The following is a 57,671-nucleotide window of genomic DNA, read 5'->3' on the forward strand; positions in this document are numbered from 1 at the left end:
GAATTCAGCATGCTGCCGTTATCCGGCTGTTTTTGTCCGAAATGAACCTCGGGGGTCTTCCCTGAAGGTGTGTTTTGTCCGCAATGCGGGCGTGTCTTTATGATTTGGTCGCCGAACGTGCTGGGATGGCTTTGCAGGGCCGCTCTGATCCAGCAATGATCCGGGGAAGTGAGTGTGCAGAAACGATGCCGGTAACCCCATCCTCCGAAATGCCGTTGAGTTCAGATGAAGGTGCCGGATCGCAGTCTGCTTCAGGTGGTATGTCAGGTCTGCTCACAGAGGCGTGGGACAGGATTGCAGGCCGCATGAGAGCCGAAGTCGGGGACGTCGAATACCGGACCTGGCTTCAGCAGATTGTTCTTGGTCCTGTCGATGGTGATGAAGTCACCCTGATGCTCCCCACACGCTTTCTGCGGGATTGGGTCCGGAGCCAGTATGGTGATCGGCTGAGTGCGCTGTGGAATCAGGAAATTCCCGCCATTCGTCGCGTCGAACTTCAGGTCATGCGTCCGGGGGATGTGGTCGCCGCGCCTCCTGCGGCTGATGGGGAGGGTGGCGCGTCTGCTGCGCCTGCTGAAGTGACGCCCGCACCAGCGGCTCGCGCTGCTTCCGCCCCGAGCGATCGTGTCTCAGATACAAGATCCGATCTAGTGGCTCCGCTTGATCAGCGTTTCACGTTTGATACGTTCGTCGTCGGCAAGCCCAACGAGTTTGCCTACGCCTGCGCGCGCCGTGTCGCCGAAAAACCATCCAGCGTCGGCTTCAATCCGCTATTTCTGTATGGCGGTGTTGGTCTCGGCAAAACGCATCTCATGCACTCCATTGGTGCTGAGTTGATACGTCGGGGCGGTATCTCGGTAGCGTATATGTCGGCCGAGAAGTTCATGTACCGCTTCATCGCCGCCATCCGCTCCCAGTCGACTGTCGAGTTCAAGGACCATCTGCGTTCGGTCGATGTGCTGATGATTGATGATCTTCAGTTCCTGATCGGTAAGGATAATACGCAGGAAGAGTTCTTCCATACGTTCAATGCGCTGGTCGATGCGGGACGACAGATTGTCGTGTCAGCAGACAAGTCGCCGTCCGATCTGTCCGGTCTTGAGGATCGTCTGAGAACACGGCTCGGCTGCGGTATGGTCGCGGATATCCATGCGACGACGTTCGAGCTTCGCATCTCCATTCTGGAAGCGAAAGCCACGGCTTCGGGCGTGGTTGTGCCGGGCAAGGTTCTGGAGTTTCTTGCCCACAAGATCACCACCAATGTGCGTGAGCTTGAGGGGGCGCTGAACCGGCTGATCGCTCACGCCAATCTGTTCGGGCGTCCGATCACGCTGGAATCCACGCAGGACGTTCTGCACGATATTCTCAAGGCCCATGACCGCCGCGTGACGATCGAGGAAATCCAGCGCAAGGTCTCCGAGCACTGGAACATCCGTCTGACCGACATGTCTTCCGCCCGCCGCGCCCGGGCCGTTGCGCGTCCCCGGCAGGTCGCCATGTATTTGGCCAAGCAGTTGACCAGTCGCTCGCTGCCGGAAATCGGACGCAAATTTGGCAACCGCGATCACACGACGGTCATGCATGCTGTCTCTCGCGTGCAGGAGCTTATGGAGCGGGACACGGCGTTTGCCGAGGATGTCGAGCTTCTGCGTCGGATGCTTGAGAGCTGACGCAAGAAAACACGCTGTTCCACAAAGAAAACCGGGCTGCGACTCTTTGCCCGGGACGTGTCCCCTGCTAGATTGCCTGCCTTGATTTCCGATCTGCTTGATCAGGGTTGGAACACGGAAACAAAGTCCGCGGACAGGGGAACTGGTGTCGATGAAGTTTACGGCCGATCGCGCAACGCTGCTCAAGGCTCTTGCACATATTCAGAGCGTTGCCGAGAAGCGGAACACAATTCCCATCCTCGCCAATGTGCTGATTGACGCCAATAACGGTCATCTGAGTCTGACCGCTACAGACATGGAAATCGCGGTTGTCGAGGAAGTGCCGGCTGAAATCCATACGCCGGGCGCGGTGACGGCTCCTGCCGCCGTGCTGTATGAAATCGTTCGCAAGCTGCCGGACGGTGTTGAAGTCGAACTCAGCCATCCCGGCGGCGAGGCGCAGCTTGATCTCCGCGCCGGGCGCTACACGACGCGGATGAACGCTCTTCCGGTCGATGATTTCCCCTCCATGGTAGCCGGTGATCTTCCACACCAGTTCAAGTTGAATAGCGGTGTGCTAAAATCCCTGATCGACCGTTCCCGCTTCGCCATTTCCACGGAAGAAACCCGCTACTACCTGAACGGCATCTACATGCACGTCACAGAGGGTGAGGCAGGCGGTCTGCTGCGCGCGGTTGCTACAGACGGACACCGTCTGGCTCGTGTCGAAACCGAGGTTCCTGCCGGGGCTTCCGGCATGCCGGGCGTGATCATCCCGCGCAAGACCATTGGTGAAATCCGCAAGCTGCTGGACGAAGCGCCGGATGAGGTGGATGTCTCTGTCTCCGATACCCGCATCCAGTTCGGCGTGGGGTCCATCACCCTGACATCCAAACTGATCGATGGCACGTTCCCGGAATATCAGCGGGTGATTCCATCCGGCAACAACCGCACCCTGCGCGTCGGCAAGAAGGATTTCTCCGATGCGGTTGGGCGCGTCGCAGCCATCAGCCAGGAACGTTCGCGCCCCGTGAAGCTGGTTCTCTCGCGTGATCTGCTCATCCTTTCCGCCACGAGCGCCGATCAGGGCACAGCGAAGGAAGAGCTGGACGACACGCGCGTCACCTATGACGGTGACGACATGGAGATCGGGTTTCAGGCTCGCTATCTGAACGACATCACTGATCAGGTAAGCAAGGATGTGGAGTTCGTCTTTGCCGACAGTTCGGCTCCGACCATCGTGCGTGACGTGGACAGCCCTTCGGCGCTTTACGTCCTGATGCCCATGCGGGTCTGATCTGGGCCATTCTTTCTGACCGGTCGCAGCCATGACGTCTCTTGATCGTCTCGTTCTGGCCGGTTTCCGCAATTATCGAAGGTTTGTGTGGGAGCCGGAGTGCTCGCCGGTTGTGATCACCGGTGAGAACGGCAGCGGCAAGACCAATCTTCTGGAAGCATTGTCGCTGCTGGTTCCGGGCCGAGGCCTTCGCGGGGCCAGAAATGCGGATCTTCCTTTGCGGGAAGCTTCCGGCGAGCCCGCTCTAACAGGTTGGGGCGTTACCGCCCGTTTTTCTGACAATACAAGCGATTTCGAGGTCTCCACTGGCATGGAGGCCGGACAGTCGGGTGCGCGCAAGTTTCTACTCGATGGTTCGCAGATGCGCGCGCGAGATATTGCGGCGGCCAATCTGTCCGCTGTCTGGCTGACCCCGCAAATGGATCGGCTGTTTGGCGAGAGCGCGAGCGGACGTCGCCGCTTTCTGGATCGCCTCGTCGTGGCGATGGTGCCGCAGCACGCGCCCGAACTGGCCGCCTGCGAACGGGCGACAGCGCAGCGGAATCGTTTTCTCTCCGAAGGACGGACGGATGATGTCTGGCTGTCAGGGATCGAGGACGCCATGGCGCGACATGGCGTGGCCGTTGTCGCGGCAAGACGGGAGATGGTTTCACGCCTGAACGTCATGGGCGCAGATCCGCAGGGAGCCTTTCCTTCCGCGCATCTTTCCTTACTTTGCCCCATTGCTGATCGGCTCGATAATGAGCCGGCGCTTGCGGTTGAAGACTGGTTGCGGAGCGTTCTGTGGGAAGGGCGCACAGCAGACCGGCAACGTGGCCATGCGATTGTCGGAGCGCATCGCACCGATTTTACGCTTCGGGATCTGGAGACAGGACGGCAGGCGGCGGAGGCCAGTACGGGACAGCAGAAAGCTCTGCTGATCGACATCATTCTGGCGCATGCCCGCCTGATGGGGGAGGGCGCCGGAACCGCGCCGATGCTTTTACTCGATGAACCTCTGGTGCATCTCGATCAGCGGCGTCGGAAAGCCCTGCTTGAGACGTTGCTCGATTTTCAGACGCCGGTTTTGCTGACAGGGACCGATCGCTCTCCCTTTGCGCCACTGACCGATAAGGCCAGTTTCGTCACGCTACAGGACGGCCAGATTGTCGCAGCGCGCACTGACTGAAAAATACGCCGGGAAAAGGCGGAAAAACCTTAGAAGAAGACGTGCATAGGCGTCTCATATGCTGGTCGTGAACGCGAGAAGAGGCTATAAACATCCTCCGCTGCACCCTATGCGAACGACCGGAGTACTCATCCCGTTATGACCGAAACTTCCAGTTCTGTTTCTTCCGCCGAAAATGACGACTACGGCGCGTCCTCCATTTCGGTGCTCAAGGGACTGGACGCAGTACGCAAACGTCCGGGCATGTATATCGGTGATACGGATGACGGGTCCGGTCTGCACCATATGGCCTTCGAAATTATTGATAACGCCGTTGACGAGGCGCAGGCGGGGTTCGCCACACACTGCGAACTGATCCTGAACGCCGATGGCAGCGTGACTGTGCGCGATAACGGTCGCGGTATTCCGACCGACATGCATGAGGAAGAAGGGATCAGCGCGGCGGAAGTCGTTCTGACCAAGCTTCATGCAGGCGGCAAATTCAACCAGAATTCCTACAAGGTCTCTGGCGGTCTGCATGGCGTCGGCGCCGCTGTGGTGAACGCCCTTTCCGAGTGGATGGAAGTGCGTATCTGGCGGCAGGGACTGGAGCATGTGATCCGCTTCGCCCACGGTGAGCGTATCGAGCCGCTCACGGTCGTTGGGCCGTCGGACGAGGAGCGGGGTACTCAGGTCACGTTCAAGCCAAGTGCTGCGACATTTGCCAAGACAATCTTTGAGTTTCCTGTGCTGGAGCGCCGTCTCCGTGAGCTGGCATTCCTGAATTCCGGCTTGAAAATTACTCTGCGCGATGAACGCACCGAGCCGTTCAGGGAAGAAGTCTTTCATTATGATGGCGGCCTGATCGCGTTCGTGGAGTGGCTCGATCGCGCCCGCACGCCAATCATTGTTCCGCCCATTTCGGGCAGTCTTGAAAACCCGGAAAACGGCATCAAGGTCGAGTTCGCCCTGACCTGGAACGACAGCTATCATGAAACGATGCTGTGCTTCACGAACAACATCCCGCAGCGGGATGGTGGCTCGCATCTGGCCGGTTTCCGGCAGGCGCTGACGCGCATCGTGGGCAAATACGCGGAAAGCATTGCAAAGAAAGATTCGGCTTCGCTGGTAGGCGAGGATATGCGCGAAGGTCTGACCGCCGTGCTGTCGGTCAAAGTGCCTGACCCGAAATTCTCTTCGCAGACCAAGGACAAGCTGGTTTCATCAGAAGTGCAGCCGGTCGTGCATACGGCTGCGGCCGACATGATCGGCCACTGGTTCGAGACGCATCCGAAAGAAGCGAAGCTGGTCGTCGCCAAGGTGCTCGATGCCGCTTCCGCACGTGAGGCTGCCCGTCGTGCCCGTGAACTGACCCGCCGCAAGGGCGTGCTGGATATTTCCTCGCTGCCGGGAAAGCTGGCTGACTGTCAGGAACGTGACGCTTCCAAGGCCGAAGTTTTCATCGTTGAGGGTGACTCCGCTGGCGGAACTGCCAAGCAGGGACGTGATCGTCGTTTTCAGGCCATTCTGCCGCTCAAGGGCAAGATCCTGAACGTCGAGCGTGCACGCTTTGACCGTATGCTCGGTTCTGCGGAAATCGGCACATTGATCACGGCGCTTGGCACGGGCATCGGGCGCGGTGAGGCGGATCAGGGTGGCTTTGATATCAGCAAGCTCCGTTATCATCGCATCGTCATCATGACTGACGCTGACGTTGACGGCTCTCATATCCGCACGCTGCTGCTAACCTTCTTCTTCCGCCAGATGCCGGAGTTGATTGAGAAGGGCTATCTCTACATCGCGCAGCCGCCGCTCTATCGCGCCAAGCGTGGTAATGAAGAGCGCTACCTCAAGGATGATGCAGCACTTGAGCAGTATCTGCTCGACAAGGCGCTGGGAAATGCTGCGTTGACGCTGGGGGCGGGTCGCGTTCTGGAAGGCGAGGATCTGCTCGCAGAGATCAACTTCATGCGGGATGCGTCTCGTGTCATCGGACGTCTGTCGTCGCGTATCCCGCTCTGGGTCATTGAACAGGCTGCTATTGCCGGAATCTTCAATACGGATCGCGATGCAGCTCTGGCGCAGGTTCCGGAATTGCAGCGACGTCTGGACGCCGCTTCCCGTGAATCCGAGCGTGGCTGGAAGATTTCGCTCAACGATTCCGGTCTGGAAATGGGCCGCAGCGTGCGCGGTATCGGCGAGACCTATCGCATGGAAGCCTCCACGCTGGCCGGGAATGACGCCCGCTGGCTCGCCGCCAATCTGGAGCGGTTCTTGCGTGATTATTCCAACGGTATTCATCTCAGACTGGATGCTGGCACGGAAGTCACCGTCGCCGGACCAGCAGAGGCGTTTGCCCGTCTGCTGGCGCAGGGACGCAAGGGGCTGGCGATCAACCGCTTCAAAGGCCTCGGCGAGATGAACGACGAGCAGCTTTGGGACACCACGCTCGACCCGGCGACCCGCACCCTGCTTCAGGTCCGTGTCGAGGACATGGAAGAGGCTGGCGCGGTCTTCTCGACGCTGATGGGTGATGTGGTTGAGCCGCGTCGTGACTTCATTGTCGGCAACGCCCTCAAGGTCGCCAATCTCGACGTCTGAGCCTGATGAAAGGTGTTGCTGTGGCCGGGGATGAACCGTGATCGTTCAGGATCATCCCTGGTTCTGCGATATGCCGGAAAGCCTGCGTTATATGAGGGGTGAGGATCTGCCTCGCCCCTTCATTGAAAAAGGCATCGTATTCATCCTGCCTGACAGGATGAAGCATTTTCGGAAGAACCTTTATCATGTGCGTCGGCGGGACGTTGAGGATTCCGCCACCTATGCGCCTCTGTTCAGGGCCAAATGTATTCTGGAAAGCGAGCCTCGTCCGGAAGACATGCAGGGACCGTTTGACGTCTATCCGTTTTATACGAAAGTTGCGCGCAACCGACGCCATTACCTCGATTACTACATGCTGTTCCTGTTCGACGGGCAGCCGGATTTTGCGCGGTTTAAAGAGCTTGCCGGAGAATGAATGGCTCCTCTCACCTTGTGAGTGATTGACCAGCCGGAAGCCGAAGGTTAGGCAGAAACAGGTTTTTGTCGCCTCGCAGTCAAAAGGCAGCGGGGTTTCTCCTGTGGCCTGACAGGGATATTTCCGCGAGTCAAACCGATGAAATCTTATATTCCCGTTGTTCTGACCGTCTTTCTGGCCGGATGTTCCTATACCATTGACCCGCTGAAGAATTATTGTGCCGATCCGGCAGTGGATCAGTCAATCGTCGCGGTTGCCAACGCGCCGACGGTAATGCCCGATGTGGTGACCAGCAAACCTGCAAGCCCGGCGACGGCTTTCACGGATGGCAAAATAAAAGGCCATCTTTTCGGCTCCCACTATCAGGTCCTGGCATGCCACGGCACGCTCGTTCGAGCCGATGGCAGCAAAGAGCCAGGTATCGCTGTGACGCGTTTCCACGGTGGACCTATCGGCTGGCGCGACCTGTGGCTCCAGCCATCTTCACCGGATACGCTCAGAATCTGGGCCTCAGACGCTGATATCGCTGCCTACAAGCAAAAGCAGATTGCCAACAAGCTCGCTCATACGCCTGCTCCCTGCATGCCGTATGCAGAAGATCTGTTTCAGGGAACGAAGCAGACGGGACTTGCTTCCGACCAGCTGCGCAGCACGCTTTACAGCTGCCTTACCAGTCATGGCGTAAAACCAGCGGTAGCGCCCAGCGGCGTTGATCATGTTTATTCCGAAGGGTATCCGGAATTTTTCGTGCCGTATTATCTTGAGCCCGAAGCAGAAATCAGCGGCTATCTCCTCTATTGAGGAAGTCTGAAGGTCTCCACTTTCGGGAAAGGCAATCTCGCGCAGACGGATGGAAGTCTCGTTATGAAGCTTCCATCTTTCTATCTTATTGGCACGTCAGCTTTCGCTGTTCTCCGCTCCCGTGCCGGCAGGCGGTGCCTGAATTTCTGTTGGTTTTCTGACACGAACCTTGCGGATATGACGGGCGTCCGCATCCAGAATGCGGAAAACAAAGCCGCTTTCATGGTTCAGGACTTCACCGCGTGTCGGGACATGACCCGCAAGCCGGAAGACCAGACCGCCAATGGTCTCGATCTCCGCTTCCCGCTCTGAGTCTGTCAGGATCGGGCCGATCTGTTCCTCGAACGTCTCTACCGGGCAGCGGGCGTCCACGTCGAAGGAGCCGTCGGGGCGTTCGACAATCAGTGCGACTGAGGGTTCATCGTGCTCATCCGAAATATCTCCGACAATCGTCTCCACCAGATCTTCGATGGTGACGACGCCGTCGATACCGCCATATTCGTCGATCACAAGCGCCAGATGGACCTGTCGTTGTCGCATCATCAGCAGCAGATCGAGCACCGGCATCTGCGGCGCGATCATCAGAGGCTGGCGCAGCAGCGTTTCCAGATTGAACGCCTCGCTCGTGCCGACATAGGCAATCAGATCCTTCACATGGATCATGCCGACTATATCGTCGAGCTGCCCGCGATAGACCGGCATGCGCGAGTGGTTCTCGCGCCGCATCATCGCCAGTGCATCGTCGAGGCTGATATCGGCGGGCATCGCCACAATGTCCGCACGCGGCACCATCACGTCATCCGCGCTGGTTTCACGCAGACGCAGCACATTGGCGATCAGTGCTCTTTCCTGACGGTCCAGCTCAGGGGCTTTATCACCACCTTCCCCAGCGTCCGCCGCTTCCTGCACCAGTGCAGCAATGGAATGGCGGACTCCCTGATCTTTTTTGCGACTGAAAAAAGAAAACAGGCCTTTACGGGTTTTCTGCGACCCGTTTGCACCGTTTGAATGGTCTGTGTCGCTCATGTCCGGGACTTCCACGGGTTGGGAAGACCCATCATTGCCAGGACACGGGCTTCTTCCATCTCCATGCGTCGTGCATCGCCAGCTTCATGATGATCATGGCCGCTGAGATGAAGAATGCCGTGCGCAATCAGGTGCGCCAGATGATGCGCAACAGGTTTTCTCGCAGTCAGGGCCTCCCTGCACACAACACCCAGAGCAAGGATGATTTCGCCACCGGGATAACCGGGCGGCGGCTCGAATGTCAGGACATTGGTCGGTTTGTTACGACCGCGATGACGCGCATTGAGCTTTTTCACGACCCTGTCCGAGGACAGGACGATCGTTTCCGGAAGCACAAGGGCCACTCCGGAAAAGCGACGCTCCATCCAGACAAGACTGGCGTCGCTGGCGCGTCGGACCAGTCGCTCGACATGAGGGACGACAGCGCGCCACCCCGTGTCTTCGACAATGATCTCGGGACCATTGTCACCTGTTCCGGTGTCATCCTCCCACTGTGTGGGAGGGAAGGGGAAGAGCCCAGCCCCGTAAGGGGAGGGCTCGCCGTCTGCCGCGCTCTGAAGAGCGCAGCTGTCAGTACTTGGCGGTTCCATTGTGCTCCCGGCGGAATCTCTGGTTGCGGGAGGTCTCCCGTTCCACCGTCTTCTTGTCATCATACGCATCAACAATGCGCGCTACCAGTCTGTGCCGCACAACGTCTCTCGCGTCAAAGCGATTGATGGCGATGCCTTGTACGCCTTCCAGCGTATCGAGCGCGTCCTGCAGACCGGAAGTCGTGCCGGACGGCAGATCGACCTGACTGAGATCACCTGTGACGACCATACGTGTTCCATTGCCCATGCGGGTCAGGAACATCTTCATCTGCGCAGGGGTCGTGTTCTGCGCTTCATCGAGAATCACATAGGCATGAGCCAATGTGCGACCACGCATGAAGGCGAGAGGCGCGACTTCGATATCGCCAGTCGCCATGCGCCGGGTGACCTGATCACCGGGCATCATATCATGCAGCGCGTCGTAGAGCGGGCGCAGATAGGGGTCGATCTTTTCCTTCAGGTCGCCGGGCAGGAAGCCCAGCCGTTCGCCCGCTTCAACAGCAGGCCGCGACAGAATGATCCGATCGACCTGGCCTGATTGCAGCATCGCGACAGCCTGAGCCACCGCGAGATAGGTCTTGCCGGTTCCGGCTGGGCCGACGCCGAACACCATCTCATTGCGGGCCAGCATCTCCATATAGGCGGCCTGACCCGGAGAACGTGGCTCGATAGCCCCCCGACGGGTCCGAATGGCTGGAAGATCATTGATCATCAACCGTGGGCCGTTGTTCGGCTTCGTCTCGACTTCGGTGGCCGCTTCCGGCGTCTGACCGGGCACCTGATCCCGCAGGGCGGCATGAATGTCGGAAAGACGGATGGCGGCGTCGATCTCATCCGTGTTGATCGGCGTGCCACGCTCCAGCTTGCGATAGAGAGTCGTCAGCGCGGAGTGAGCAAGCGCCGTGCGGCCCGGTTCCCCGACAATCGCAATCCGGTTGCCCTTGCAGGCAATGCGCACTCCCAGAGCTTCCGCCATGTGACGCAGATGTCGGTCATGGTCGCCGACCAGTTGCGCCAGAAGGGCGTTATCTCCGAACTGCAGGGTTGTCGTTCGCGACATGTCCCGCGCTGGAGAGGAAGAGGAGCCCTTGTGACGGGGCTGGGAGGTTCCGGGTGCGATGGGCTGGGTCAAGCGGGCATACACTCCTCGACAAGCGTTCCGACCAGCGAATTGCTGCGTCGTTCTGTGATCAGGACAGGAACAGTCCTGCCGACCAGATCATCCGGTCCATCGACATGAACCGGCTGAAGCCAAGGGGACCGACCGACCATCTGGCCCGGTTTGCGGCCCCGACCTGTGAACAGCACCGGCGCGACAACATCCACAACAGCGTCGTTGAAGGAATCCTGTTGATCGCGCAGCAGTGCCTGCAATGCTTGAAGACGCTCGTCCTTGACGGCCTCCGCTACCTGCAACGGAGCACCCGCCGCCGGAGTTCCCGGTCGGATCGAGTATTTGAACGAGTAGGCCAGCGCGAACCCGACATCGCGGATCAGCTGCATGGTCGCCTCGAAATCCTCATCGGTTTCACCCGGATGCCCGACGATGAAATCGGAGGACAGGGCCAGATCCGGGCGCACGGCCCGCAGACGATCCACAAGATGGCGATACTCGTCCGCCGTATGGCCCCGGTTCATCGCCTTGAGGATCTTGTCCGAACCCGCCTGCACAGGCAGATGCAGGAAGGGCATCAGCGCAGGCAGATCACGGTGCGCCATGATCAGGTCATCGCCCATGTCGCGCGGGTGGGAGGTCATGTAGCGGATGCGCTCCAGCCCCGGAATTTCCGCCAGCGCGTAAGCCAGTTGGGCAAGGCTCCATGTCCCGCCGTCCGGACCTTCGCCGTGATAGGCGTTGACGTTCTGTCCGAGCAGGGTCAGTTCGCGCACGCCGCTTGCGACCATGCGACGGGCTTCCGCCAGCACGGAGGCGACGGGACGGCTGGCTTCAGCGCCACGGGTGTAAGGCACCACGCAGAACGAGCAAAACTTGTCGCAGCCTTCCTGCACCGTGAGGAAAGCGGTCACATTGCCCGCGGTCTGCGGCGCTTCACTGTCGGGCAGAAAGTCGAACTTCTGCTCGGCAGGGAAATCCGTATCGATCACGGACCCACCGGCGCGAGCGGCGCGGGCCACCATCTCCGGCAGGCGGTGATAGGTCTGTGGGCCGAGCACGATGTCCACATAGGGCGCACGCTTGAGGATCTGCTCACCTTCCGCCTGCGCAACGCATCCTGCCACGGCCAGAACGGTCTGGCGACCTTCGGTGCTCCGTTCCTCCTTGATGTGACGCAGCCGTCCCAGTTCGGAAAACACCTTCTCGGCGGCGCGGTCACGGATGTGGCAGGTGTTGAGAATGATCATGTCCGCCTGCGCGGGATCATCCACCGGCGCATAGCCGAGCGGGCGCAGGACATCCGTCATGCGGGCGCTGTCATACACGTTCATCTGGCAGCCCCATGTGATCATGTGCAGACCACGGGTGTTGGGGCGGGCCTCCGACGCGCTGGCGCTATGGAGTGTGGTGGGGAGATCAGTCGTCACAGTTCAGGCTCGTTCCGGCACGCCGCCGGACCATTCCGTGCGACAGAGGGGAGGAATCCTGATTGCGGGCGTCCGGGTCAAGGGCAGAAACTCACGACGCCGGAGCCAAAGGACGAAGAAGCAGAAGAAGTGCGAAAGGCAATCAAGCCATGAACCTCTCTTCACGCTGGGGTTGCGACCAATGTGACTTGGTCAGACCTTCAGTCTCCATCAGGCGAAAGATACAAAGGATTTGTCAAGGAAACCTTTTGTTTTCACGGTTCCGTGATGAATTGGCTGGTCCTTTGAGCCGCACCTGCCATTCCGGCGGATCGGGCTCGTCATTCTGGCGGAGACGGGCGGCACCGTTTGTGACGGCACGCCATGTGGCCTGCGCCAGAGCCTTCCGACTCGGAAAATCCTCGGGATCGAGAGGTGGGTGCAGCAGCACGGTAGCCCGCATGGATTTCCGCTTCACCAGCTGCCAGACGTGGGGACCAAGATCCATGTCGCCATACCAGGAAAATACGGTGCGACGGGCCTTGCCGATGCGAAACCCGTCGAGTCTGTCATAGACAAGCGAGACGGGCTGGATCAGGGGCGTCATGCCGGGCGGAAAATCCGGTAGCATCTGGGTTGCTTCCGGCTCCCGCAGGCGTGGCGGCTTCGCTATGGCAAAAAAAGCCGACATGAATGGAAGAACGCGCGAGCCATCGGAGGACGTGCCTTCCGGAAACAGCACGAGATTGTCGCCATTGGCGAGACGGGACGTCATCTCATCGCGCTCACGGCCAGTCGTATTGCGCTGGCGGCTGACGAAAATGGTGCGACCGATCTTTGAGATCAGTCCCATGATCGGCCAATGTTCGATATCGCCCTTGGCCACGAAAACGGAGGGCAGAACTGTGCCGAGAACCGGCACGTCGATCCAGCTCGAATGGTTGGAGATGTAGATGATCGGCCGCTCACCGCGTGCCCGCGATTTCGGTCCCGTGACACCGCCCGCCCGACGTCCGATGACGTTGATCTTCAGGGACAGCAGACGGCACAGCACGCCCCAGATCACCCGCGTCCAGCGGATTTTTGTATTGCCGGGCACGAGCAGTAGCACTGCTTCGAACCCGACGGAGAGCGGAACCCATACCGTAATGGCAAGGAGTCTGCTTACGCCGCGGATGCATGGAAAAAGGCTGTGCTTCGCCTGTTCCCGCTCTTTTGCATCGATTCGGTCCAGTTCGGCTGGGTCGGCCCGGAACGGAGAACCACGTCTTTTCAGAGGTGCGGAAGTGGAAGGCTTAGCAAAAGCGCGCATATGCCTCTCCGTCCAGGAGGGGAAGAAGGAGTACTGGGTGCATCCCTCTCCATACCCTCAAATCACGATTTTCGACAACGGACGACAGGCGGACCAAAAAAACGACATAGATCATTATAAAAAGAGTCGGACTCACCTCGTCGTTCAGGAAAATTCTTGTCATTAAGGGTTTGATGTCCGCCTTCGCAGTCTCCCCGCAAGTCTCCCGTGCACATAAGAAGATGTGCGATCAGGGGGAGCCCAGCGCCGCACGCTGCCGCCAGCCGCGTGTTGACAGGTCATGGTGGAAAGTCGCGTCTGCTTTCGTGGTTCTTCTGAGCGCAGCGCAACCCACCCTTGCTGCCAGTGGAGACAGTAAGAAGCAGAAGGAAAAGACGCCGGAGCCGATAGGGCCGACGGTGTCCTATACGACAAAGATCGAACCGACGGGCAATGCGGATGTCGACGCTGTCATGACGTCCTCATCCGATCTGTTGAGTCTCCAGAAAACGCGGGCAGTGGGTCCGTTTGCTCTCGCCGGGCGAATCAGAAACGAATACAGCCGCCTGAACACGGCGCTGGAGAGTTTCGGCTTTTATGACGGCGAGATCACCATCACGGTGGACCGTCCGAAGAACGCTCAGGTCCCGCCTCAGATGTCGATGGACGGACAGGATATTGGTCTGCCGCTGTGGCTGGCGTCCATGCCGTCGGGACAGGTGCTCTTCATCAAGGTCACGGCAAAGACCGGGCCACTCTACCATGTCGGTTCCGTAAAACTCGTCGAGCCAGACACCAAAAAACCGGTCACTCTTACTGAAAGCCAGCAGAAGGCGTTCGGGATGAAGACGGGAGCGCCTGCGGTTGCGAGCGATGTCCTGCAGGCCGCCAATCAGCTGAACGATACGCTCAAGGAAGAAGGCCATCCTCTGGCCAAGGTCGATGTGCCGACCGCCTGGCTTCAGCCGACCTCAAGAACGCTCGACCTGATGTATCCTGTCACCATCGGACCAAAAGCCGATATCGGAAAGATCACGCTGAACGGGCTGGATTACACCAATCCCAGATTTGTCCGCAGACGTCTCACGATTGCGCCGGGACAGCTCTACCAGCCTTCCAGAATTGAGGATTCCCGGCAGGATCTGGCCTCTCTCGGGATCTTTTCGACTGTGGGTGTGAAGGATGCGCCCAAACTTGCACCCGATGGCAGCATGCCGCTGGCTTTCAGTTTCAAGGAAGCCAAGCGTCACACGGTTGGAGCCGAAGCCGGCTATTCGACCGACCTTGGTGGCCGCGTCGGTGCGTCGTGGACGCATCACAACCTGTTTGGTAACGCCGAACGGCTGAAGCTCACGGCTCTGGTCACGGGCGTCGGTGGCACGGCCCAGCAGGGGTTCGGCTATGATGTGTATGCTGACCTCTTCAAGCCGGATTTCCCCGGTCGTCGTCAGAACGCCAGTTTCAGGGTCGAAGGCATCCGGCAGCTTTTCTATTCCTACCGCCAGACAGCCATCATTCTGAGGGGCGGTATCGTCCGCCAGATCAGCAAGCGCTGGAATGTGTCCTATGGACTGGCGGCAGAGCAGGAAAAGATCGAGCAGTTTGGCGTCACCCGTGACTATTCTCTTATCTTTGCGCCTCTCAGCGCCAACTATGACAATACCGATCTGCCTTCGCCTCTTGATCCGGCAACCCACGGCATGCGCGTCTCCCTAAGCGTGACACCCTCGGCGTCCTTCAACCACGGCACCAGCTTCTTCGCCCTGCTTCAGGCCAACGCCTCGACCTATTTCGATCTTGCAAGGCTGGGGCTGACACAACCGGGCCGAAGTGTGTTCGCGTTCAGGGGAATTGTCGGCAGCGTGCAAGGGGCGTCCACATACGACATTCCACCCGATCAGCGGCTCTATGGCGGTGGCACGGCGACCATCCGCGGTTTCCGGTATCAGGGCGTCGGACCACAGTTTCCCAATTCCAAATATGCGATCGGCGGCACATCGCTGGATGCCGGAACAGTCGAGTTCCGTCAGCGGTTTTTCAAGAGCTGGGGTGCAGCGGCTTTCATGGACGCGGGACAGGTGGGGTCGAGCAGCGCGCCCTTTACCGGCAAGGTGCGCGTCGGTGCGGGTGCGGGAGCGCGGTATTTCACACCCATCGGCCCCGTGCGTCTCGATATCGCTGTGCCGCTTAACCGCCAGCCACGCGGCGACAAGTGGGAACTCTATATCGGTCTCGGAGAAACCTTCTGATGTCCGATACGACACCTGATGCTCCCCCTAAGCCGCGTCGTTCCCTTGGTCGCCGTATTGCCAGAGGAAGCGGGATTGCCGCCGCCTCGGTCGCAGGGCTCGCCGTGCTGGTCGTCGGTGTTGTGCTTGTCGGTGCGAATATTGATCCGGGACGTCACTTCATTGAACGGGAAGCGGCCTCGCTGACGGGTAATACCGTTGTTGTGACGGGCCTGAGCGGACGCTTTCCAGACGCCCTGAAAATCGCGCATATCGAGTTGCGGGATACAAAAGGCGTCTGGCTCACCATCGAGAATCTGCGTCTCGACTGGTCGCCGCTCCGCATGGTCGGCCGCACGGTGCATGTTGATCTGCTCAGCTGCGACCGGCTGGCCCTGCCGCGTCTGCCGGTCAGTGACAGCTCCAAACCGGCGACGCCCTCCAGCGGTCCTACAAAGACCGGTCTCGGGATCGACATCAGGGCGGTGGACGCCAAACGGATCGAGATTGGCGCCCCCGTCGCTGGACTGTCGGCAGCCTTCTCCCTGCAGGGTCATGCCGCCGCCCCGGAACTGGATGCGCTGATCAACGGACTGTCCCTCAAGGATCTTCCGAAGGCCGATATTCTGGTTGATCTGAAACGCCTCGATGCAGACGGGGCATTGAAGGTTGCGGCCAAAACCCAGTCACGGGCCCTGACGCTCGACCTGACCGCGCAGGACGGCAAGGACGGCATCGTTGCGGGGCTGAGCAAGATGCCGGAGGTCACGCCCGTTTCCCTGACCCTGCATCTGGCCGGCCCCACGGAGGCCGCCGCCCTCGATTTCGGCGCGCAGGCGGGAAGCATCACCAGCACGGTGAAGGGCAAGCTCAACCTCGTCGCCAATACGGCTGATGTTGCCGCCGCTCTCAATGCGCCCGCCATGTCGCTCAGCAATAGCATCGGCTGGCAGTCCATCGCCCTCGCTGCAAAATTGAGTGGTCCCTATACCGCGCCCGCCGGAACCGGAACGCTGTCCGTGAAGCAGCTTGCGGCAGGTGACGCGCAGGTCGGGGCGCTTGATGTGAATTTCGACGGGATGGGGCAGGGCGAGACGCTCGATCAGCTGCATCTGCATGCGACGGCGTCCGGACTGCGCATTCCCGGCAGTTCTCCGACCTTGCTGGCCAGCGCGCCCTTGCAGCTGGACGCCAGATACGCTCCCAACAATCCGACAGCGCCGGTTATGCTGGCGTTGACGCACCCACTGCTTCAGCTCAACGCACAGTCCGACACGAAGCCCGCCATCAAGGGCAATGCGACCCTGAATCTGCCTGATCTCGCTCCTCTCGCGGCAGTGGGTGGGCAGAAGCTGGAAGGTCATGCCGACCTTGCCGCCAACTTCGCGTTACCGGAAGCCTCCGGTGACACCACGACAGTTGCTCTGACCGGTAATATTGCCGCCCTCAAAGGGCTGGAACAGGCGGTCGGTCTGATCGGCCCGACCGGCAAGCTGGCGGCTCACGCGACCCTCACCAAAAAGGATGACGGACAGACCGTTCATCTCGATACGTTCACTCTCGATGGACGCACGCTGCATCTCACGGCGAACGCCACAGCGAACACAAAGGACAGCAAGACCACGCTGGATGCCGCGCAGGCCAGCCTGTCGCTGACAGATCTGTCAGCAGCGGCAAAGATGCTGCGTGGCACAGCGAAACTTGATCTCGACGCCTCCGGTCCAACGGATGATCTTTCAGCAAAGGCGCATCTCGCCAGCGATTTCGGCACGGCCACGATGCCGCGTGGACCGATCACGCTCGACCTTGACGCCGACCACCTGCCTTCCGCGCCAACAGCGCATCTGACGGCGGGAGGAACGCTCGATAAAGCGCCTCTGAAAGCGGACCTTTCCGCAACGCAGGACAAGGACGGCAATCGCACTCTGAAAATCACCAAGCTGGACTGGAACAGCGTGCATGGAGATGGCGCGCTGGAACTGCCCTCCAAACGCAAGATCCCGCTCGGCACGTTTGATCTGAAAGTCGCCAGACTGGCAGATCTGAAGAACCTGATCGGCCAACCTGTCAGCGGCACCCTTGCGGCCTCGCTGAAAAGCACGGCGGCGACTGACAACAGCCCGCTGAAAGCTGCGATCAACGTCACCGGCGATGTGGCGATGTCCCCTTACCGTATCGGAGCGCTGAAGCTGACCGGGTTCGTCAATGATCCCGAAGGCTCGCCCAGCGCGGACCTGTCCCTGCAACTCGACAAGGTTGCAGCGCCCTCCATTGCAGGTGGCCTGCGGGCGACGGTCAAGGGACCGCAAAACGCGATTGCTGTTGATGCAAACGGAAAGTTCTCTGAGCTGTATGGTGCTCCGGCCGCCCTTGATCTGGCGGCTGTGGCCAATCTTCCGGAACAGAGCGTGCGCGTCAGCCGTCTGACGGCGAACGCCAAGGGCGAATCCCTAAAACTTGAAGCGCCTGTCAAGGTTTCTTACGGCAAGACATTGGGTGTTGACCGCCTTCGCGCCACGGTCGCGCCTCCGGGCGTGGCTCCGGCCAGCATCGATATTGCCGGCACAGCCAAACCCGCGCTGAATCTGACAGCAACAATCAGGAACGTGACACCTGCGTTGGCCAAGCCTTTCGCGCCAATGCTGCACGCAACCGGCACCCTGTCCGCCGACGCCAAGGTGACGGGAACGCTCGGGGCTCCCCGCGGCTCTGTGCGTCTCGACGGGCATGGTCTGCGGATGCTGTCAGGTGACGCGGCTTCGCTGCCGCCTGCTGAAATCGCGGCAACAGCCGATCTGGCAGGCGCGACCGCACGCCTGAACGCCCATGCCAGCGCCGGTCCGAAGGTCAATCTGTCAGCGGACGGTACCGTGCCGACATCCAGCACCGGGCCGATTAATCTGCACACGCGCGGCAATCTGGATCTGTCCCTCGCCAACGCCATGCTGGGCGCAAGCGGACGGCAGGCGCTGGGGATGGTCAATTTCGACATGACCGTAGGTGGCACCGCTGCCCATCCGGCAGCGCGTGGTTCACTGACGTTGCACAAGGGCGATATTCAGGACTTCTCGCAGGGGCTGCATCTTTCGGATATCGAAGCTAATGTGCTTGCTGAGAATGATCGATTGGTCATCCAGTCCTTCACCGCGCAGGCAGGCAAGGGCACGATGGCCCTGAACGGCACGGTTGGCGTGTTCGCGCCCGGTATGCCGGTCGATCTGCATCTCACCGCGAACAAAGCACAGCCGATTGCCAGTGATCTCCTGACGGCCCTCATGGATGCCGACATTAACGTCAAGGGGCAGGCCGACACGCGCATCGACGTTGTGGGAAACGTCAAGTTGCCGCATGTAGAAATCAATATTCCCAACTCCATGCCGAGTTCGGTCGCCACGCTGAACGTGATCCGTCCCGGCGACAAGCCACCGGAGACCGACAAGAAAGCCACGGAACGCGTTATCGGTCTGGACCTGAAACTGAATTCGCCGGGTGAGTTCTTTGTGCGTGGTCACGGTCTGGATGCGGAAATGGCCGGACTGCTCAGCGTGAAGGGAACGGCGGCGCAGCCGATTGTGGAAGGCGGCTTCAACATGAAGCGCGGCCTGTTCAGTCTTGGTGGTATTACGCTGAACTTTACAAAAGGTCGTGTTGGGTTTGACGGCACGGGCGTGACTCACAAACTCGACCCGACGCTGGACTTTGTCGCGGAGCGTAGTGTCAGCGGCCAGACGGCCATGCTGAAGGTAGGCGGTTACGCCAGCGATCCGAAGATCACCTTTGAATCCATTCCGTCCCTGCCACAGGATCAGATTCTGGCGATGCTTCTGTTCGGAACGGACTCGCATTCGCTGTCCACCACGCAGATGGCCGAACTTGGCGCGGCTCTGGCGACCATCGCGGGCGGCGCTGGCTTTGACCCACTCGGAACCGTCCGCAAAACCCTCGGTCTGGATCGTCTCGCCATCGGTGGCGGTTCAGGCGTCGGCAATGGCGGCGCCAGTGTCGAGGCAGGCAAGTATGTAATGAAAGGCGTCTATGTCGGCGCCAAGCAGGCGACCTCCGGCAGCGGCACGCAGGCGCAGGTGCAGGTCGATCTGACCAAGCACCTGAAACTCAATACAACAGTCGGCACAGGCGGAAACGTGACGGGCTTTACGACGCCAGAGAATGATCCGGGGAGTAGTGTGGGGGTGTTGTGGCAGTATCGGTATTGAGGAGGATGTCTGCTTTGCGGGGTGAGCGGAATGTCTGCTTCAACAACGAACGTCCAATGCGTCGCCGAAATATTGGACAAAATTCCTGGATGATTTATTGCTGGACAGCGAACCATATCTGTGCGCACAATGCGCACGTCGAGAGCAAAAAAGCTCAGGCAATCGAGAGGAGTAACTTTTGATGATGACAAAACAGGAATTCGCTGAAGCGCTCACGGCTCTTCATTGGTCACAGCGTGGTCTGGCAGAGATTTTAAACACTCATCCGACAACTGTCCGTCGATGGGCAAATGGACAGCAGGATCTACCTGATGCGGTTACGCAATGGTTAAATGAACTCAAACGAGTTCTCGTCGAGAAGCCCCGCCCAAGCGGATGGGAAATACCCAATAACAGTGTTGAAAATGATGATTTTTTGACTGCGGTAATTCCTAAATATACCGAATCTTTGGTGGGATGGTTTAAATTTGTATCACGAAAAAACGGATTACATGTTCATGATTTTCCGGAAATTTCCGACGTAGTTCTTCGCATAGAAAATTCCAAAAATAGCATTCTTGAATTAAGTCACCCACATGTCGACTCTGAAAAACGCATCGCAACTTATTGGTTGAAACCTCCATTGAGTAATTCTCATGGTTCATCATGTATTATTCTGCGACCTGAAGGCGCTTCATTAAATTGGTATGAATGGGTATTGAGGACGGTTGATGCCGACGGCGATACAGATGAACAAGACAGGGTTTGCGACTATTTTTTACCCCCCGAAAAACGAAGAGAATATCTCATTAATTTCATTAATGAGATATTCTCTGTGAATGGGATATAATCTCGAGGTTATATGCGATCAGGCAACCTTTACTGATCGCAGTCTACAAATTATCTAAAAATAGTTCATTTATACTTAATATGTTTAGTTTCAAGAGAGGATGAGACTGCCCTTGAAGGGCCATATAAGGCCGTCCGAATGGCTGGAATGTGTGGGCGAAAGCTGACGCTCTCGCCCCATTACATTCCACCAGCCTCAAACGCTCTCCGCCACCCAGTTTTTCCGTTTCGTCGCCTTGCCGATCCCCGGATTCATGCAGTTGCACGGATCGAGCGAGCGGTAGTGGTCCAGCATTTCCTGCGGTGCCTGATAGAGGTGGCCGACATTATGCTCGGCTGGGTATTTCGCACCACGGGCATCAAGACCGGGCAGCATGGAATGTTCAACTTCCATGGCGTCATAACCCTTTTTCACGACGTAATCCTGATGCATCACATGGCACAGGAAATGGCCGTAATAGAGTTTGACGATCAGCTTGTCCTCAATCTCCTTCGGCAGCGTCTCGAACCATTTCCGGTCATTGCGACGCAGGGCAACGTCCAGCGCGACAATATCCTGCGCCTCGCGGGGGTGAACGGCGCGATAACGGATGGCGGCACCGGCGGCGGCGAAGCGATGCAGGAAGGCGCGCTTGCCTTCATCGTCAGTGCATTTGAAAAACTCGCCTGTCGCCTTGCCGAAGAATTCCGTCAGATAAGCCTGCACGGGGCCGGTCAGTTCGGCTGATACTTTCAGCATCAGGTGATGCTCGAACCGGTCACGGTAGTTCAACATTCGCTGTGGAAGCTGCTGGGGCAGAAGGGTGCTCAGGGTCTGCATGACCCGGTCACTGAAATGTTCAGGCAGGAAGCCAAGTTTTTTGGCGTAGATATCGAAGCGGGACTTCAGGGCGAACATGGTCGGCAGCACTTTTGTGCCGCAGTAACGGATGACCGCAAACGTATCCTTGCCGTATTTTTCAGCAATGTTGAAAGCATCGCGGTGAATGTATTCACCGGCGATCGGCAGAGTATCGAAACCCGTCAGCAGATGGCGACGCAGGTCTTCCAGTTCATCGGTGCTGTTGGTGCCGATATAGAAAACGCTGGTATTTTTCTCGGCCGGAAACGTGTCGAGACGCACGGCGAAGGTGACCAGCTTGCCCGCGCTGCCGGCGGCCTCGTGCCAGCGGTGCGGGTCGGCGTTGAAGCGGGCAGGGGTGTCGGCGTCGATTTCACGAACATGAGTGATATAGTTGCCGTCATGGCCACGTCCGGTGTTCCAGTCGATATCGGCTTCGGAAAAGCTGCCCTCTTCCAGCTTGCGGAGCATGGCTTCCGGGTCATTGCCAAGCTGGATGCCCAGATGGTTGACGAGGCGAAGCTGTCCGTCCTCTCCAACCTGACCGAAAATCGCCATTTCGGTGTAGGCCGGTCCACGCTGCACAAGCGCACCGCCAGAGTTGTTGCTGACGCCACCAAGAACTGACGCGCCGATACAGGACGAACCGATCACCGAATGAGGTTCACGTCCGATTGCCGCCAGCTTGGCTTCCAGTTCGTAAAGTGTGGCACCCGGCAGGCACACGACCTGTTTGCCGCCGCCAATCAGATGTGAACGATCCAGGCGCAGTGTGCTGATGAGCACGATATCGCGGTCATAATCGTTACCGTCCGGTGTCGAGCCGCCCGTCAGACCCGTGTTGGCGGCCTGCATGATGATGATCTTGCCGTCATCGGTGCAGGCTTTCGCCACGCGCCAGAGTTCCACAAGCGAGCCCGGCTGAACGACAGCGAGCACCTTGCCAGCCCCAAAGCGAAAACCATGCGTGAAGCGGTAAGTGGAGGCGTCGCCAGTCATGACGTGCGCGTGACCGACAATGGTTTTCAGGGTGGAAATGAGTTCAGGGCTATTCTGGAGAGACGACATTCTGAAAGGGCCTTGAAAGTTGTTGTTTTCCTATCCCGCCCACCATAGAGCGCCAAACGGAAGAAAGGCAGTGCTCCGGGAGAGTTGATGTATATTCTTTCGATATGGCAGATGTGAAAAAGATAAGATTTACGTCTGGAAAGCCCCTTTGTCGGCATCCTGTGAGCCGATGACGATCAGATGCCGAGCACAAAAGAAGAGGCTCCTGTTGCTCGGAGCCTCGAATGTTTCTCACCTGACCATGTCCCGGAATGTTCAGCGTTGCCTGCAAATCCTGCGGGCGGTTCAGCTTGTCGCGACCGTGCACGCGCCCTTGCGACCCGGCTCATGCCGGGCGGTAGCGGGCGAAGATGGGTCGATCAGATAGAAATCCGTGAAGTTCTGTGCGCCCATCGCCTGAAAGACATGCCCGCTCGGATCGTAAAGCGTGCCCTGACTGGTGACGAGATGCGTCTCGGCCTTTCCTTCGGCGTTCCGCACAACAATCTCACCGCAAAGCGCGTAGGTGTAGGATGGCTTGTCCGGAACATTAACGACGGCGCGACGTTGGGGTGTTTTTTCATCCAGCACCATAGTCGCCACCAGTTCACCATCAATATAAAGCCGCGAAGTTTCGGAGACTTCCTGTGTTGCCTTGCCGTCTTCAACAACAAACTGCGTGGCCCAGGCCGAACCACCTGTCAGAGTAATCATCGTGGCCAGCAGGCAGGCGGCCTTCAATGAGCGATAGGCGTAAGGGCGAGAAAAGCCCGAAAGAGTGCGTGCAGTCATGAGAAACTGTCTCTCTCCGGTAGTGAGATGCTCGCCATCAACCGGCGATATGTGCAAAAACCGATGTCATGAAACAGCTTTATAATACGTTATGACGCCTGCAGACGATAGCCGGGCAGGGGCCTTGATCAGGCGGGCGGCAGCGTATCTTGATGAACGCGGGATCGAGCAGGCCCGCAGGGAAGCCCGGCTGCTGTTCGAACTGGCCTACGGCAGGGAAGTCAGTTGGCAACTGACACATGCCGACGAAATCATGCCCGAGACAGAACTGTTTTCCGATTTCGTGCGGCGTCGCGGTGCGGGTGAGCCGATGGCCTATCTCAGCGGCAGGAAGGGCTTCTGGACGCTTGATCTGGAAGTCACGCCAGACACGCTGATCCCGCGTGGCGATACGGAGACGCTTGTGGAAGCGCTTCTTCGGAATCGCCCAGACCGTCACTCCGTGATATCGGTGCTGGATCTTGGGACGGGAAGTGGCTGCCTGCTGCTGGCGGCACTGAGTGAATACCCTCAGGCTGTCGGAATAGGGGTGGACCGTGCCGAAAGAACAGCGAGACAGGCACGGAAAAACGCGAAGCTGAACGATCTGGCGTCACGAGCGGATTTTGTGGTGGCTGACTGGAGTGATCCACTGAATACCCGTTTCGATGTGGTTCTCTCCAATCCACCTTATATTCCGAAGGACGATATTCCCGGCCTGATGAAAGACGTGGTGGCGTATGAGCCGGGCGCTGCTCTTGATGGTGGTGACGACGGGCTGGACGCTTACCGCCAGATCATTCCCAGACTGACGGAGTTGCTGCAACCGGAGGGACTGGCCATTCTGGAGTTTGGGATCGGTCAGGAGGACGATGTGGCGAATATCGCCCATAAAGCCGGTCTATCGGTTGTGGAGCTTTGTGCCGATCTGGCGGGCATTACCCGAGCGATTGTTCTGTCGCGTTGAGGCCATTCATCAGGTCGGCGAGTTGATGCCGACCTGATTGTGAGCAACATCGAAAAAGTTTGCTCAGGTCTTGGAACGATGCGCGGGTTTGGTTGCGCTGTGGAGCGAACGGGAAGCCTCGCTGCTCTTGGCGCGCTTCGTAATGGGTGAGCGCGCCACCACAAAATGAATGATGCCGAGCTTCTTGAGGCGACCACCACGCGGTGCCTCAGCAACCTGAAGCGGCTGCTTTTTGCCTAAACCACTGGCTGCATAGAGACGCAGTTGATGTCGCCGGGATGCAGCGCTGGTGCCGCGGGCAATGACAAGCGGCCGGGGAGCGATTGCTCTTCTTTCGACAGGCGCGACGCCCTCATCCTGAAATCCCTGATCCATCAGGTCAGCCATTGTGCGGGTGCGCTCGGCATTGGAGGACGCGCCCATGACAACACCGACCAGCCGCACATTCTCGCGAATGGCGGAGGCTACGAGATTGAGACCTGCCTGCGCAGTGTAACCGGTCTTCATGCCGTCAGCACCCGGATAAAACCGGAGCATCGGGTTGTGGTTCGGAATTTCATGCCCGTGAAAATAGAAAACGGGGGTGGAGAAGTAGTGGTAGTCCTCGGGAAAATCTGAAATCAGACGACGTCCGAGGGTGGCCAGATCCCGTGCGGTCGTGACCTGATCCGGATCGGGAAGGCCTGACGCATTGCGGAAGGTTGTGGAGGTCATGCCAAGCGCATGGGCCTGCGCCGTCATCATGGCGGCGAAACGCACTTCATCACCGCCGACCAGTTCACCAAGCGCACAGGCCGCGTCATTGGCCGACTTGGTGACAAGCCCGAGAATGGCCTGCTCCACTGTGATGTAGGAGCCCGGCACGAGTCCGAGTTTGGACGGTTCGCGGGTGGCGGCTCTCACGGAAACCGGAACGGCCTGATCCAGAGAGATCTGGCCGTTACGCAGCGCCTGAAACGCCATGTAAAGGGTCATCAGCTTTGTGAGGCTGGCAGGGTAACGCTGAAGGTCAGGATTAATTTGCGCCAGCACTGTGCCGCTGCGTGCGTCTTCGATGAACGCGCTCACATGTCCGACATACTGGGCGCGGGCAGAATCGACGGCGAAAAGGGATGAGAGAACGAGTGTGGCTGCGAGTCCTTTTTGGGGTGCGCGTCTGACTGTCGATAAGTTATTGATTTTAGAGAGGAAGTTTTTTGCCTTGGAACGAGCGGATCCGTCATTCATTTCGGAGAAACAGGCCGGGAATCCACAGTTCTTTTTCATGGCGGAGCGCACAACAATCCTGATGGGTGTTTGGACAAGAGCTTAGCAGTGCCGAATCCATCGTCTAGAGGTAAAGTTACTAATATTTCGGAAAAAGCAAAGCCGTCCGGACGTTTGCGGGCAACAACTTTTTAAGAAAATTGGCGGCAGGGTGACAGGGTCACTCTGTGCACAACGCAGACTGACCATCAGAAAGGGTTCCGCTGGTCCGGTTCCTGATTTTTTGTTTCCTTGCGCAGTCGGGCGGTTTAGAGAAGCACGATAAGCGTGGCAGCCCAGCCTTCTCTGTCAGGAAGAGCCAAGGAAAATGTCGCCGCGGAGCAGCCGAGTGAGTTTCATGACGGAGAATTCAGAAGACAACACATCGGATATCGGCGTTCTGGTCAGGACTGTTCCCAAGACCAGAAAGCCGTCGATGTACAAGGTCCTCATGCTGAATGACGACTACACGCCCATGGAATTCGTCGTGCATGTACTGGAGCGGTTTTTTAACAAAAATCGCGATGAAGCCACCAATATCATGCTGCATGTGCACAAGAAGGGCGTGGGAGTCTGCGGCGTCTTCACGTACGAGGTTGCCGAAAGCAAGGTGTCCCTCGTCATGGATCTGGCAAGACAGAACCAGCATCCGCTTCAATGCACCATAGAGCGCGACTGAAAACGGCGGGTTTTTAATCTGCCTATGCGATTCAATTGTGTGGGCTGAGGCTTTAACCGGGCCTGTCCGGTAGCACGCACGCGGCCTGAGATGAGACGCGGCTGCAATCTTCAGTAAGCTAAACAGATTTATTCAGGAAAACAGGGCGCTGCCGCATAGGGCAGGCCCCGTTCTGTTGTGACTTCAGGAGTCGTGTTCGTCTTTCTCGGACGGGACATCAATGTCGGAGCTGATGTCGTCGGCATCGTCATCCAGGTCAGACGTATCCTCGATGACATCATCATCATCGTCATCATCGTCCGCTACGATGTCGAGATCATCATCAACATCATCCTCGTCCGTCTTCGTCTTCGGAGCCTTTACCGGAGTAGCAGGGACGATCTCGCCTGTACGCTTGAGACGAGGAACTTCAGCCGGCTGCTCAGTCCCGCATTTCGGGCAAACAGCGGGATCTTTGGTGAGGTCATAGAAACGCGCGCCACACGAGACGCAGACGCGTTTGGAACCGAGTTCGGGCTGGGCCATATGAAACCTGTCGAATTGTATTCGTGGCAGGGGACGCGAATCCCCGACGGTATATGGTGCGACCTGAAGACCCGCACGCAATCTAAGGGCAGGCCACATGCCAGCTCAGACAGTATGCGTCAACCAAGGAAAAGACGTTCCCTGGATCGCCGCCGACCGGTTCGTCTCATTTTCGCCTTAATTTTCCATTGGCATACACAAGTGTAATGTTGGGATGCGTCCATTCTTTCAAGGGGGCTCGTGATGAGTCGGGGGCAGACTGTAATCTTTCGGTCCATGACGCTGGGGCTCTTGCTTGGTCTGGCGGCATGCAGCGGCAGCTCACGACCGGGCGGCAGTCCATCGCAATGGGGGCAGGGAGATTATACTCCTCCCGGTCCGGCCAGTGATCCCTGGGGGCCGTATATCCGCGAGGCAGCCAATCGCTTCACAGTTCCCGAACAGTGGGTTCGGGCTGTCATGCATCAGGAATCGGGCGGTCACGAATATCAGAATGGTCATCTGACCCGTTCAGGCTCAGGCGCAATGGGTCTGATGCAGCTCATGCCCGCTACATGGTCGGAGCTGGCGGCGGAGTTCGGGCTGGGCAATGATCCTTACGAACCGCACGACAACATCATGGCGGGCACCGGCTATATCCGTCAGCTTTACAATAAATTCGGCTCGCCGGGTTTTCTTGCTGCCTATAACGCCGGACCGGGTCGTCTGGAGCAGTATCTTGAAACAGGCGGCTCACTGCCGGATGAAACGGTCAATTATGTCGCCTCCATCAGCCCGAATCTGGGCGACGCCGTTCCTGCTGTGACGACGACAGCCTCGCCGGTCATGGTGGCGAGTGCGCGAACTGTGCCAGCCTATACGGTCGCCCAGAACACGGTTGCTCAGAACACAGCCGTAACGGGTCCGGTTGCCCGTACGTCTGACGGCTGCCTGCGAAATGTAGACGCCGCCTACGACCCGTCGAACTGTCTGGTCGATCGGGATGTGCCGCATGCTGATCCTGTAGCACCAGTACCAGTCGCGCCGCTCGCTCCGCCTCAGCCCGCTGTGGAAGTGGCTTCGGCTCCCCCTGTCGCGGCAAGTCAGCAGGCATTGCCAGCGGGGTTGGCCAGTTATCTCGAGCCTGCTTCAGCGCGAGCCGCTCCGGCCTATCGTCTGACACCGGTGGCTTATACGCGGCCCGCTTCGAGTGGTGGCGGTTGGGCCGTGCAGGTGGGCGCTTTCTCATCGGGGTCTGATGCGAGAGTGGCTCTGGCGCAGGCGCAGGCCATTATTGGCAGAAAAGGTGACGCCAGTCCTGTGGTCACGAGAGTCTCGCCAACAGCCAAGTCCCTCTATCGGGCCCGTCTGGTCGGATTTGCCGCGCAGGATGCGACAACGGCCTGTCGTATCCTCCACACGCATTCCGTGGCCTGCTTCGCTGTTCCGCAGTCCACCTGACTCCCGGTGGCCTGATACAGGCCGTGCAGGCGTTGCGGTCTGGGCTGTGCTCGGCTAGACCCGCGCCTTTCCGGGGCCGATTTGTCCGGTCACGGGACAATCGGGAGATGCAGGAATGGCGCGTAACCGTGTTCGCAAGGGGCGGCCTCTGGATGGATGGCTGGTTATCGACAAACCAACCGGCATGACATCGACAGCAGTGGTCAGCATTCTCAAGCGCGCCTTCAATGCCCAGAAAGTCGGTCACGGCGGCACGCTTGATCCTCTCGCAACGGGTCTTCTGCCTATCGCCATGGGTGCTGCGACCAAGACTGTCCCCTACATTATGGATGGCACCAAGCGGTATCACTTCACCCTTAAGCTGGGTGAGGCGCGCGACAGCGATGACGCCGATGGCAATGTCACGGCGACATCCGATGTGCGTCCGACAGACGAGCAGCTGCGACAGGCGGCAGCCGACCTGACGGGTGACATCATGCAGGTGCCTCCCGTGTTCTCCGCGTTGAAAGTCGCGGGCGAGCGGGCCTATGACATGGCGCGCGACGGTCGTCCGCCGGAACTGCCGCCCCGTCCCGCCCGTATCGACCGTTTCGTGCTGATTGATCGTCCTGATGCCGATCATGCCGTGTTTGAAGTTGAATCCGGCAAGGGTGTCTATATGCGTTCGCTGGCCCGCGATGTGGCGCTGGCCTGTGGAACAGTGGGGCATATTGCCGTTCTGCGCCGGTTGCGGGTCGGTCCCTTCACCGAGGCCGATGCGATTTCACTGGACAAAATCACCGAGAGCGCCGAAGAAGGCCCCGCTTCGCCGGAGCTGCTTCTTCCGGTATCGACCGCGCTGGCCGACATCCCGGCGGTGGCCCTGATGCCTGATGAAGCGGCGCTTATCCGACATGGACAGGCTCTTGGCCTGATGGATTTCGTCGACCGTATCCCGGAAACGGGTCCGGATGATGTGGTCCGCATGATGGACGGGGAAGTGGTTTTGGGTCTGGGACGCCTTGAAGAAGGGTGGCTCAAGCCTGTTCGTTTGCTTTGAGATTGGGAGACGACGATGTCGATTACCGCAGAACGCCGCACGGCGCTGATTGAAGAATACCGCACAACCCCGACCGACACAGGTTCGCCGGAAGTTCAGGTTGCGATCCTCACGGAGCGTATCAACAACCTGACCGAGCACCTGAAGACCCACGCGAAGGACTTCCATTCCCGTCGTGGTCTGCTGGTGATGGTTGGTAACCGTCGCGGCCTGCTCGACTACCTGAAGCGCAAGAGCCAGCAGCGTTACGAGACGCTGATCGGTCGTCTGGGTCTGCGTCGCTGATCACAGGGTCAGGCAAAAGGTGGAATGGTAGGCAATCTGCTGTTTTCCCTGCGCCGATAATCCTGTAAAGGTTCGCCCGGGGTTCCATTTTTGGAGCCTCGGGTTTTTTGCGTCCGGATGGTCCGGACGTGAAGCTGCGCTGTTCCGTACGCGCGGAGGCCGGGCTGGCCACGGCGTTTCAGGCCACATGGCGTTCTGACGTTTTCGTCAGCCACCATGCCGTCCGAGACGCTGTCTGCATCCGGTTTCTCAAACCCCGGGAATCACAGGGCCGCTGTCAGGCCCGGACCGGGGCTGTCGCTGGGGATGGCCGAAAGGTTTGAAGTAAGAATGTTCAATTATTTCCGTAAAGAAATTGAATGGGGCGGTCGCCCGCTGATCCTTGAGACCGGCAAGATCGCCCGTCAGGCAGACGGCGCTGTTGTCGTCACCTATGGCGAGACCGTTGTCCTGTGTACGGCCGTGGGCGCCAAGACCGTCAAGCCGGGACAGGATTTCTTCCCGCTGACCGTCAATTATCAGGAAAAAGCCTACGCTGCCGGCAAGATCCCGGGTGGTTTCTTCAAGCGTGAAGGCCGTCCGTCCGAGGCCGAAACACTCAACTCCCGTCTGATTGACCGCCCGATCCGTCCGCTGTTCCCGGAAGGGTTCCGCAACGAGGTTCAGGTCATCACGACGGTCCTCAGCCATGACATGGAAAACGATCCGGCCATTCCGGCTCTGATCGGTGCATCGGCAGCGCTGACCCTGTCCGGTATCCCGTTCTTTGGTCCGGTTGCCGGCTGCCGCGTCGGTTATACCAACGGCGAATATGTGCTGAACCCGACCATTGACGAGACCAAGGAGTCCGATCTGGACCTCGTCGTCGCCGGCACATCGGAAGGCGTGCTGATGGTGGAGTCGGAAGCCAGCGAGCTATCCGAAGCCGTCATGCTTGGCGCTGTGAACTTCGGTCACAAGGCGTTCCAGCCGGTCATTGATGCGATCATCGCGCTTGCCGAGCACGCTGCGAAAGCACCGTGGGAGATGGAAGGTCCGAGCAAGGAAGCCATCGCTCTTCGCAAGAAGGTCGACACGCTGGGCCGCAAGCTGCTCACCGCAGCTTACAAGGAGAAGGCCAAGCAGGCTCGTTATGAGAAAATTGCTGAGGCCAAGAAGACAGTCATCGAGAAGCTGACGGCTGCCGATCTGGATGCTGAGGCTGCCAAGCCGATGCTGAAGGACCTTGAGGCTGACATCGTGCGTAACGCGATCCTCAATACGGGTCTGCGCATCGACGGTCGTGACCTCGTCACGGTTCGTCCGATCGTCTCCGAAGTCGGCATCCTGCCGCGTGCCCACGGTTCCGCTCTCTTCACACGTGGTGAGACGCAGGCGCTGGTGATTGCGACGCTTGGCACGGGCCAGGACGAGCAGGTCATCGATGCGCTCGAAGGCGAATACCGCACCAACTTCCTGCTGCACTACAACTTCCCTCCGTTCTCGGTCGGTGAGTGTGGTCGCACGGGTTCGCCGGGTCGTCGTGAGATCGGTCATGGCAAGCTGGCATGGCGCGCCATCCATCCGCTGCTGCCGACGAAGGCCGAGTTCCCGTACACAATGCGTGTTGTGTCCGAGATCACGGAAAGCAACGGTTCGTCTTCCATGGCGACGGTCTGCGGTTCCTCTCTCGCCCTGATGGATGCTGGCGTTCCGCTGAAGCGTCCGGTCGCTGGTATTGCGATGGGTCTCATCAAGGAAGACAGCGGCTACGCCGTGCTGTCCGATATCCTTGGTGACGAGGATCACCTCGGCGACATGGACTTCAAGGTAGCGGGAACCGAAGCCGGTATCACCGCATTGCAGATGGACATCAAGATCACATCCATCACGCCGGAGATCATGGAAATCGCTCTGGAGCAGGCCCGTGGCGGTCGTCTCCACATTCTGGGCGAGATGTCCAAGGCGCTGACGGAAGGCCGTGCAGGCGTGTCCTCCACGGCGCCGAAGATCACCACGATGAGCGTGCCCAAGGAGAAGATCCGCGATGTGATCGGAACGGGTGGCAAGGTCATTCGTGAGATCGTCGAATATTCCGGTGCGAAGGTCGATATCGGTGATGATGGCACGATCACCATTGCGGCATCGTCCGACGAGCAGGCTCAGAAGGCGATTGCCCGTATCAACGGCATCGTGGCCGAGCCGGAAGTTGGTCGTATCTATGATGGCAAGGTTGTGAAAACGGCTGACTTTGGCGCATTTGTTAACTTCCTTGGCGCCAAGGACGGTCTGGTTCACATCTCCGAGCTGGCGCAGGGCCGCGTGGCCCGCACCACGGACGTGGTGAAGCAGGGCGACGCTGTGAAGGTAAAGGTCATCGGCTTCGATGATCGCGGCAAGGTGAAGCTCTCGATGAGGGTTGTAGATCAGGCCACGGGTGCCGATATCACAGCGGACGTTGGCGAGAAGCCTGCACGCGCACCACGTCGCGAAGACTGAGACCTCTCAAGGTCTGAACTGGGGGCGGGCGTTGCGACTCTCCGGTCGTAACGCCCGTTTCTCTATGGCGCCTGAAGCGGCATCGGGTTAAGAGCGCCCATGTTTGCGGCACGAACAGGGACGATGACGGAACAGCATGAAGTCTATTAACGCAGTTAGGTTGGGGGGCGCTGAAGTCCTGCCTCTCGTTGAGGGTGGAAAAGGTGTTTCCGTTTCGACGGGTGAATCCGCCGGAGCCTGGGCCGCTGCTGGCGGTGCTGGCACGATCTCTGTCGTCAACGCGGATAGCTATGATGAGAACGGCAATGTCGTTCCCCAGATCTACAAGGGACGCACGCGCAGGGAGCGTCAGGAAGAACTGATCGACTATGCCATCAAGGGTGGCATTGCCCAGGCGAAAATCGCGCACGAGCGTTCAGGCGGCAAAGGTCGCATCCACGCCAATATTCTTTGGGAAATGGGTGGCTCGGAACGGGTGATCGAAGGCGTCATGGAAGGCGCCAAAGGCTTGATTCACGGTCTGACCTGTGGCGCGGGCATGCCCTATCGCCTGTCCGAAATAGCCGCGAAGTTTGGCGTTCACTATTACCCGATCGTCTCGTCAGCACGGGCGTTCAACGCACTGTGGAAGCGGGCCTACAGCAAGGCTGCCGAACTTCTTGGTGGCGTGGTCTATGAAGATCCGTGGCGGGCAGGGGGGCATAACGGCCTGTCCAACACAGAAAACCCGCTGATGCCGGAAGACCCGTATCCTCGCGTGCTCGCATTGCGGAAGCTGATGCGGACGTTCGGGCTGGGTGACACACCCATCATCATGGCGGGCGGTGTGTGGTGGCTTGAGGAATGGCAGGACTGGATCGACAATCCTGAACTGGGACCGATTGTTTTCCAGTTTGGCACACGGCCTCTGCTCACGCAGGAAAGCCCCATTCCGGACGCCTGGAAATCACGGTTGCTGACCCTGAAGAAAGGCGATGTTTACCTCAATCGCTTTTCACCGACCGGATTTTACTCTTCCGCCGTGAACAACAGCTTCATGCAGGAACTGCGTGAGCGTTCGGAGCGGCAGGTCGCCTATTCCTCTGAACCGCTGGGTGAACTGGTGGCCCGGTATGGTATCGGCGCTCGCAAGCGCGAAGTCTTTGTGACGGAAGCCGATCTGCTGCACATCAAGGGCTGGGAAGCAGCGGGCTTCACGGAAGCCATGCGTACACCGGATTCGACCCTGATTTTCGTGACGCCCGAGCGCGCAAAGGAAATTCTGGCTGATCAGGTGGCCTGCATGGGCTGTCTGTCGGAATGTCGCTTCTCCAACTGGAGTCAGCGTCCGCCGGAATACAGTAACGGACGCAGGGCCGATCCCCGGTCATTCTGCATTCAGAAAACCCTTCAGACGATCTCGCACGCTGAAGGGCCGGATCAGGCTGAAATTGCTGACCACAACCTGATGTTTGGTGGCACCAACGCCTGGCGCTTTGCGACGGATCCGTTCTATTCGAATGGCTTCGTTCCTACGGTGAAGCAGCTTATCGAACGGATCATGACCGGGCGCTGACCGGCAACTGGTGGAATGAAGAGGCTCTGGACCATGCTGTTTCGACAGAAAAGCACCACTCTGCTGCGAGCTGTTTTTCTGGCTGGCGGCATGGTCATGGCCTCTTCGACGTCATTGTCTGGTGCGGCTCATGCACAGACCGCACTCTCGCCTGTCGATCAGGGGTGGGTCGCCCGCGTTCAGGACACCATGAACGCCGTCACCACCATGAAGGGGCGTTTCGAACAGGTTGCGCCGGATGGCCAGCGTACGACCGGCACTGTCTGGCTGGCTCGACCAGGGCGGATGCGGTTCGAGTATGACAAGCCAAGCCCACTCTTGCTGGTTGCAAATGATGGCAAGGTCGTTTTTCGCGATACACAGCTTGACCAGACCACGGAAATCCCGCTGGAGCGCACCCCATTGGGGTTGCTGCTCAGTGAGCATGTCTCACTCTCGGGTGACGTGACCGTCACCAGCTTTCAGCGCCAAAATGGTACGCTTCAGATATCAGCCGTTCGTACCGCCTCTCCGGGTGAGGGAACGTTGATCATGCTGCTATCTGAGCAGCCGCTAAGTTTGCAGGGCTGGACCGTCATTGATGCTCAGGGCCGACAGACAAGAGTGGCGCTGTCTGATGTAAAGCAGGGTGTGAAGGTTTCCGACTCTTTGTTCGCGCTCCCTCGCGAGAACTGACTTTCTTTCATAAGCTGCTTCGGACTCTGACGGATATCTCTTCGCAGTGGATGGAGCATTACATCGGTAGATAGTCGGAGCCGACTATGCGGATATATGTCCGTTTCTCGTGATGAAAATTAATGTTTTTCCAAATGCTGGAAAACAATGCAGCTCTATTTCGTAAGAGATATGCAATCAATTTCAATTACCTTGCACGTTACTGACAACGTCCTGTAACTTCTGCTCTTGCGACATAACGGACGGAAGCGATGTCGGCTTTCTGCTTTGGTGTTTCGATCAAAACCCAGAAATTTTCACAGGTTAGATTACCAGAAGTCCTCAGGCATGGGCCAATTACCTGAAGGATTAACTCCGTCCTTCCCGATACCAGCCCGTTCCAAGTAGCAGAACAACCGCAAGAAGCGCGGCCCATGCCGGCAGCAATGGCGATGCGCTTGTTCCTGTCAGGATATGGGCATGTCGCTGCGGAAAGCCCAGCGCATCAGTCGAAGTGCCGTAACGAAGAGGAGGAACGTTCAACTTGGCAATGTCATCGCCAAGCCACGCAACAGTTCCGCCGGTGCGCGCTGCGACAGGACCGACGATTTCAGCTGTCAGACGCAAGTCAGAGAATTCTTCCGGATTGGCTTTCACAGGCGCAGCAAAGGCACGATGATTGCCATCGTCAGCTGTCCAGATGCCAGATTGTGTCACCGGCATCTGTCCGACGGCGACACCGGGACCCGCGCCATGCAAAGAGAGTGTCGATTTCGTTCCATCTGGCGCTGTCAGCGTAATATCCGTCGAAGCCGTGTTGGAAACACTGTGGCGCGTGACAGTCAGAGTACCTTCGGAAATATGCGCTTCAAGCCGCTCTTCTTCCAGATCAGGCTCTTTCATCAGCCAGTGTGAAATGCGCCGCAAAAGCTCGGCCTGCGGCCCCCCCCCCAACTCTCCGCGTGACCAGAGCCAGATCTGATCGGAAAGAAGTAGGGCCACGCGCCCATTTTCCACATGATCCAGCACCAGAAGCGGAGACGCATCAGGACCGCTCATCAACACCTGTCCATGCGACTCATCAGGACGTAGCGCCCGATACCAGGGGCCCCATTCATTAGAGATTTCTTTGTTCGCATTTGCCGAAGCGTGTGGCGCAGGGGCTCCCGGAAGCTCGGCGGTCACAGGGTGACGTCGCCCTTCGTCTGTCAGTTCAGGACGGAAACGGCGAATGGTGACGCCGGGTGCGGCATCGGTCGGAGCCAGATCAGGAGGAGACGCCGGAACGTGTGCGGGCAACACATCGCCAACCGCCGTATCCTGTAGTGAATTGGGACCAGTAAATTCTGGACCTGCAATCAGGAACAGGCCGCCGCCCTTGCGCACGAAACGGGCAATATTACGCAGATAGACAGGTGGCAGAATGTGTCTGTTCTCGAAACCATCGAGAATGATGAGATCGAACTGGCCAATCTTGTTCTGGAACAGCTCTTCGACGGGGAATGCGATCAGCGCCAGATCGGATAGCGGCGTTCCGTCATCCTTTTCCGGCGGACGCAGAATGGTGAAGTGAACCAGATCGACGGATGGATCGGCTTTCAGCAGACGACGCCAGACACGTTCACCCTGATTGGGCGTGCCTGAGACAAGCAGCACGCGCAGCCGATCCCGCACGCCGGTAATGGTCAGAATGTCCTGATTGTTCTGGGTGGAAACCTCCCCCGGAAGCGCCGAGACGTTCAGACCCACAAGTGTTTCGCCGGGATGTGACACAGGCAGGGAAATATCCTGCGGTTCACCCGTACGGACAGGAACGCTCAGGGCCGGGTTGCCGTCAGTGGTCAGTGTGATGGTAGCCGGTGTGCCGGGTTGCGTTCCCGGCCCCATATCATCAACCTGAACGCGGATAAGCGCGGATTTGCCAACAATCGCGTAAGGGGGAGCCTGAAGGATACGGAGACGCCGATCCGTTTCTTCTCTTCGTCCGGCCATCAGCACATGCAATGGCAGGGTAACCGCATGACCCTGACTGTCATGTAGGGCCAGACGCTCCGGGATACCTTTGGGCGCATCGCGGGTCTGGCCATCCGTGATCAGGATCGCGCCGGCCAGTTGCTCTGGTGGAATATCAGCGGCGGCCTGCGACAGCGCGTCGAACAGGCGCGTGCCGCCAGTCTGCTCGCCCCGAACGGTGACTGTACGCAGTCCCGGTCCACCCGAACCTTGCTCGCCAAGAATACGGGCAGCGGCACGGGCGATGGCGGCACGGTTTTTCACCTGCATGGAGGCCGTCTGATCGACGATGACCAGAGCGGTTTCAGGCAGTTCCCGATGCGTTTCCTTCAGCGATTGCGGACCGGATAACCATAACAGAACGACAGCACCGGCCAGCGCGCGAAGAACAGTGCCGCGCATACGCACCAGCAGACCAATCGCCGTGATGACAACCAGAAGTCCGGCTAGTGTGAACAGCAGCCAGTGCGGCAGCAGGGGAGCGAAGGCGATGCTGTGAGTAAAGGTATCGATCATGCCGCCCTCATTGTCCCAGACGTTTGAGGATCGCGGGGACGTGGACCTGATCCGCCTTGTAGTTGCCAGTCAGCGCATAAATGACGGCATTCACACCAAACCGGTAGGCCGTGCGCCGCTGTTCATCTCCGCCGGGAAGGACTGCGAAGCGGGTGTCGCCATTCTGATCCACGGCCCAGGCATGCGCCCAGTCAGCGCTGCCGATGATCACCGGACTGACATCATCGTTTTCGGCTTCACCGTCACGGGCGACCCAGACGGGTTGCCCGGCGTAACGGCCCGGAAAGTCATGCAGCAGATAGAATGTGTGGCTCAGCACATGATGGTCATCAAGATGCATGAGCGGAGGGATGGGCAGCCCGGCCGTAACGCGCCGGAGCGCCGCCGCACTGCCCGGAGCCTCGCCTGCCAGTGTGTCGTTATCACCAGAGTTCGCAGTATCCACCCCCTGCGTGTCGATGATGATCATGCCGCCATGCGCGATGAAGGTGGTCAGGGCGCTGGTCACAGCAGGATCGGCATGCGCGTCCGACGTGATCGGCCAGTAAAGCAGCGGATAATAGGCGAGGTCATCCTTACCCGGATGCACGCCGTCCGGGTGTCCGATCACCGCAGAGGTGCGCGCGTTCACATAGTCTGAAAGGCCCTGAAGTCCTTCCTGAGAAACAGCATCGACTTCCGGGTTGCCCGTGACGACATAGGCCAGTCGGGTTTCCAGAGCCGCTCCCGGCACGCTGGCCATGGCGGGCGGAGCGGCTTCAGGAGCGACAGGCGCATCCTGTGCAAATCCGGAAGACGAGAGGGCCATGGAAGAAAGACCCACAAAGATGGAGAGATGAAGGACTTTGCGCGCACGGGACAAGGAGAGGAAGCCGCGCAGAAAGAGCGTCGCCAGCGCATCGCCAGCCAGAAGCAGAAGAGCAATGGCCAGCAATGTCGGGCCCATCAGTCTGTCGGGTCGATGCCCGGCGGGATTGGTGACTGCCCCTGTCGGAGGCAGTGGCGACAGGGCGTGAAGCGTGTCACCTACGTTCAGCGCTCGTCGTGCGGCGCGTGAGCCATACAGACCGGGAGGGTGCTCCGGAGAGACAGGCGTGGTGCCGAACTTGCTGGAGGCCAGCCCCCGCGCCAGCGGAGAGGGCGAGCCGAGAACGCCTTCTCCATCCAGCGTCATGACCGGAGGCAACACATTGTTGTCGGAGGGAATGTCCACTCCACTGGCATGCTCGACAAGACGAGTCAGCATGGACACGAACAGGCCGGAGAGCGGAAGATTGGACCAGTCCGCCGTCGGGGTGACGTGAAACAGCACAATCTCTCCCTTGCCGAGCGTGGCGTGGGTCACGAGAGGTGTGCCGTCAGCAAGCCGCGCCCAACTGTGGGCTGAAAGATCAGTCGCTGGCTGTGCAAGGATCTGCCGGGAAACGGTGACATCCTTGGGAACAGCAAGACCATGGAAAGGCGAATCCGTCGGGAAATCAGCCAGAGACTGTGGCCTGCCCCATGACATGGCCCCGCCCAGCTGACGCGCTGTTGGCATCAGCGCCACCGGAAGCAGCGTCTTTTCCGGGTCAGCGTGGGCCGCCGTTTCAGTGCGAGATGTCTCGGGCGTGCTCTGGGCGCTGTCTTCATGCCCGGCCAGTGTGCGACCGGCAAAGCGGATCAGCGTGCCGCCTTTTCTCACCCAGTCCGCGACTTTCTGCTGCGTCTCCGCATCGGCGAGAGTGCCATCCGGCGCAATCAGAACAGACAGAGGCTGGGAGAGGAGCGTGGTTGTGCTGCCAGTGTGCAGATCAGCGTTCGGCGCCAGTGCCCGCCGCAGGTAGAACAGGCTGCCAACAAGAGGCGTATCGCCGCTACCGGTCGCAATCAGCCCGACGGGACGCAGTCTGTCGCCTTCATCCAGCAGCAATGTGCCCGGCGCACTGGCGTTGCCGTCGATCGTCAGCATATCAACACGATTACGCATCACCGTCGGCAGGGAAACCGAAACCGGCGCGCTGCTGGCTCCGGCTGGCAGCGTCACATCGGCCAGCGCCAGTGTGCCACCGTCTTCGCTATGGGCTCTCACGCGAACCCGACGTGGTAGATCGGCAGGCAAAGCCTCCAGTTGCGCCATGACGCCAGCGGTTGAAAGACTGTCGGGTGAGGTATCCTGTGCTTCTTCCGCCGCATGGCTGAGGACAAAAGCTCCGTTACCCGTAAAGCGGACTTCCTGAACGTTGCCAAACGCCTGCATGGCCGTGGAGAAAGACCGGTCCGCAGCGCCGCCGTCCTTGCCCGCAGAAGCAAGACCGTTCGACAGATAGATGACAGCTCCAGCGGACAGACCATCCGATTTCATTTTTTCCAGTTGCCGGGCGGCAAGCGCACGATCGGCAGCCCAGGGCAGTGGGCGTAGTGCATCAAGCGCCAGAGCAACCTGCTCCGCCGGAAGGGCATGGGATGTCACCGGGTTTTCCCGTTCTTCGGACGCTGTCGTCAGAAGAACAGCAGGGCGACCAGCACGACCTGCCGCGTCAAGAAGCGCATGCGCCGCAGCATTGCGTTCGTTCCAGTCAGGCGCTGTCATCATGTCATTGTCGATGACAAGCAACAGGGTGCCGTTGCCGGGCAGGGGTACAGGCCTGCCGGGAATGACTGGGCCGGACAGACCTAGAATAAGCAGCGCCGCTGCGGCCAGACGTAGAAGAAGCAGCCAGAATGGGGGTGTCGCCGCGTCATCCTGTTTGGGATGCAGGGACGCCAGCAGAGCTATCGGTGGGAAAGTCTGGATGCGTGGTGAAGGCGGACGGGCGCGCAACAGCCACCAGATGGCCGGCAGAGTGATGAGACCGGCAAGCAGGGCTGGGAACTGAAAGATCATGGACGTCCGCCCCCACGATGACCCGACAGGGAAGCGCTCAGAGACAGAAGAGCAGACGCCGCAGAAGTATCCGTCTGATGGGGCTGAAATGTATGACGACAGCCCTCGGCAATGGTTCTGAGGCGAGCCTGCCTGCGTGCAAAAATAGCGTCATACTCGGGACGCAGGGTCTCTACGGCAGGGAGAATGAGGTCCGGCTCGTTTTCCAGTCCTTCGAAATGGACACGTCCTGCATAGGGCAGATCACGTTCGGCAGGATCGATGATCTGGAGAATGTGAGCGCGGACACCGCTGCCCGACAACTGACGAAAGAGCGTCATCACGTCTTCATCCGGAGCAAGAAGATCGCTGGCGATGATAAGCTGCGAGTGAGGAGGCAGAACCGTGCCTTTCAGCAGCGCCGTCTCATCCGATTGTTGGGCCAGTGATGCAAGCGCCAGAGCGATCCGGCTTGCAATTCTGCCCGAACCGGGCGGCAGATCGGCAGGTCCGTAAGGCGATACAAGACGCACGCGTTCTCCGCTCCGTTCCAGCAGGGACGCCGCCGCCAGCAGTAGCAGAATGGCGCGGTCACGCTTCAGGGGCAGGGATGACGGCTGGGACGACCACACCATCGACGGGCTGAGATCACACCAGAGATAGATGGTCTGGGCGTGCTCAGCTTCCGTTTCGCGCACATAGGCCTTGTGACTGCGGGCCGACTGCCGCCAGTCAATGCGTGTAACCGGCTCTCCGGGCAACGCAGGGCGATACTGCCAGAATGTCTCCCCCGGACCGGAGCGTCTCTGACCGTGCAGGCCGGCCGCCACTGTCGCCGCGATCCGTTCGGCTTCCGGCACGAGCGATGACAGTGTCGCCGCCAGCCTGTCCGCTTCCGAGGCCAGCACGGCAGGACTGCCGCTGATGAGAGCATCGGCGTCGCCTCGGGATGCAGGCGAAGCAGAGCGTAGCTTGTCCGCCAGTCTGGAGAAAAAACCGCCGGAGGAGGAAGGAGTGTCTTGCGCCACGATCAACCCAGACGGGAGACGAGCCCGTCGATCACATCTTCGATCCGGGTCGAATCGGCTCTGGCCGAGAAGCTGAGCGCCATACGATGCGCCAGAACGGGACGCGCAAGAGCGGCGACGTCATCAAGGTCAGGCGAGAGACGTCCATCCAGCAGGGCGCGGGCGCGAGTGGCCAGCATCAAGGTCTGTGCCGCACGTGGACCCGGACCCCACGCGATGCAGTCTTTCACGGTCTGCACATCGGTCGTCTCGGGACGCGCCGAGCGCACGAGCCGCAGGATCGCGTCCACAATGCGCTCACCGACAGGCAGAGCCCGCACCATCGCCTGCGCATAAAGCACGTCTTCGGTGGACAGGATCTGCTGCGGAGCTTCCTGCGGCACACCAGTCGTGGCCAGCAGCATGGCCCGTTCGTCGGCGGCGTCCGGGAAGGTCAACTGGATCTGAAGCATGAAACGATCGAGCTGGGCTTCAGGAAGCGGATAGGTGCCTTCCTGATCGATCGGATTCTGTGTCGCCAGAACGTGGAACGGGCGTGGGAGCGCATATTCCGTTCCGGCGATGGCGACACGATGCTCCTGCATGGCCTGCAACAGGGCGGACTGGGTGCGCGGGCTGGCACGATTGATTTCGTCGGCCATCAGCAACTGGCAGAACACCGGTCCCGGCACGAAGCGGAAGCTGCGATGACCGGCGGCGTCTTCGTCAAGAATTTCACTGCCGGTAATGTCGGACGGCATCAGGTCAGGCGTGAACTGCACACGCCGGGAATCCAGACCCAGCACCGTGCCCAGCGTCGTGACCAGCAAGGTTTTGCCGAGGCCGGGAGCGCCAACCAGCAGAGCGTGACCGCCAGACAGAATGCTGACGAGCGCCTGATCGACAACATCCTTCTGGCCAAAAATGACCCGACCGATTTCTGCCCGCACATCCTGTAACCGGCGGGCGACAAGGTCGACCTGCTGGGCTGCGGAGGCGCTGTCCGGGAAGGCGGGGCCGCCAGAGGAGCCCGTTTCGGGGGAAAGGAATACGGTCTGGTTTGGCATCATTTCAGGCGTCATAGGTCCAGTCTGACACGTCCGGGGCTTACATCAAGCCGGGGGGCAACCCTATATCGGTATGGTGCGCAGGCAAACAGATGTGAGTTAATTGAACGTGACATCAGATGCTTTTGACGAAAAATCGGGAGATCTCCGCCAGATCTCCGGCGAGGATCAGAAGGGCCGCAAGCCGCATCAGTGCGGTCGATTGCCTTTCCTCATCCGCCGCGACGGAGTCTGGCTTTACCGTGGTTCCCCGATCAGACGAAAGCCGATGGTCTGCCTTTTCGCATCGGCCCTTTCCCGTGCAGCAGACGGCGCCTACTGGCTTCGCACTCCTGTCGAGGAAGGGACGATCGAGGTCGAGGATGTACCGTTCGTAGCGGTTCAGCTGGAATGGTGTGGCGTGGGACGGGAGCAGCGTCTGTGCTTCCGCACCAACATAGATCAGGTTATCACCGCGGGCCCGGATCATCCCATTCTGGCCCGATGGAACGTGCCGCTCGATGCGTGCGACAGTGCGCCGCCACCCTACATCACCGTGCGACAGGCGGAGGGTGAACTGCCATTGCAGGCCCGCATCTCACGTCCTGTCTGGTATGAACTGGCGGCTCTGGCTGAACCAGGTTGTTGTGAAGGGCAGGCCTGTCTGGGCGTCTGGAGCGCGGGAGAGTTTTTCCCACTGGCTCTCGCGCCTCGTGGCTGTCGGGAAGGCAACGATGAGGATGACGACTGCTGATGACGAAAGTCGTGCGGCTTCCTCTTGAGACGCTCCCGGATTTTCCGGCTCTCCATCAGATATGGCAGGTGCTGCCTCAGGCACGGCTGGTCGGTGGCGCTGTGCGCGACATGCTGAACGGCATGCCCGCGAGCGATTTTGATTTAGGCACTCCGGAAACGCCGCAGGAGGTGATGAAGCATCTGCGGGATGCGGGCATCGGCGCTGTTCCCACGGGGCTGTCTCATGGCACGGTCACGGCGGTGATTGACCATCGCGGCTATGAGATCACCACTCTGCGCCGTGACGATGTGACAGATGGCCGCCATGCGAATGTTTCCTGGACCCAGAGTTGGGAAGAGGACGCAGCGCGACGCGATTTCACCATCAACGCCATGTCCTGCGACCGGGATGGGCATGTTCATGATTATTTCGGGGGGCAGGAGGATCTGAAGGCCGGACAGGTCAGATTTGTCGGCGACGCCTCAACACGCATACGGGAGGACGCCCTTCGTATCCTGCGCTTCTTCCGCTTTCAGGCGCGCTTCGGTTCAGGAATGCCGGATCAGGACACTCTGGATGCCATCACGCACGGCATCGAAATGATCGACCGGCTTTCGGTAGAGCGGATCTGGTCTGAACTGCGCCGTATCCTGACCGGTCCACGCGTTACTGAAACGCTGAACCTGATGAATCAGACCGGCGTGCTGGCCGCCTGTCTGCCTGAACTGTCCGGGCAGTTGCCGGGCGCGATCCAGCGTCTCAATGCACTCATCACCTCTGGCGGTCCAGCAGATCACTCCCTGCGACTGGCCGCGTTGCTTGCAGGAGCGGATTGCGCTCCGGAGGCAGCAAAACACTGCGGCGAGCGGCTCCGTCTCTCACGCGCCGATGCATCTCTCGTTCTGGCGTTTCTTCAGGCAGATCCTCCCACGCCTGACCGTGTGGTTACAGATGGGGATGTCACCCGTGTGCTGGCCGAAACTTCTCGGGATGTTGCTTTGGGGCAGATCTGGCTGGCGGAGGCGCAGCAGATTGCGACTGATCCCACCCATCATGACGAAGCCCGTTGGAAACGCCTGCGTTCCCAACTCGAGAGCCTGCCCGTGCCGGTCTTTCCTCTCGCAGGCCGTGATCTGTTGGCGAAAGGCATACCGCCCGGACCACGTGTGGGGGAGCTGCTTTCCGCAATCCGGGCATGGTGGTTACAGACAGGCTGTCGAGCCGGACGGGAGGAGTGTCTGACTTATCTGCACGATCTACGTGAGAGTTTTCTTTGAATTGATTTGTTAAAATGGCTTCTCATCATTTTGATAACAAAAGTTATTTATTATAAAAATGCATTATTAGCCTGTTCGCAGGTCATCGCCCGGAGAGACGTTCCGCTCCGTGGTTCTTTTCGTCTGCGATCCGCGTTGGTAGATGACGCCAATGAATGCTCTCCCACCACGCGCCCCATTGACTGATCTCCAGAAGAAGTCCCCGCAGTCTGATGACAGCAGAGCGCTTCTTCTTCGCCTGTGGCGAGACCAGATCAGTCAGCATCGCGGCAGGATTCTGAGCGTTCTCGTTCTGACCATCGCCATGGCGACGCTCACCGCGCTCTACCCTCTGGTGATCCAGCGCGCGCTCGACATGTTCTCTACGCACGACGAGCGTATTCTCTATCAGGTGCCGCTGCTGATCGTGGCCATCACACTGGCGAAAGCTGCTGCCCAATACGGCCAGACACTGGCCACGCAGGGTCTTGTTCTGGTGGTCATCCGTGGCCTGCAGGGATCGATGTTCCAGCATCTGACCACGGCAGATGTGGCCCGTATCGAACAGGACGCGCCAGCCTCGCTGGCAGCCCGTTTTACGACGGATGCGATTTCGATCCGTGAAGCCATGATCCGAGCTGTCAACTCCCTCGGCGATGTCGTGACGGTCGTCGGGTTGATCGTGGCGATGATCTACATGGACTGGGAACTCAGTCTGATCGCGGCCATCCTGTACCCGATCGCAGCTGTGCCGATTCAGAAGCTTGGCAAGAAGGTCCGCCGCGCCTCTGGCAACGTCAACGAGCAGATTGCCTCGACCGCCGCCTTCCTGACGGAAAGCTTCGCTCAGGCCCGGACAGTCCGTGTTTATCGTCTTGAGGAACGTGAAGAAAAACGGGCCGACACGGCATTCAACCAGCTTCACGAGGCGTTTCTGAGAATCATGCGGGGGCGCGCCCGTGTCGACCCTCTGCTGGAGGCACTGGGCGGCTCCGCTGTCGCGGCCGTGCTGGGTTTTGCCGGATGGCGCGCTGCCATGGGCGGAGCCACGCTGGGCGACTTCTCAGGCTTTGTCGCGGCCCTGCTGCTTGCGTCACGTCCGCTGCGTGCGCTTGGCGCACTCAATGCTGCCCTGCAGGAAGGTCTGGCCGGTCTCTCCCGTATCTTCTCCCTGATCGACGAGAAACCCGCCGTGCAGGATCATCCGCAGGCGCTCGCCCTCCCTGCCGGGCATGGGCATCTGTGCTTCGATACGGTCGCCTTTCAGTATGCCGACGGTCGCATGGGGCTGAACGATCTCTCCTTCGAGGCGCAACCGGGCATGACCGTCGCGCTTGTCGGGCCATCCGGGGCCGGCAAATCGACGGCGCTGTCTCTCATTCCCCGTCTGCATGACGTGACCCGGGGCGCAATCACACTCGATGGTGTCGATCTGCGCGATGTCGGTCTGGAGCATCTGCGTAACGCGATTGCCTATGTCAGTCAGGACCCGCTGCTTTTTGACGTGTCCGTGCGGGAGAACATTCTGATGGGTCGCCCCGGCGCAACAGGCGCCGAGGTGCGTGAAGCCGCCCGTCTTGCCGCCGCCGAGCCCTTCATCACGGCGTTGCCCGACGGTTTTGACACGATTGTCGGCCCCGGAGGAGGAAGACTGTCCGGCGGTCAGCGACAGCGTATTGCTCTGGCGCGTGCCCTGCTGCGTGATCCGCGTCTGCTGCTGCTCGATGAGGCTACAAGCGCTCTCGACAGCGAGAACGAGGCTCTGGTGCAGGAAGCATTGGGAAAACTCCGGACCGGGCGCACGACCATTATCGTGGCGCACCGTCTTTCCACGGTCCGCTCAGCGGATATGGTGGTGGTTATGGCAGACGGCCGCGCCGTGGAGCAGGGCACACATGCGGAACTGATTGCGCTGGATGGCCTGTATGCCCGCCTGGTGCGCAGTCAGGGGCTGGAAGAGTAAGAAGCGACCGCCGCCGACAAGGCTGGATTGTTTTCGTCCATTCCCGGCTCAACGCTTTTCCAGCAAAAAGAAGTCGTTTTCTGATAAACCCCGAATGAAGATACGCGCTATAAGCAGTCAGTTACGGACCGCTGAACGGTAAATCTTTCAGGGATTCTTGTCATGGCGACAGGCTGGGCTCCGGAAGGAGCAGTGCAGGAACAGATCGACGACACCATCGCCGATGCAGTCAAACAGGCCCGCTCCGGCATTCCGTCCGGAGAGAGCGCTCTTGAATGTTGTGAGTGCGGAGAACCGATCCCCGAAGCCAGACGCAAGGCGCTGGCGGGAGTGAAGTTCTGCATCGACTGCCAGTCAGAGCGGGACAGCCAGCGTGTATTCAGCAGCATCAACCGTCGTGGCAGCAAGGACAGTCAGTTGCGGTAGCGGAAGCCGTCTGTCCGGAAGAAAGCATCCTTCATCCAATAGCTGCCGATGCGCGCACCCAACACCCCGGCAGTTCGATATTCTGTCTTGTGGTCCGATTAACGGGCTGCACCAAACGGCTTGCGCAGGATCAGCGCTCCCCAGTCACCTTCCCGCAGATGCCGTTCCAGCACCAGCCCACAACGCTGGTGCGCGGCCAGCACCATGCGGACCTGCGTGTTTAGCAGCCCAGCGAGGATGACCGTGCCACCCGGTGCAAGATGACGGCTCAGATCCTTGGCCATCATGCAAAGCGGACGGGCAAGGATATTGGCGAACACCAGATCATACGGCGCACGACGGCGGATTTCCGGCGTGGACCAGCCATTGCCGAGACGTGCTTCGATCAGGCGTGACAGGCCATTGCGGGCCGCATTCTCCCGCGTGATCCGAACAGACCACGGATCAATGTCGGTCGCCAGAACAGGCCGATGCAGCAGGGCCGCAGCACCCATAGCGAGAATGCCGGACCCGCAGCCGAGGTCGAGAATATTCCGGGGTTTGCGGTGCGCCACCAGTTCAAGCGCTCGCAGGCATCCTCGCGTCGAACCATGTTCCCCGGACCCGAACGCCATACCAGCATCCAGCGTGATGGTGATGCGGTTGCTGTCGGGAGCCTCATCCAGATGCGAACCCCGAACGATAAAGCACTTGCCGACTTCCTGTGCCGGAAACGATTCATAGGTGCGGGCGAGCCAACCTTCCGTCTCGGTGTTGGTGCGCTCCAGATCAGCGTTGATGCCTGTGGTCAGCGCGGCCAGAGCAAGAGCGGCCGCCAGTTCGTCTTCGGCATGACCCGTGTCTTTCACCCCTTCGACACGCCAGAGCTTTTCTTCCTCGTCGAACTCAAAAATGCCGACCGTCGCGCAGACCGTACTGATGGCGTTCTCGTAAGCTTCAACGGCAATTTCCGGAACAGTGACGGAAATCGTTTCAAGTTCTGTCGCATGTCTGCGGCGGATGGCGGTCATTCGGGGCTCCGGGTGGCACACGCGGGAGCAGTCTCCCGTTCGGAAAGGCTGGTGTTTATCAGTATCGTAGGGAAAAGCGCCAGAGCAAGGCAGAGAAACAGTCGGGTCTTGAGCGCACTCTGGTGACGCATCTGTCAAACGGGAGCGGTAGCGCTTTCCGTTTGACTCAATAGAAACAGGCTTATCCGTTCGAATGTTTCACGGAAAAGCCTGCTGCCAGTCGTGTGGCGTAATCCTTATCCAGCCAGACAATGAAATCTGGTCGGACAAGATCTTTAGCCGTCGAGTTTCTTGCGCAGGATGTCGTTAACGATAGCAGGGTTGGCCTTGCCGCCCGTCGCCTTCATCACCTGTCCGACAAAGAAGCCGAACAGCTTGTCCTTGCCGCCCTTATACTGTTCCACCTTGTCGCCGTTCTTGCTGATGATCTCATCAGCCGTCGCTTCGATGGCACCCGTATCCGTGACCTGCCGCAGACCCTTGCGATCCACGATGGCGAGCGGAGCCTCACCGGTCTCGAACATGTCTTCGAGCACTTCCTTGGCGATCTTGCCATTGATCGTGCCATCAGCAATCAGGTCGAGCATCGCGCCAAGATTGGCTGCGCTGACCGGGCTTTCCTCAATCGACTTGCCCGTACGGTTGAGCGCTGCGAAGAAATCGCCTGTGACCCATGCGGCAGCTGATTTGCCGTCACGTCCCTTGGCGACACTTTCATAGAAGTCCGCCGTTGCCTGCTCCGCAACCAGAACGCCCGCGTCATAAGCGGTGATCCCGTAATCCTGCTGAAAACGGGCGCGCTTTTCGTCCGGCAGTTCCGGCAGTGTCTGCTTGATCTGATCCACCCAGCTCTGCTCGATCACCAGCGGCAGAAGGTCAGGGTCGGGGAAGTAGCGGTAATCGTGCGCGTCTTCCTTGGAACGCAGCGAGCGTGTCTCACCCTTGTGCGGATCGAACAGGCGTGTCTCCTGATCGACCTCGCCGCCAGATTCCCAGATCTCGATCTGACGGGCTGCCTCGATCTCGATCGCCTGCATGACAAAGCGGATCGAGTTGACGTTCTTGATTTCGCAGCGCGTGCGGAACGGCTCGCTGGCGCTCTTGCGAACTGAAACGTTCACGTCGGCACGCATTGAGCCTTCTTCCATATTGCCGTCGCAGGTGCCGAGATAACGCAGGATCTGACGCAGCTTGCGGACATAGGCTCCGGCCTCTTCAGGGGAACGAATGTCCGGCTCACTGACGATTTCCATCAGCGCGACACCAGCACGGTTGAGGTCCACGAAGGAGCGCTTCGGGTCCTGATCGTGCATCAGCTTGCCCGCATCCTGCTCAAGATGCAGGCGCGTGATGCCGATATCGCGTGTGCTGCCGTCGGAAAGCTCGATCTGCACGACACCGGTGCCGATGATCGGATGTTCGAACTGGCTGATCTGATAACCGGTCGGCAGATCGGCATAGAAGTAGTTCTTGCGGTCGAAGCGGCTTTCCAGATTGATTCGCGCCTTCAGGCCGAGACCCGTGCGGACAGCCTGTTCGACGCAGGCCTGATTGATGACCGGCAGCATACCGGGAAAGCCAGCGTCAATCAGACTGACATGCGAATTCGGCTCACCCCCAAACAGGGTGGACGCGCCGGAGAACAGCTTCGACTTGCTGATGACCTGGGCATGAACCTCAAGACCGACGACGATTTCCCACGTGCCGGTGTTGCCTTCAATCGTGTAGCTCATGCGCTCACTCCTGCACGCAGGTCCGGACGGGCCGTGAACCCGGCGGCTTTTTCCAGAGCCGACCCGACCGCGATGATCGTTTCCTCGTCAAAATGCTTGCCGATCAACTGAAGACCAAGCGGCAGGCCCTTGTCGTCAAGCGCGACCGGCACTGACATGGCTGGCTGGCCGGCCATGCTGGCAGGCACGGTGAAGATATCGTTGAGATACATCTGCACCGGATCTTCCGGTTTCTCGTCGCGGGCGAAAGCCGCAGTCGGAGCCGTCGGGGTCAGCAGCACGTCCACTTTCTGGAAAGCCTGCGTGAAGTCGCGCTGGATCAGCGTGCGGACCTTCTGGGCCTTGAGGTAGTAGGCGTCGTAGTAACCAGCTGACAGCACATACGTGCCCATCAGGATACGGCGACGCACTTCCTCGCCAAATCCATTGTGACGGGTCTTTTCGTAAAGATCGTCAAGGCTGGTCGCGCCTTCAGCCCGCTCACCGAACCGCACGCCGTCATAGCGGGCAAGGTTGGACGAACATTCAGCTGGCGCGATAATGTAATAGGTCGCGAGACCGTATTTCGTGTGGGGCAGGGAGACGTCGACAATCTCGCAGCCAGCCTCGCGGAGCATGTCGATGCCCTTCTGCCAGACGGCCAGAATTTCTTCCGACATGCCCGGAGCGCGATACTCGGCAGGAATACCGACGCGCAGACCCTTCAGGCTGCGACCACACGCCGCACGGTAATCAGGAACAGCCACGTCCGCACAGGTGCTATCCTTCGGATCGTGACCCGCCATCGCGGTCAGCATGATTGCGGCATCTTCCACAGTGCGGGTCATCGGACCGGCCTGATCGAGTGAGCTTGCGAAGGCGATGGTGCCCCAGCGACTGCAACGCCCATAGGTCGGCTTCAGCCCGACGATACCGCAATAAGCCGCAGGCTGACGGATCGAACCACCGGTATCGGTGCCTGTCGCGCCCATCGCCATATGCGCAGCGACGGCTGCTGCGGAGCCACCGGACGAACCACCGGGAACCAGAACTGACGCGTCATCCTTGCGATGCCAAGGGTTCTCGACGCTACCGAAAGCGGACGTCAGATTGCCGGACCCCATGGCGAATTCGTCAAGATTGGTCTTGCCGAGAAAGATCGCGCCGTTTTCGAGCAGTTTCGCCGTGACGGTGCTCTCGTAAGGTGGCACGAAGTTGCCGATAATCTTGCTGGCGGCGGTCGTCCGCACACCGTTGGTGCAGAACAGATCCTTGATGCCGAGCGGAATGCCGGTCAGGGCAGGGGCTTCGCCAGCGGACAGGGTGCTGTCGGCCTTTTTGGCTGCTGCAAGTGCCTTGTCGGACGTGACAGTGATGTAGGCATTCACCCGCCCGTTCAACGCGTCGACGGCGTCGGTGTGCGCCTTTGTCAGTTCGACGGCGGAAAATTCTTTCTTGCGCAGACCTTCAGCGGCCTGTGCGATCGTGAGATCAGTCAGCATTATTCGACCACCTTCGGCACGGTGAAGAAGGGACCTTCACGGTCCGGGGCGTTCGACAACACCTTGTCCTGACAGTCGCCGTCAGTCACGGCATCCTCTCGGGGAAGAAGCGCCGCGTTGGTGCTGGTGCCGATCATGGGCGGTACGCCCTCGACATCAACTTCGTCGAGAATCTCGATCCAGCCGAGAATTCCTCCGAGCTGTGCGCGGACAGCTTCGATTTCCTGGTCGTCAAGCCCGATGCGGGCGAGCTTGGCAATGCGTCTCGTGGTCGCGAGATCGAGCGACATGAAGCAGAAACTCTCAAATCATGAAAAATAATGCTGGCGTCGCCGCCAGCGCGACACCATACCCTCAGGCGATGCCTCTGTTCAACATAACCGACCTCAGTGAAAAACTTTCCACCGGTCAACGGCTGCTGGGAATTGATCCCGGCGCGAAGACTGCGGGACTTGCGCTGTCAGATGTCATGCTGATGGTCGCCTCTCCGTATGGAGTTTTGAAACGCGAAAAACTTTCGGTTATGGCCCGGAAAATCGTGGAAATTGCTAGCGAGCAAGACGTGGGAGCGCTGGTAGTGGGGCTGCCGCTTTCCATGGATGGCGGATTCGGTCCGGCTGCACAGGCCGCCCGCGACTGGGCACAAGCTCTTTCCGATCAGATCGGGATTGCTGCCGTCTTATGGGATGAACGGTTTTCTTCCAGCGTTGTGAACCGCACCATCATTGGTGAAGCCGATCTGTCGCGGAAAAGACGTGGAGAAATCGTCGATAAGATGGCTGCTGCCTATATGTTGCAGGGCGTACTGGATTATCTCTCCATGCAGCGCAGCAGACATTCCCAATCGTTTGAAGAATAAAGGCAGCCTAATATAAAGGATCAGGCTGCTCTATCGGCTTCAGGCCGCGACAGCTGTGCACTTCTCTCTGAGAAAATCCAGTTGCCAGTTCAGCTCTTTCGGTGTCAGAGCGTAAGAACCGTCAGAAGACGGCAGAATGGCGCGTGTCGGCGGGATCAGGGCGAGATGGATCTGTACTGCGGCAGCCAGAGAGGCTGGCAGGCCTGCTTTCCATGACAGGGCCACAAGCCCTCGGGCATTTCGTCCGTTCAGCGTTTCCCTGATGACGTCCGGGGCAATATTCGGAGTGCGGGCAAGGATCTCGATAATGGCGTCGACATTGTCGTCGTGAAGGGCCTGCGTAGCCAGATCGACAATATTGTCATTCATGACCGTGGAAACAGGCGCGTTTCTGGTCGGTTTGATGACTTCTGACGTCGCCGCCAGCTCGAAGGAAAGCTCTCTTTCAATCTTGTGCTTCACCGGAGCGACGAGGTTCGCACAGCGCTCTCTCACAAGATTTTTCACCGTGGTAACGCACGCATATTCGAGCGTGGTCGGTCTTTCCGGTGACCGCTCCATTTCATCTAGAGCCGGTTCCAGCTCGGTTAGTGGACGTTCTGCCAGATGCTCAAGAATGGCGTGAGAGTGCACCGTCTTGGCCGATGAGACCATCTTTCCATTGTGCTGCCGGCGGCTGATTTCCTGCTCCAGCGTGGCGTCGTCAATCTCACCCATGAGACGGTCGGCAATGGAAGGAGATTCTGACAGTGGACCAACAATTGAGATGGCCTGTGCGTCGCCAGCGGCCTGGGCAATGACACGTCGCGCGCGCTGCCAGCTTTCGGCCATCAGAAGGTTCAGGGAGCTCTGCAGAGAGGTCGTCAGGGCTTCAATGCGTTGGGCGCTGAAATCAGGTCGAAGAGCCGAAATGCGGCTTTTCAGGCACTCCCATAATTCAGGCGCCGCCGTCATTGTGACAGTCGTTGTGGGACCACGCGACTTTTCGCGCAATGCAGGACTGATCGATCCGGGTGGAACGGAAGACAGCGAGCGCGTGGGCAGGATCTGAAAAAATTTTGGGTCTAATGAAGGATTCATGGTGAGGATTCTTCCAATGAAGTGTGCCAGCGAGCGCCTCCAGCGAGTTTCACGCTACGCATGGCAAAACTTGCGCGGTCGATAAGCGATTCGACGCTCTCGCCCGTTTCCCAATTCCGGGCGGCAAGGCCGACCGAGAAGGTGAGAGTGATGGGTTCCGCGACAAAAATGGCTGCGCCGTGCTGACAGAAGGCTTCCGCCCGTTCAGCAGCGACAAAATGATCAGCGCCATCAAGCCAGAGACCGAAAATGTCTCCCCCAAGTCGGCCAGCGAGATCTGTTGGACGAATGGCATCCCGCAGATAGCTGGCGACCTGTTGAAGGGCGCTATCGCCCGCTTCAAAACCGAAGCGGGCATTGATGTCAGAAAAACGGTCCAGACCGATGACCAGCAGGGTGCCGGACAGGCGTTCCCGATCAAGACGCGGCAGCCGCCGGGAGATTTCGGTCAGAAGACCGTTCCGGTTCAGCATGCCTGTGAGCGGATCAAACCGTGCATTGCGGGCCAACGCACGGTTGAGAGCGCTCATCTCGAGCGCGGAGGCGAATGTCGCCAGAGCGGCATCCGCCAGATTGGCGTCGTCCTGCGACCAGACGCCAACATTGTTTCTCCACAGCGCCATGGCGGCGGGAGCATTGTACCGGACGCGACTACGGCACAGGATGACGTCATGTCCCTCGATCTGCCTGATTTCCGGCTCGAATGAGAGATTGCCAGCTATCGGCTGCCGCAACATGCCCTCAATCATGGCGTCGAAAGAAGGTGTCGCAGTCTGAAGACGGTGGACAATTTCCTCATCGGAATCGTCTTCGTCGCTCTCCGTTTTTCCTTCCGGGGATTCGGAAATCAGCACGCCTCCGACAGCGCCAAGCATGGCGGCCAGCTCATCGAAGGCGGGTGGAATGCCAAGACGGGAGAGGGCGCGTGACCGCATCGTCGCGGTGATGCGTCGCACGATTTCGCTGTGAAGGCGTGCCACAGCAAGGTCGGCGTTTGATCCGACTTCATCGGATACATCAATGCCTAGCCCACGCACTCCGGCGTGCTGCCCATCCGGAGAAAGGAGAGGGGTTGCATAAACCAGCATGCAGCCAAAAGTGCTGTCGGCTCTTTTGATCCAGCAGCGGCGGCTACGGATAACATTTCGGGTTTTAAAAGGATTGGGGGCCGGAGCTGAATTGACACAGGGAAGGAGCCTGGTGCCTTCTTCCCCGATCAGTTCCTGATCATTCCATCCGAGTGCCGGACCGGCCTCGAAAAAGGTGAAACGGCCTTCATTGTCCGTTTCGAAAATAAAATCGGCAACCAGCTGCGCCAGGCTTTTCCAGCGGCGACGACTGGCGAGAAGCGCGTCCATCAGTTTGCCATCCTGACCGGGTGGCGACGATTCTGACGCAGGAGAGGAAGGCGTGGTGTTCATGCTTACGCATTTCATCCGGGAATAGTTTCTGTCTCGTTAAGAGCCGGTTGCGTTGACAGAAGATGCCCTGAACAGCATGGTCCGCCCTTCAGGTAACCTGTGCTGGCCCATTGGCAGGGTCGCCTTTCAGCTATTTTGACTGTGGAAGACGATGAGCGAAGACAAACTCAGATCCCGGATCGAAGCGCTTTGGGAAGCGCGCACCACTGTGTCGCCAGCCACGACCGGGGATGACCGGTCTGCGATCGAGACAGCCCTTGAAGGACTGGACTCCGGTCGTCTCCGCGTCGCCGAACCCGGCGAGGCAGGCTGGACGGTTCATGAATGGCTGAAAAAAGCCGTTCTGCTGTCTTTCCGCCTGTTTGATAATGCGATCATCGAAGGTGGTGCTGCAGGCGCTCCGGCGTTTGACAAGGTGCCGCTCAAGTTCGCAGGCTGGGATGCAGCGCGCTTTGCAGAAGCAGGCTTCCGCGCTGTTCCGGGCTCTGTCGTCCGCCGTTCAGCCTTCATCGCACCAGGTGTCGTGCTGATGCCGAGCTTCGTGAATGTCGGTGCGCGTGTTGATTCCGGCACCATGATCGACACATGGGCGACCGTCGGCAGCTGCGCGCAGATCGGCAAGAACTGTCACATCAGTGGCGGCGCGGGAATCGGCGGCGTGCTGGAGCCTCTGCAGGCGGCTCCTGTCATCATCGAGGACGACTGCTTCATCGGCGCTCGCTCCGAAGTGGCTGAAGGCGTAATCGTTGAGCGTGGCTCCGTGCTGTCGATGGGCGTGTTCCTTGGCGCTTCCACCAAGATCATCGATCGTGCGACGGGCGAGGTCTTCATGGGTCGCGTTCCGGCCTACTCCGTGGTTGTGCCGGGTTCGCTGCCAGCCAAGGTGCCTCTGAACGCCAATGGTCAGCCCAACCCGTCTCTGGCCTGCGCCGTGATCGTCAAGCGTGTGGATGAACGGACTCGTTCCAAGACGTCCATCAACGATCTGCTGCGCGACTGAGAATACTCCATGACGCATGCGCTTGATGTTACCGCCCTCGCTTCTGACCTGATTCGTCATCCATCCGTCAGTCCGGATCCCGGCGAATCCCAGACCGCTCTGGGCGAAACATTAAGCGCCATGGGGTTTGAGGTTTTCCATCTTCCCTTCGGCGAAGGGGCGGAGCGTACGCCCAATCTCTTTGCCCGACGCGGCAAGGGTGGTCCTCATCTCTGCTTTGCCGGGCATACGGACGTTGTCCCGCCCGGACAGCAGGGATGGCAGCATGGGCCGTTTGCAGGCTCCGTGGAGCAGGGCATTCTCTACGGACGAGGCGCCTGCGACATGAAAGGCGGTATTGCCGCCTTCGTCGCCGCAGTGTCCTCCTTTCTTGAAAACACGCCCGAACCTCAGGGTTCCATCAGCCTTCTCATTACCGGCGACGAGGAAGGTCCCGCCCGCTTTGGCACCGTCAAGGTGCTGGAGTGGATGAAGGTCCATGACCAGATTCCGGACTTCTGCGTGGTGGGTGAGCCCACTAACCCGACGGTCATGGGCGAAGTCATCAAGATCGGACGCCGCGGCAGTATCAATGTCCGTATTACGCTGAAGGGACGACAGGGCCATGTGGCCTATCCCCACCGTGCTGATAATCCGGTCCATCGGCTGATCCGCATCCTGAGCGAACTGACGGAAAAACCGCTGGATGAGGGTTCAGAGTGGTTTGAGCCCTCCAGTCTTCAGGTGACGAGCGTGGATGTCGGCAATACCGCCACCAACGTCATTCCGGCGGAAGCAAAAGCGGCTCTGAACATCCGCTTCAATGATCTGCACACCGGAGCATCGCTGAGGGAGTGGATCGAAACTGTCTGTCACCGACATGCCCCTGACTGTCAGGTCGAAGCCAGCATCAGTGGGGAATCGTTTCTCACCCAGCCTGGCCCGGAGCTGAACGCTCTGAAAGTGTCGGTTCAGGATGTGACGGGCAGGGAACCTCGTCTGGATACGGGCGGAGGCACCTCGGATGCCCGCTTTATCGCCCTGTACTGCCCCGTGGCGGAATTCGGTCTTGTCGGGGCGAGTATGCACCAGATTGACGAGCATGTAGCCGTTTCAGATCTCGATACCCTGAAGCGTGTTTACGAACGGCTTTTGGAAAGGACAGTGGCGTGAGCGGCGTTTTCAAAGGCAACACGACGCCCAATCCAAAAGCGATTCTGGAAGGCATGACGCTGCTTGCCAGCGGAAAATCCGAAGGCATTCAGCGTTTCGGCAATTCAGTCGAGAATTTTCTGGCAGCCCTCGCGCCCGGTCTGGCGATGTGCATCGTAGGCCTGCTGACAGTTGCGTTGCAGAAAGAACCCGTCCTCGGTTTCATCCGTGTCGAACTGTCCTTCTGCACGCTGCTCGCACTTCCGGTGATTTCCTGGTTCTTTGCGAAAAAATGGGGACGCGAGGAACTCTGGTTGCGCTATGCAACTGCCGCCAGCTGGTGTGAGTGGATAACTGTTCTGGTGTCCGCTGTCGCAATGGCTATGGGAAGTCTGCTGTTTTCGTCACTTGCCGAGACGAACGGATTTGCCATGGCGATTGTCTTCAGCAGCGATCTTTACGGACTCTGGCTAGGTGTCTTCGTGGCCAAAGTCGGCCTGCGTCTGAGCTGGCCACGCGCCATTCTCCTGTATGGAACGACGTTCTGTTTCGCCCTGATCTGCTACGGTCTGGCCTCGCTGCTGCCGCCTCACTACAACTTCATCAACGATCTTTTGCAGCCTGTTGTGACAGCGCAGGCTTCTTCCTCTTCCGTAACCTGATCTGCGTCCCTGTTGTCAGGAGTGCTGCAGTTTTTGTCAGGACGCTTGATTCGTTGAACAGAGCAAGAGCGCGCACAAGCCCGGCCTTTCCCATAGTCGTCCGTAAGAACTGATCCCCGACGAGCCTGTTCAGCGCTTCGGAAAGAGGGGCGCTCTTTCCCGCCGGAACAAGTAGTCCTGTTTCGCCCTGCACAACCTGTTCCCGCGAGCCTCTGATATTTGTGGCCACCACAGGAAGACCAGTCAGCATGGCTTCGATGATCGACATCGGAAGACCTTCAAAATGACTGGGGAGCGTGAAGATATCCGCAGCTGCGAGGAGCGCTGGAATGTCCGAACGGTATCCCAGCATACGCAGCCTACCACCGAGAGCATCATGAGCGCGTCGGAAATACGGTTCCAGCACCTCTCCATGGTCGCTTGAGAGCCGTTCGCCCACAATCCAGAGTTCCGCGTCAGGAACGCTTTCCATTGCAGCCAGAAGCTCAGGATAGCCCTTATGCCTGACTAGCCTTGAGACGGCGATAATCACGACACGGTCTGACGGGACATTCAGCGACTGCCTGATCCGTTCACGCGCACCCGGATCAGGATGGAACAGGTGAGGATCACGGCCATTTCCAACTGCTATGGGATTGGAATGGATATGCAGACGCCGGGCGTCCTGTGCCTCTTCCTGCGAAACGGTCAGATAGATATCGGTGAGGCGTCCGGCCAGCCATTCGAGCGTGAATGCCAGCGCGTGACGGACAAAGGAGCCGGGCTGATTGAACAGGTAGCCATGGCAGGTATAGGCGATGCAGGGAACGCCACAAAGTTTGGCAGCCAAACGCGCCAGAAGCCCGCTGATCGGCATGTGCGCGTGCACCAGATCCGGTTTTTCCTGACGGATGACCCGAATCAGTGCGACGAAGGCCCGCGCCTGTGCCTTTATTGAAAAGGACCGAGCCATCGGCACAGTAACGATCCGAAAGCCTTCCGCCCGCGCATCCTGAAGAAGAGGCCCTTCGGCGCAGCAGCCGATGACATCGTGACCTTCCGTCCGCAACTGCCGCATCAGCGGCAGCAGGAAGTGACGAAGTGAAAAATCGACGTTGGTGACCTCAAGGATCTTCACGGTGTTTCCCTGCCCGCAGCCTGACTTCAGGCGTCAAGGCGCGTGAAGGCCCATCGGATGGCATTGGCCAGAACAGGGGGCACTGGCGGAGGAGGTAATTCCATGTCCGAAGCCTCATCCTTTCGGATACCGTCTTCGGCTGGGCTGTCTTCCTGATCGCTGGTCTGCGCAGTTTCCGATGCGTCATTTTCAGAGAGCGGACCAGGAGCCTTTTCCTGATCTACTGTGTCCTC

The 57,671-nt window shown here is 59.1% G+C and carries 46 protein-coding genes (1 of these 46 running past the window's edge); 25 read left to right on the forward strand and 21 right to left on the reverse strand.

All coding sequences use genetic code 11. From position 1 onward, the window contains the following. Nucleotides 1-260 precede the first annotated feature (260 nt). The 6 genes from dnaA (at nucleotide 261) to EMQ_RS00030 (ending at nucleotide 7,910) form a co-directional block, all read left to right on the forward strand. A complete protein-coding gene (dnaA, locus tag EMQ_RS00005; protein ID WP_132012017.1) occupies nucleotides 261-1,670 on the forward strand; it encodes a chromosomal replication initiator protein DnaA in 1,410 nt (469 codons plus the stop codon). A 151-nt stretch (nucleotides 1,671-1,821) separates the two neighbouring features. Beyond that, a complete protein-coding gene (gene dnaN / locus EMQ_RS00010) occupies nucleotides 1,822-2,946 on the forward strand; it encodes a DNA polymerase III subunit beta (protein WP_010666414.1) in 1,125 nt (374 codons plus the stop codon). 31 nt (nucleotides 2,947-2,977) lie between these two features. Continuing rightward, nucleotides 2,978-4,114, forward strand: coding sequence for a DNA replication/repair protein RecF (recF, locus tag EMQ_RS00015; protein ID WP_010666413.1), 1,137 nt, complete (start codon nucleotides 2,978-2,980; stop codon nucleotides 4,112-4,114). Between the two features lie 138 nt (nucleotides 4,115-4,252). Next, nucleotides 4,253-6,694 (forward strand): DNA topoisomerase (ATP-hydrolyzing) subunit B, encoded by a 2,442-nt coding sequence (gene gyrB, locus EMQ_RS00020; RefSeq protein ID WP_010666412.1) that lies wholly within the window; start codon nucleotides 4,253-4,255, stop codon nucleotides 6,692-6,694. A 70-nt stretch (nucleotides 6,695-6,764) separates the two neighbouring features. Further along, nucleotides 6,765-7,109, forward strand: coding sequence for a hypothetical protein (locus EMQ_RS00025; protein WP_010666411.1), 345 nt, complete (start codon nucleotides 6,765-6,767; stop codon nucleotides 7,107-7,109). Between the two features lie 138 nt (nucleotides 7,110-7,247). Continuing rightward, nucleotides 7,248-7,910 carry a hypothetical protein gene (locus EMQ_RS00030; RefSeq protein ID WP_010666410.1) on the forward strand — a complete coding sequence of 221 codons (663 nt, stop codon included), beginning with the start codon at nucleotides 7,248-7,250 and terminating at the stop codon, nucleotides 7,908-7,910. A gap of 96 nt (nucleotides 7,911-8,006) precedes the next feature. Here EMQ_RS00030 and EMQ_RS00035 read toward each other — a convergent pair whose 3' ends face one another. The 5 genes from EMQ_RS00035 to EMQ_RS00055 all read right to left on the reverse strand — a co-directional run bounded on the left by EMQ_RS00035 (nucleotide 8,007) and on the right by EMQ_RS00055 (nucleotide 13,361). After that, nucleotides 8,007-8,936, reverse strand: coding sequence for a hemolysin family protein (locus EMQ_RS00035; protein WP_010666409.1), 930 nt, complete (start codon nucleotides 8,934-8,936; stop codon nucleotides 8,007-8,009). Next, nucleotides 8,933-9,526, reverse strand: a complete 594-nt coding sequence (gene ybeY / locus EMQ_RS00040; protein ID WP_018307679.1) for an rRNA maturation RNase YbeY — start codon at nucleotides 9,524-9,526, stop codon at nucleotides 8,933-8,935. The genes EMQ_RS00035 and ybeY overlap by 4 nt, the downstream gene beginning before the upstream one ends. Continuing rightward, on the reverse strand, nucleotides 9,507-10,586 hold the full coding sequence (locus EMQ_RS00045) for a PhoH family protein (protein ID WP_018307678.1): 1,080 nt from the start codon (nucleotides 10,584-10,586) through the stop codon (nucleotides 9,507-9,509). Before EMQ_RS00045 ends, ybeY begins: the two co-directional genes overlap by 20 nt. 68 nt (nucleotides 10,587-10,654) lie before the next feature. Continuing rightward, nucleotides 10,655-11,995: a tRNA (N6-isopentenyl adenosine(37)-C2)-methylthiotransferase MiaB gene (gene miaB / locus EMQ_RS00050; RefSeq protein WP_231368034.1), complete on the reverse strand. Its 1,341-nt coding sequence runs from the start codon at nucleotides 11,993-11,995 to the stop codon at nucleotides 10,655-10,657. Between the two features lie 310 nt (nucleotides 11,996-12,305). Continuing rightward, nucleotides 12,306-13,361 (reverse strand): lysophospholipid acyltransferase family protein, encoded by a 1,056-nt coding sequence (locus EMQ_RS00055; RefSeq protein WP_010668398.1) that lies wholly within the window; start codon nucleotides 13,359-13,361, stop codon nucleotides 12,306-12,308. A gap of 173 nt (nucleotides 13,362-13,534) precedes the next feature. Between EMQ_RS00055 and EMQ_RS00060 the strand changes: the two genes are divergently transcribed. From EMQ_RS00060 to EMQ_RS00070, 3 genes are all read left to right on the forward strand, one after another. Then, the gene (locus EMQ_RS00060; protein WP_018307677.1) at nucleotides 13,535-15,589 is read left to right on the forward strand and encodes an autotransporter assembly complex protein TamA; all 2,055 of its coding nucleotides are present in this window, start codon (nucleotides 13,535-13,537) and stop codon (nucleotides 15,587-15,589) included. Then, the gene (locus EMQ_RS00065; RefSeq protein WP_010666706.1) at nucleotides 15,589-19,782 is read left to right on the forward strand and encodes a translocation/assembly module TamB domain-containing protein; all 4,194 of its coding nucleotides are present in this window, start codon (nucleotides 15,589-15,591) and stop codon (nucleotides 19,780-19,782) included. The genes EMQ_RS00060 and EMQ_RS00065 overlap by 1 nt, the downstream gene beginning before the upstream one ends. Before the next feature lie 181 nt (nucleotides 19,783-19,963). After that, on the forward strand, nucleotides 19,964-20,611 hold the full coding sequence (locus tag EMQ_RS00070) for a helix-turn-helix domain-containing protein (RefSeq protein WP_035349753.1): 648 nt from the start codon (nucleotides 19,964-19,966) through the stop codon (nucleotides 20,609-20,611). Nucleotides 20,612-20,806: 195 nt separating this feature from the next. On the opposite strand, the gene dld is transcribed toward EMQ_RS00070, so the two are convergent. Continuing rightward, nucleotides 20,807-22,519, reverse strand: coding sequence for a D-lactate dehydrogenase (gene dld, locus EMQ_RS00075; protein WP_010666784.1), 1,713 nt, complete (start codon nucleotides 22,517-22,519; stop codon nucleotides 20,807-20,809). A gap of 285 nt (nucleotides 22,520-22,804) precedes the next feature. Then, nucleotides 22,805-23,290: a hypothetical protein gene (locus EMQ_RS00080; protein WP_010666785.1), complete on the reverse strand. Its 486-nt coding sequence runs from the start codon at nucleotides 23,288-23,290 to the stop codon at nucleotides 22,805-22,807. A gap of 91 nt (nucleotides 23,291-23,381) precedes the next feature. Between EMQ_RS00080 and prmC the strand changes: the two genes are divergently transcribed. Beyond that, the gene (gene prmC / locus EMQ_RS00085; RefSeq protein WP_010666786.1) at nucleotides 23,382-24,236 is read left to right on the forward strand and encodes a peptide chain release factor N(5)-glutamine methyltransferase; all 855 of its coding nucleotides are present in this window, start codon (nucleotides 23,382-23,384) and stop codon (nucleotides 24,234-24,236) included. 63 nt (nucleotides 24,237-24,299) lie between these two features. On the opposite strand, the gene EMQ_RS00090 is transcribed toward prmC, so the two are convergent. Then, nucleotides 24,300-25,463, reverse strand: a complete 1,164-nt coding sequence (locus EMQ_RS00090; protein WP_373278051.1) for a D-alanyl-D-alanine carboxypeptidase family protein — start codon at nucleotides 25,461-25,463, stop codon at nucleotides 24,300-24,302. 376 nt (nucleotides 25,464-25,839) lie between these two features. On the opposite strand from EMQ_RS00090, the gene clpS reads away from it, so the two are divergent. Further along, nucleotides 25,840-26,160 carry an ATP-dependent Clp protease adapter ClpS gene (gene clpS / locus EMQ_RS00095; RefSeq protein ID WP_231367896.1) on the forward strand — a complete coding sequence of 107 codons (321 nt, stop codon included), beginning with the start codon at nucleotides 25,840-25,842 and terminating at the stop codon, nucleotides 26,158-26,160. A 183-nt stretch (nucleotides 26,161-26,343) separates the two neighbouring features. Here the strand turns inward: clpS and EMQ_RS00100 are convergent, their stop codons facing one another. Next, entirely contained in the window at nucleotides 26,344-26,685 is a 342-nt protein-coding gene (locus tag EMQ_RS00100) for an FYDLN acid domain-containing protein (RefSeq protein ID WP_010667831.1), read from the reverse strand. A 243-nt stretch (nucleotides 26,686-26,928) separates the two neighbouring features. On the opposite strand from EMQ_RS00100, the gene EMQ_RS00105 reads away from it, so the two are divergent. The 6 genes from EMQ_RS00105 (at nucleotide 26,929) to EMQ_RS00130 (ending at nucleotide 34,157) form a co-directional block, all read left to right on the forward strand. Beyond that, complete coding sequence (locus EMQ_RS00105; protein ID WP_231367895.1) at nucleotides 26,929-28,125, forward strand: transglycosylase SLT domain-containing protein; 1,197 nt, start codon at nucleotides 26,929-26,931, stop codon at nucleotides 28,123-28,125. A gap of 115 nt (nucleotides 28,126-28,240) precedes the next feature. Next, a complete protein-coding gene (truB, locus tag EMQ_RS00110) occupies nucleotides 28,241-29,164 on the forward strand; it encodes a tRNA pseudouridine(55) synthase TruB (protein WP_010667833.1) in 924 nt (307 codons plus the stop codon). A 15-nt stretch (nucleotides 29,165-29,179) separates the two neighbouring features. Further along, the gene (gene rpsO / locus EMQ_RS00115) at nucleotides 29,180-29,449 is read left to right on the forward strand and encodes a 30S ribosomal protein S15 (RefSeq protein ID WP_010667834.1); all 270 of its coding nucleotides are present in this window, start codon (nucleotides 29,180-29,182) and stop codon (nucleotides 29,447-29,449) included. 330 nt (nucleotides 29,450-29,779) lie between these two features. Then, entirely contained in the window at nucleotides 29,780-31,927 is a 2,148-nt protein-coding gene (gene pnp, locus EMQ_RS00120; RefSeq protein ID WP_026199929.1) for a polyribonucleotide nucleotidyltransferase, read from the forward strand. A gap of 136 nt (nucleotides 31,928-32,063) precedes the next feature. Then, a complete protein-coding gene (locus tag EMQ_RS00125; RefSeq protein ID WP_010667717.1) occupies nucleotides 32,064-33,482 on the forward strand; it encodes an NAD(P)H-dependent flavin oxidoreductase in 1,419 nt (472 codons plus the stop codon). Nucleotides 33,483-33,515: 33 nt separating this feature from the next. Next, a complete protein-coding gene (locus EMQ_RS00130; RefSeq protein WP_010667718.1) occupies nucleotides 33,516-34,157 on the forward strand; it encodes a LolA family protein in 642 nt (213 codons plus the stop codon). Between the two features lie 348 nt (nucleotides 34,158-34,505). Here the strand turns inward: EMQ_RS00130 and EMQ_RS00135 are convergent, their stop codons facing one another. Genes EMQ_RS00135 through EMQ_RS00150 form a run of 4 tightly spaced genes read right to left on the reverse strand, consistent with a single transcriptional unit; the run spans nucleotide 34,506 to nucleotide 41,584 of the window. Beyond that, nucleotides 34,506-36,665, reverse strand: coding sequence for a hypothetical protein (locus EMQ_RS00135; RefSeq protein ID WP_018307673.1), 2,160 nt, complete (start codon nucleotides 36,663-36,665; stop codon nucleotides 34,506-34,508). A gap of 7 nt (nucleotides 36,666-36,672) precedes the next feature. Then, the gene (locus EMQ_RS00140) at nucleotides 36,673-39,531 is read right to left on the reverse strand and encodes a DUF4159 domain-containing protein (RefSeq protein ID WP_018307672.1); all 2,859 of its coding nucleotides are present in this window, start codon (nucleotides 39,529-39,531) and stop codon (nucleotides 36,673-36,675) included. Further along, the gene (locus EMQ_RS00145; RefSeq protein ID WP_231367894.1) at nucleotides 39,528-40,538 is read right to left on the reverse strand and encodes a DUF58 domain-containing protein; all 1,011 of its coding nucleotides are present in this window, start codon (nucleotides 40,536-40,538) and stop codon (nucleotides 39,528-39,530) included. The genes EMQ_RS00140 and EMQ_RS00145 overlap by 4 nt, the downstream gene beginning before the upstream one ends. Nucleotides 40,539-40,540: 2 nt before the next feature. Then, nucleotides 40,541-41,584 carry an AAA family ATPase gene (locus EMQ_RS00150; protein WP_373278056.1) on the reverse strand — a complete coding sequence of 348 codons (1,044 nt, stop codon included), beginning with the start codon at nucleotides 41,582-41,584 and terminating at the stop codon, nucleotides 40,541-40,543. Nucleotides 41,585-41,687: 103 nt separating this feature from the next. Between EMQ_RS00150 and EMQ_RS00155 the strand changes: the two genes are divergently transcribed. From EMQ_RS00155 to EMQ_RS00170, 4 genes are all read left to right on the forward strand, one after another. After that, nucleotides 41,688-42,317 carry a DUF1285 domain-containing protein gene (locus EMQ_RS00155; RefSeq protein WP_010667819.1) on the forward strand — a complete coding sequence of 210 codons (630 nt, stop codon included), beginning with the start codon at nucleotides 41,688-41,690 and terminating at the stop codon, nucleotides 42,315-42,317. Continuing rightward, on the forward strand, nucleotides 42,317-43,576 hold the full coding sequence (locus EMQ_RS00160; RefSeq protein ID WP_010667820.1) for a CCA tRNA nucleotidyltransferase: 1,260 nt from the start codon (nucleotides 42,317-42,319) through the stop codon (nucleotides 43,574-43,576). The genes EMQ_RS00155 and EMQ_RS00160 overlap by 1 nt, the downstream gene beginning before the upstream one ends. A 151-nt stretch (nucleotides 43,577-43,727) precedes the next feature. Beyond that, complete coding sequence (locus EMQ_RS00165; protein ID WP_010667821.1) at nucleotides 43,728-45,518, forward strand: ABC transporter ATP-binding protein; 1,791 nt, start codon at nucleotides 43,728-43,730, stop codon at nucleotides 45,516-45,518. A gap of 162 nt (nucleotides 45,519-45,680) precedes the next feature. Next, entirely contained in the window at nucleotides 45,681-45,944 is a 264-nt protein-coding gene (locus EMQ_RS00170; RefSeq protein ID WP_010666627.1) for a DksA/TraR family C4-type zinc finger protein, read from the forward strand. Nucleotides 45,945-46,042: 98 nt separating this feature from the next. Here the strand turns inward: EMQ_RS00170 and EMQ_RS00175 are convergent, their stop codons facing one another. From EMQ_RS00175 to gatC, 4 genes are all read right to left on the reverse strand, one after another. Further along, nucleotides 46,043-46,954 carry a 50S ribosomal protein L11 methyltransferase gene (locus EMQ_RS00175; protein ID WP_010666628.1) on the reverse strand — a complete coding sequence of 304 codons (912 nt, stop codon included), beginning with the start codon at nucleotides 46,952-46,954 and terminating at the stop codon, nucleotides 46,043-46,045. Nucleotides 46,955-47,229: 275 nt separating this feature from the next. After that, the gene (gene gatB / locus EMQ_RS00180; RefSeq protein ID WP_010666629.1) at nucleotides 47,230-48,687 is read right to left on the reverse strand and encodes an Asp-tRNA(Asn)/Glu-tRNA(Gln) amidotransferase subunit GatB; all 1,458 of its coding nucleotides are present in this window, start codon (nucleotides 48,685-48,687) and stop codon (nucleotides 47,230-47,232) included. Further along, nucleotides 48,684-50,168, reverse strand: a complete 1,485-nt coding sequence (gene gatA / locus EMQ_RS00185) for an Asp-tRNA(Asn)/Glu-tRNA(Gln) amidotransferase subunit GatA (protein WP_010666630.1) — start codon at nucleotides 50,166-50,168, stop codon at nucleotides 48,684-48,686. Before gatA ends, gatB begins: the two co-directional genes overlap by 4 nt. Then, a complete protein-coding gene (gatC, locus tag EMQ_RS00190) occupies nucleotides 50,168-50,458 on the reverse strand; it encodes an Asp-tRNA(Asn)/Glu-tRNA(Gln) amidotransferase subunit GatC (RefSeq protein WP_010666631.1) in 291 nt (96 codons plus the stop codon). Before gatC ends, gatA begins: the two co-directional genes overlap by 1 nt. Before the next feature lie 71 nt (nucleotides 50,459-50,529). Between gatC and ruvX the strand changes: the two genes are divergently transcribed. Further along, on the forward strand, nucleotides 50,530-51,027 hold the full coding sequence (gene ruvX, locus EMQ_RS00195) for a Holliday junction resolvase RuvX (RefSeq protein ID WP_026199927.1): 498 nt from the start codon (nucleotides 50,530-50,532) through the stop codon (nucleotides 51,025-51,027). A gap of 39 nt (nucleotides 51,028-51,066) precedes the next feature. On the opposite strand, the gene EMQ_RS00200 is transcribed toward ruvX, so the two are convergent. Both EMQ_RS00200 and EMQ_RS00205 read right to left on the reverse strand, forming a co-directional pair. Next, on the reverse strand, nucleotides 51,067-52,107 hold the full coding sequence (locus tag EMQ_RS00200; protein ID WP_010666633.1) for a hypothetical protein: 1,041 nt from the start codon (nucleotides 52,105-52,107) through the stop codon (nucleotides 51,067-51,069). Then, nucleotides 52,104-53,528 carry a sensor domain-containing diguanylate cyclase gene (locus EMQ_RS00205; RefSeq protein ID WP_018307670.1) on the reverse strand — a complete coding sequence of 475 codons (1,425 nt, stop codon included), beginning with the start codon at nucleotides 53,526-53,528 and terminating at the stop codon, nucleotides 52,104-52,106. Before EMQ_RS00205 ends, EMQ_RS00200 begins: the two co-directional genes overlap by 4 nt. Nucleotides 53,529-53,679: 151 nt before the next feature. Here EMQ_RS00205 and dapD point away from each other — a divergent pair, with 151 nt between their 5' ends. The 3 genes from dapD to EMQ_RS00220 are packed head-to-tail and all read left to right on the forward strand — an operon-like array spanning nucleotide 53,680 to nucleotide 56,321. Further along, the gene (dapD, locus tag EMQ_RS00210; protein WP_010666194.1) at nucleotides 53,680-54,528 is read left to right on the forward strand and encodes a 2,3,4,5-tetrahydropyridine-2,6-dicarboxylate N-succinyltransferase; all 849 of its coding nucleotides are present in this window, start codon (nucleotides 53,680-53,682) and stop codon (nucleotides 54,526-54,528) included. Between the two features lie 9 nt (nucleotides 54,529-54,537). Further along, a complete protein-coding gene (gene dapE / locus EMQ_RS00215) occupies nucleotides 54,538-55,680 on the forward strand; it encodes a succinyl-diaminopimelate desuccinylase (RefSeq protein WP_010666193.1) in 1,143 nt (380 codons plus the stop codon). Then, entirely contained in the window at nucleotides 55,677-56,321 is a 645-nt protein-coding gene (locus EMQ_RS00220) for a hypothetical protein (RefSeq protein ID WP_010666192.1), read from the forward strand. Before dapE ends, EMQ_RS00220 begins: the two co-directional genes overlap by 4 nt. On the opposite strand, the gene EMQ_RS00225 is transcribed toward EMQ_RS00220, so the two are convergent. After that, nucleotides 56,263-57,438, reverse strand: a complete 1,176-nt coding sequence (locus EMQ_RS00225) for a glycosyltransferase family 4 protein (protein ID WP_010666191.1) — start codon at nucleotides 57,436-57,438, stop codon at nucleotides 56,263-56,265. The genes EMQ_RS00220 and EMQ_RS00225 overlap by 59 nt on opposite strands. 26 nt (nucleotides 57,439-57,464) lie before the next feature. Further along, nucleotides 57,465-57,671, reverse strand: the end of a protein-coding gene (locus tag EMQ_RS00230) for a heparinase II/III family protein (RefSeq protein WP_010666190.1). Its footprint extends 1,722 nt past the window's final position; 207 of the gene's 1,929 nt are visible here — the last part of the coding sequence; the start codon falls outside the window, past its right edge; its stop codon occupies nucleotides 57,465-57,467.

The organism is Acetobacter aceti NBRC 14818 (assembly GCF_000193495.2).
GTDB classification, from domain to species: Bacteria; Pseudomonadota; Alphaproteobacteria; order Acetobacterales; family Acetobacteraceae; genus Acetobacter; species Acetobacter aceti.

What these genes read in the sequence shown, in the direction of transcription:
- EMQ_RS00090 (WP_373278051.1), bottom strand. Translation starts at nt 25,463, where the DNA reads ATGAATGACGGATCCGCTCGTTCCAAGGCAAAAAACTTCCTCTCTAAA.
- EMQ_RS00045 (WP_018307678.1), bottom strand. Translation starts at nt 10,586, where the DNA reads ATGTCGCGAACGACAACCCTGCAGTTCGGAGATAACGCCCTTCTGGCG.
- truB (WP_010667833.1), top strand. Translation starts at nt 28,241, where the DNA reads ATGGCGCGTAACCGTGTTCGCAAGGGGCGGCCTCTGGATGGATGGCTG.
- dld (WP_010666784.1), bottom strand. Translation starts at nt 22,519, where the DNA reads ATGTCGTCTCTCCAGAATAGCCCTGAACTCATTTCCACCCTGAAAACC.
- pnp (WP_026199929.1), top strand. Translation starts at nt 29,780, where the DNA reads ATGTTCAATTATTTCCGTAAAGAAATTGAATGGGGCGGTCGCCCGCTG.
- miaB (WP_231368034.1), bottom strand. Translation starts at nt 11,995, where the DNA reads ATGATCACATGGGGCTGCCAGATGAACGTGTATGACAGCGCCCGCATG.
- EMQ_RS00125 (WP_010667717.1), top strand. Translation starts at nt 32,064, where the DNA reads ATGAAGTCTATTAACGCAGTTAGGTTGGGGGGCGCTGAAGTCCTGCCT.
- EMQ_RS00105 (WP_231367895.1), top strand. Translation starts at nt 26,929, where the DNA reads ATGAGTCGGGGGCAGACTGTAATCTTTCGGTCCATGACGCTGGGGCTC.
- gatC (WP_010666631.1), bottom strand. Translation starts at nt 50,458, where the DNA reads ATGTCGCTCGATCTCGCGACCACGAGACGCATTGCCAAGCTCGCCCGC.
- ybeY (WP_018307679.1), bottom strand. Translation starts at nt 9,526, where the DNA reads ATGGAACCGCCAAGTACTGACAGCTGCGCTCTTCAGAGCGCGGCAGAC.
- EMQ_RS00130 (WP_010667718.1), top strand. Translation starts at nt 33,516, where the DNA reads ATGCTGTTTCGACAGAAAAGCACCACTCTGCTGCGAGCTGTTTTTCTG.
- EMQ_RS00070 (WP_035349753.1), top strand. Translation starts at nt 19,964, where the DNA reads ATGATGACAAAACAGGAATTCGCTGAAGCGCTCACGGCTCTTCATTGG.
- EMQ_RS00140 (WP_018307672.1), bottom strand. Translation starts at nt 39,531, where the DNA reads ATGATCTTTCAGTTCCCAGCCCTGCTTGCCGGTCTCATCACTCTGCCG.
- clpS (WP_231367896.1), top strand. Translation starts at nt 25,840, where the DNA reads ATGACGGAGAATTCAGAAGACAACACATCGGATATCGGCGTTCTGGTC.
- EMQ_RS00060 (WP_018307677.1), top strand. Translation starts at nt 13,535, where the DNA reads ATGTCCGCCTTCGCAGTCTCCCCGCAAGTCTCCCGTGCACATAAGAAG.
- EMQ_RS00200 (WP_010666633.1), bottom strand. Translation starts at nt 52,107, where the DNA reads ATGAATCCTTCATTAGACCCAAAATTTTTTCAGATCCTGCCCACGCGC.
- EMQ_RS00030 (WP_010666410.1), top strand. Translation starts at nt 7,248, where the DNA reads ATGAAATCTTATATTCCCGTTGTTCTGACCGTCTTTCTGGCCGGATGT.
- EMQ_RS00160 (WP_010667820.1), top strand. Translation starts at nt 42,317, where the DNA reads ATGACGAAAGTCGTGCGGCTTCCTCTTGAGACGCTCCCGGATTTTCCG.
- rpsO (WP_010667834.1), top strand. Translation starts at nt 29,180, where the DNA reads ATGTCGATTACCGCAGAACGCCGCACGGCGCTGATTGAAGAATACCGC.
- EMQ_RS00150 (WP_373278056.1), bottom strand. Translation starts at nt 41,584, where the DNA reads ATGCCAAACCAGACCGTATTCCTTTCCCCCGAAACGGGCTCCTCTGGC.
- recF (WP_010666413.1), top strand. Translation starts at nt 2,978, where the DNA reads ATGACGTCTCTTGATCGTCTCGTTCTGGCCGGTTTCCGCAATTATCGA.
- gatA (WP_010666630.1), bottom strand. Translation starts at nt 50,168, where the DNA reads ATGCTGACTGATCTCACGATCGCACAGGCCGCTGAAGGTCTGCGCAAG.
- EMQ_RS00100 (WP_010667831.1), bottom strand. Translation starts at nt 26,685, where the DNA reads ATGGCCCAGCCCGAACTCGGTTCCAAACGCGTCTGCGTCTCGTGTGGC.
- EMQ_RS00170 (WP_010666627.1), top strand. Translation starts at nt 45,681, where the DNA reads ATGGCGACAGGCTGGGCTCCGGAAGGAGCAGTGCAGGAACAGATCGAC.
- EMQ_RS00175 (WP_010666628.1), bottom strand. Translation starts at nt 46,954, where the DNA reads ATGACCGCCATCCGCCGCAGACATGCGACAGAACTTGAAACGATTTCC.
- dapD (WP_010666194.1), top strand. Translation starts at nt 53,680, where the DNA reads ATGAGCGAAGACAAACTCAGATCCCGGATCGAAGCGCTTTGGGAAGCG.
- ruvX (WP_026199927.1), top strand. Translation starts at nt 50,530, where the DNA reads ATGCCTCTGTTCAACATAACCGACCTCAGTGAAAAACTTTCCACCGGT.
- dnaN (WP_010666414.1), top strand. Translation starts at nt 1,822, where the DNA reads ATGAAGTTTACGGCCGATCGCGCAACGCTGCTCAAGGCTCTTGCACAT.
- EMQ_RS00165 (WP_010667821.1), top strand. Translation starts at nt 43,728, where the DNA reads ATGAATGCTCTCCCACCACGCGCCCCATTGACTGATCTCCAGAAGAAG.
- dnaA (WP_132012017.1), top strand. Translation starts at nt 261, where the DNA reads ATGTCAGGTCTGCTCACAGAGGCGTGGGACAGGATTGCAGGCCGCATG.
- EMQ_RS00205 (WP_018307670.1), bottom strand. Translation starts at nt 53,528, where the DNA reads ATGAACACCACGCCTTCCTCTCCTGCGTCAGAATCGTCGCCACCCGGT.
- gatB (WP_010666629.1), bottom strand. Translation starts at nt 48,687, where the DNA reads ATGAGCTACACGATTGAAGGCAACACCGGCACGTGGGAAATCGTCGTC.
- EMQ_RS00065 (WP_010666706.1), top strand. Translation starts at nt 15,589, where the DNA reads ATGTCCGATACGACACCTGATGCTCCCCCTAAGCCGCGTCGTTCCCTT.
- EMQ_RS00055 (WP_010668398.1), bottom strand. Translation starts at nt 13,361, where the DNA reads ATGCGCGCTTTTGCTAAGCCTTCCACTTCCGCACCTCTGAAAAGACGT.
- EMQ_RS00025 (WP_010666411.1), top strand. Translation starts at nt 6,765, where the DNA reads ATGCCGGAAAGCCTGCGTTATATGAGGGGTGAGGATCTGCCTCGCCCC.
- EMQ_RS00080 (WP_010666785.1), bottom strand. Translation starts at nt 23,290, where the DNA reads ATGACTGCACGCACTCTTTCGGGCTTTTCTCGCCCTTACGCCTATCGC.
- EMQ_RS00035 (WP_010666409.1), bottom strand. Translation starts at nt 8,936, where the DNA reads ATGAGCGACACAGACCATTCAAACGGTGCAAACGGGTCGCAGAAAACC.
- prmC (WP_010666786.1), top strand. Translation starts at nt 23,382, where the DNA reads ATGACGCCTGCAGACGATAGCCGGGCAGGGGCCTTGATCAGGCGGGCG.
- EMQ_RS00135 (WP_018307673.1), bottom strand. Translation starts at nt 36,665, where the DNA reads ATGATCGATACCTTTACTCACAGCATCGCCTTCGCTCCCCTGCTGCCG.
- dapE (WP_010666193.1), top strand. Translation starts at nt 54,538, where the DNA reads ATGACGCATGCGCTTGATGTTACCGCCCTCGCTTCTGACCTGATTCGT.
- gyrB (WP_010666412.1), top strand. Translation starts at nt 4,253, where the DNA reads ATGACCGAAACTTCCAGTTCTGTTTCTTCCGCCGAAAATGACGACTAC.